This window comes from Halocalculus aciditolerans (assembly GCF_014647475.1).
GTDB lineage: Archaea > Halobacteriota > Halobacteria > Halobacteriales > Halobacteriaceae > Halocalculus > Halocalculus aciditolerans.
Genome location: NZ_BMPG01000001.1, coordinates 772,514 through 827,636, shown reverse-complemented (window position 1 = coordinate 827,636; position 55,123 = coordinate 772,514). Strand labels below are relative to the sequence as shown.

56 protein-coding genes and 1 pseudogene (2 of these 57 cut by a window edge) are annotated in these 55,123 nt (G+C 67.2%); 35 read left to right on the top strand and 22 right to left on the bottom strand.

Translation table 11 applies throughout. The features are described 5' to 3' along the window. Positions 1-286, bottom strand: the 5' end (the start) of a protein-coding gene (gene gcvPA, locus IEY26_RS04200) for an aminomethyl-transferring glycine dehydrogenase subunit GcvPA (protein WP_188976146.1). It extends 1,046 nt beyond the left edge of the window; only the first 286 of its 1,332 coding nucleotides appear in the window; it begins with the start codon at positions 284-286; its stop codon lies beyond the left edge, outside the window. 490 nt (positions 287-776) lie between these two features. Between gcvPA and IEY26_RS04195 the strand changes: the two genes are divergently transcribed. Together IEY26_RS04195 and IEY26_RS04190 are read left to right on the top strand one after the other, a co-directional pair. Continuing rightward, the gene (locus IEY26_RS04195) at positions 777-1,106 is read left to right on the top strand and encodes a hypothetical protein (RefSeq protein WP_188976144.1); all 330 of its coding nucleotides are present in this window, start codon (positions 777-779) and stop codon (positions 1,104-1,106) included. A gap of 426 nt (positions 1,107-1,532) precedes the next feature. Continuing rightward, positions 1,533-2,319: pseudogene (locus IEY26_RS04190) on the top strand (IS6 family transposase). A gap of 88 nt (positions 2,320-2,407) precedes the next feature. Here the strand turns inward: IEY26_RS04190 and IEY26_RS04185 are convergent. The 4 genes from IEY26_RS04185 to IEY26_RS04170 form a co-directional block, all read right to left on the bottom strand. Continuing rightward, positions 2,408-2,926: a hypothetical protein gene (locus tag IEY26_RS04185; RefSeq protein WP_188976142.1), complete on the bottom strand. Its 519-nt coding sequence runs from the start codon at positions 2,924-2,926 to the stop codon at positions 2,408-2,410. A gap of 699 nt (positions 2,927-3,625) precedes the next feature. Then, the gene (gcvH, locus tag IEY26_RS04180; protein ID WP_188976140.1) at positions 3,626-4,000 is read right to left on the bottom strand and encodes a glycine cleavage system protein GcvH; all 375 of its coding nucleotides are present in this window, start codon (positions 3,998-4,000) and stop codon (positions 3,626-3,628) included. A 6-nt stretch (positions 4,001-4,006) separates the two neighbouring features. After that, positions 4,007-5,089: a glycine cleavage system aminomethyltransferase GcvT gene (gene gcvT / locus IEY26_RS04175; protein WP_188976138.1), complete on the bottom strand. Its 1,083-nt coding sequence runs from the start codon at positions 5,087-5,089 to the stop codon at positions 4,007-4,009. A 38-nt stretch (positions 5,090-5,127) separates the two neighbouring features. Further along, positions 5,128-5,295 carry a hypothetical protein gene (locus tag IEY26_RS04170; protein WP_188976136.1) on the bottom strand — a complete coding sequence of 56 codons (168 nt, stop codon included), beginning with the start codon at positions 5,293-5,295 and terminating at the stop codon, positions 5,128-5,130. 60 nt (positions 5,296-5,355) lie between these two features. Between IEY26_RS04170 and IEY26_RS04165 the strand changes: the two genes are divergently transcribed. Then, positions 5,356-5,754 carry a hypothetical protein gene (locus tag IEY26_RS04165; protein ID WP_188976134.1) on the top strand — a complete coding sequence of 133 codons (399 nt, stop codon included), beginning with the start codon at positions 5,356-5,358 and terminating at the stop codon, positions 5,752-5,754. Here IEY26_RS04165 and IEY26_RS04160 read toward each other — a convergent pair. Together IEY26_RS04160 and IEY26_RS04155 are read right to left on the bottom strand one after the other, a co-directional pair. After that, positions 5,736-5,918 (bottom strand): hypothetical protein, encoded by a 183-nt coding sequence (locus IEY26_RS04160; RefSeq protein ID WP_188976132.1) that lies wholly within the window; start codon positions 5,916-5,918, stop codon positions 5,736-5,738. The two genes, IEY26_RS04165 and IEY26_RS04160, sit on opposite strands and share 19 nt — an antisense overlap. Before the next feature lie 56 nt (positions 5,919-5,974). Further along, positions 5,975-7,681: a cation:proton antiporter gene (locus IEY26_RS04155; protein WP_188976130.1), complete on the bottom strand. Its 1,707-nt coding sequence runs from the start codon at positions 7,679-7,681 to the stop codon at positions 5,975-5,977. A 187-nt stretch (positions 7,682-7,868) separates the two neighbouring features. Here IEY26_RS04155 and IEY26_RS04150 point away from each other — a divergent pair, with 187 nt between their 5' ends. From IEY26_RS04150 to hmgB, 7 genes are all read left to right on the top strand, one after another. After that, a complete protein-coding gene (locus tag IEY26_RS04150) occupies positions 7,869-8,306 on the top strand; it encodes an NYN domain-containing protein (protein WP_188976128.1) in 438 nt (145 codons plus the stop codon). 63 nt (positions 8,307-8,369) lie between these two features. Continuing rightward, positions 8,370-9,911 carry a hypothetical protein gene (locus IEY26_RS04145; RefSeq protein ID WP_188976126.1) on the top strand — a complete coding sequence of 514 codons (1,542 nt, stop codon included), beginning with the start codon at positions 8,370-8,372 and terminating at the stop codon, positions 9,909-9,911. Positions 9,912-9,960: 49 nt separating this feature from the next. After that, the gene (locus IEY26_RS04140; RefSeq protein ID WP_188976124.1) at positions 9,961-10,311 is read left to right on the top strand and encodes a cupin domain-containing protein; all 351 of its coding nucleotides are present in this window, start codon (positions 9,961-9,963) and stop codon (positions 10,309-10,311) included. Positions 10,312-10,382: 71 nt separating this feature from the next. Continuing rightward, positions 10,383-11,225, top strand: coding sequence for a TatD family hydrolase (locus tag IEY26_RS04135; protein ID WP_188976122.1), 843 nt, complete (start codon positions 10,383-10,385; stop codon positions 11,223-11,225). A gap of 46 nt (positions 11,226-11,271) precedes the next feature. Further along, on the top strand, positions 11,272-11,850 hold the full coding sequence (locus IEY26_RS04130; protein WP_188976120.1) for a DUF2150 family protein: 579 nt from the start codon (positions 11,272-11,274) through the stop codon (positions 11,848-11,850). A gap of 56 nt (positions 11,851-11,906) precedes the next feature. After that, on the top strand, positions 11,907-13,565 hold the full coding sequence (locus IEY26_RS04125; protein ID WP_188976118.1) for a hypothetical protein: 1,659 nt from the start codon (positions 11,907-11,909) through the stop codon (positions 13,563-13,565). A gap of 86 nt (positions 13,566-13,651) precedes the next feature. Beyond that, on the top strand, positions 13,652-14,986 hold the full coding sequence (gene hmgB, locus IEY26_RS04120) for a hydroxymethylglutaryl-CoA synthase (protein WP_188976116.1): 1,335 nt from the start codon (positions 13,652-13,654) through the stop codon (positions 14,984-14,986). Between the two features lie 358 nt (positions 14,987-15,344). Here the strand turns inward: hmgB and IEY26_RS04115 are convergent, their stop codons facing one another. Then, positions 15,345-15,833 (bottom strand): hypothetical protein, encoded by a 489-nt coding sequence (locus IEY26_RS04115; protein WP_188976114.1) that lies wholly within the window; start codon positions 15,831-15,833, stop codon positions 15,345-15,347. A 195-nt stretch (positions 15,834-16,028) separates the two neighbouring features. Here IEY26_RS04115 and IEY26_RS04110 point away from each other — a divergent pair, with 195 nt between their 5' ends. Both IEY26_RS04110 and IEY26_RS04105 read left to right on the top strand, forming a co-directional pair. Continuing rightward, entirely contained in the window at positions 16,029-16,658 is a 630-nt protein-coding gene (locus IEY26_RS04110; protein WP_188976112.1) for a histidine phosphatase family protein, read from the top strand. Positions 16,659-16,759: 101 nt separating this feature from the next. Continuing rightward, a complete protein-coding gene (locus tag IEY26_RS04105; RefSeq protein WP_188976110.1) occupies positions 16,760-17,356 on the top strand; it encodes a DUF5789 family protein in 597 nt (198 codons plus the stop codon). 120 nt (positions 17,357-17,476) lie between these two features. Here the strand turns inward: IEY26_RS04105 and IEY26_RS04100 are convergent, their stop codons facing one another. Continuing rightward, a complete protein-coding gene (locus IEY26_RS04100) occupies positions 17,477-18,181 on the bottom strand; it encodes a helix-turn-helix domain-containing protein (RefSeq protein ID WP_188976108.1) in 705 nt (234 codons plus the stop codon). Positions 18,182-18,280: 99 nt separating this feature from the next. Here IEY26_RS04100 and IEY26_RS04095 point away from each other — a divergent pair, with 99 nt between their 5' ends. Beyond that, positions 18,281-18,763: a GNAT family N-acetyltransferase gene (locus tag IEY26_RS04095; protein ID WP_188976106.1), complete on the top strand. Its 483-nt coding sequence runs from the start codon at positions 18,281-18,283 to the stop codon at positions 18,761-18,763. A gap of 4 nt (positions 18,764-18,767) precedes the next feature. Here the strand turns inward: IEY26_RS04095 and IEY26_RS04090 are convergent, their stop codons facing one another. Beyond that, positions 18,768-19,328, bottom strand: coding sequence for a hypothetical protein (locus IEY26_RS04090; RefSeq protein ID WP_188976104.1), 561 nt, complete (start codon positions 19,326-19,328; stop codon positions 18,768-18,770). 196 nt (positions 19,329-19,524) lie between these two features. Between IEY26_RS04090 and IEY26_RS04085 the strand changes: the two genes are divergently transcribed. Genes IEY26_RS04085 through IEY26_RS04075 form a run of 3 tightly spaced genes read left to right on the top strand, consistent with a single transcriptional unit; the run spans position 19,525 to position 22,573 of the window. Next, complete coding sequence (locus tag IEY26_RS04085; RefSeq protein ID WP_188976102.1) at positions 19,525-21,003, top strand: replication factor C large subunit; 1,479 nt, start codon at positions 19,525-19,527, stop codon at positions 21,001-21,003. A gap of 47 nt (positions 21,004-21,050) precedes the next feature. Beyond that, entirely contained in the window at positions 21,051-21,458 is a 408-nt protein-coding gene (locus IEY26_RS04080; protein WP_188976100.1) for a hypothetical protein, read from the top strand. Positions 21,459-21,508: 50 nt separating this feature from the next. Continuing rightward, the gene (locus IEY26_RS04075; protein WP_188976098.1) at positions 21,509-22,573 is read left to right on the top strand and encodes a zinc-dependent alcohol dehydrogenase family protein; all 1,065 of its coding nucleotides are present in this window, start codon (positions 21,509-21,511) and stop codon (positions 22,571-22,573) included. A gap of 79 nt (positions 22,574-22,652) precedes the next feature. Here IEY26_RS04075 and IEY26_RS04070 read toward each other — a convergent pair whose 3' ends face one another. Both IEY26_RS04070 and IEY26_RS04065 read right to left on the bottom strand, forming a co-directional pair. Further along, the gene (locus tag IEY26_RS04070; RefSeq protein WP_188977106.1) at positions 22,653-22,925 is read right to left on the bottom strand and encodes a hypothetical protein; all 273 of its coding nucleotides are present in this window, start codon (positions 22,923-22,925) and stop codon (positions 22,653-22,655) included. Positions 22,926-23,024: 99 nt separating this feature from the next. Further along, positions 23,025-24,137, bottom strand: a complete 1,113-nt coding sequence (locus tag IEY26_RS04065) for a pyridoxal-phosphate-dependent aminotransferase family protein (RefSeq protein WP_188977104.1) — start codon at positions 24,135-24,137, stop codon at positions 23,025-23,027. Between the two features lie 130 nt (positions 24,138-24,267). On the opposite strand from IEY26_RS04065, the gene IEY26_RS04060 reads away from it, so the two are divergent. Further along, positions 24,268-25,047: a hypothetical protein gene (locus IEY26_RS04060; RefSeq protein WP_188976096.1), complete on the top strand. Its 780-nt coding sequence runs from the start codon at positions 24,268-24,270 to the stop codon at positions 25,045-25,047. Between the two features lie 15 nt (positions 25,048-25,062). Here the strand turns inward: IEY26_RS04060 and IEY26_RS04055 are convergent, their stop codons facing one another. From IEY26_RS04055 to IEY26_RS04040, 4 genes are all read right to left on the bottom strand, one after another. Then, a complete protein-coding gene (locus IEY26_RS04055) occupies positions 25,063-27,276 on the bottom strand; it encodes a CDC48 family AAA ATPase (protein ID WP_188976094.1) in 2,214 nt (737 codons plus the stop codon). Between the two features lie 69 nt (positions 27,277-27,345). Further along, positions 27,346-28,140, bottom strand: coding sequence for an amino acid ABC transporter ATP-binding protein (locus IEY26_RS04050; RefSeq protein ID WP_188976092.1), 795 nt, complete (start codon positions 28,138-28,140; stop codon positions 27,346-27,348). After that, on the bottom strand, positions 28,137-28,967 hold the full coding sequence (locus tag IEY26_RS04045) for an amino acid ABC transporter permease (RefSeq protein WP_188976090.1): 831 nt from the start codon (positions 28,965-28,967) through the stop codon (positions 28,137-28,139). Before IEY26_RS04045 ends, IEY26_RS04050 begins: the two co-directional genes overlap by 4 nt. A gap of 9 nt (positions 28,968-28,976) precedes the next feature. Further along, on the bottom strand, positions 28,977-29,795 hold the full coding sequence (locus tag IEY26_RS04040; protein WP_188976088.1) for a basic amino acid ABC transporter substrate-binding protein: 819 nt from the start codon (positions 29,793-29,795) through the stop codon (positions 28,977-28,979). A 194-nt stretch (positions 29,796-29,989) separates the two neighbouring features. Here IEY26_RS04040 and IEY26_RS04035 point away from each other — a divergent pair, with 194 nt between their 5' ends. Beyond that, positions 29,990-30,355: a VOC family protein gene (locus IEY26_RS04035; protein ID WP_188976086.1), complete on the top strand. Its 366-nt coding sequence runs from the start codon at positions 29,990-29,992 to the stop codon at positions 30,353-30,355. Positions 30,356-30,435: 80 nt separating this feature from the next. Further along, positions 30,436-32,688: an NADP-dependent malic enzyme gene (locus IEY26_RS04030; RefSeq protein ID WP_188976085.1), complete on the top strand. Its 2,253-nt coding sequence runs from the start codon at positions 30,436-30,438 to the stop codon at positions 32,686-32,688. A 343-nt stretch (positions 32,689-33,031) separates the two neighbouring features. Here the strand turns inward: IEY26_RS04030 and IEY26_RS04025 are convergent, their stop codons facing one another. Both IEY26_RS04025 and IEY26_RS04020 read right to left on the bottom strand, forming a co-directional pair. Next, complete coding sequence (locus tag IEY26_RS04025) at positions 33,032-33,565, bottom strand: GNAT family N-acetyltransferase (RefSeq protein ID WP_188976083.1); 534 nt, start codon at positions 33,563-33,565, stop codon at positions 33,032-33,034. A 66-nt stretch (positions 33,566-33,631) separates the two neighbouring features. Continuing rightward, a complete protein-coding gene (locus IEY26_RS04020; protein ID WP_188976081.1) occupies positions 33,632-34,270 on the bottom strand; it encodes a ribonuclease H in 639 nt (212 codons plus the stop codon). Between the two features lie 321 nt (positions 34,271-34,591). On the opposite strand from IEY26_RS04020, the gene IEY26_RS04015 reads away from it, so the two are divergent. From IEY26_RS04015 to IEY26_RS03975, 9 genes are all read left to right on the top strand, one after another. Next, positions 34,592-35,809 (top strand): LeuA family protein, encoded by a 1,218-nt coding sequence (locus IEY26_RS04015; RefSeq protein ID WP_188976079.1) that lies wholly within the window; start codon positions 34,592-34,594, stop codon positions 35,807-35,809. 241 nt (positions 35,810-36,050) lie between these two features. Next, positions 36,051-37,766, top strand: a complete 1,716-nt coding sequence (gene ilvB, locus IEY26_RS04010) for a biosynthetic-type acetolactate synthase large subunit (protein ID WP_188976077.1) — start codon at positions 36,051-36,053, stop codon at positions 37,764-37,766. Further along, complete coding sequence (gene ilvN / locus IEY26_RS04005) at positions 37,763-38,362, top strand: acetolactate synthase small subunit (RefSeq protein ID WP_188976075.1); 600 nt, start codon at positions 37,763-37,765, stop codon at positions 38,360-38,362. The genes ilvB and ilvN overlap by 4 nt, the downstream gene beginning before the upstream one ends. Beyond that, positions 38,355-39,410, top strand: coding sequence for a ketol-acid reductoisomerase (gene ilvC, locus IEY26_RS04000; protein ID WP_188976073.1), 1,056 nt, complete (start codon positions 38,355-38,357; stop codon positions 39,408-39,410). The genes ilvN and ilvC overlap by 8 nt, the downstream gene beginning before the upstream one ends. After that, positions 39,407-39,628: a hypothetical protein gene (locus IEY26_RS03995; protein WP_188976071.1), complete on the top strand. Its 222-nt coding sequence runs from the start codon at positions 39,407-39,409 to the stop codon at positions 39,626-39,628. Before ilvC ends, IEY26_RS03995 begins: the two co-directional genes overlap by 4 nt. Beyond that, the gene (leuC, locus tag IEY26_RS03990; RefSeq protein WP_188976069.1) at positions 39,625-41,052 is read left to right on the top strand and encodes a 3-isopropylmalate dehydratase large subunit; all 1,428 of its coding nucleotides are present in this window, start codon (positions 39,625-39,627) and stop codon (positions 41,050-41,052) included. The genes IEY26_RS03995 and leuC overlap by 4 nt, the downstream gene beginning before the upstream one ends. Further along, positions 41,049-41,657 (top strand): 3-isopropylmalate dehydratase small subunit, encoded by a 609-nt coding sequence (gene leuD, locus IEY26_RS03985; protein WP_188976067.1) that lies wholly within the window; start codon positions 41,049-41,051, stop codon positions 41,655-41,657. Before leuC ends, leuD begins: the two co-directional genes overlap by 4 nt. Continuing rightward, positions 41,650-42,618, top strand: coding sequence for an isocitrate/isopropylmalate dehydrogenase family protein (locus IEY26_RS03980; RefSeq protein WP_188976065.1), 969 nt, complete (start codon positions 41,650-41,652; stop codon positions 42,616-42,618). Before leuD ends, IEY26_RS03980 begins: the two co-directional genes overlap by 8 nt. A gap of 186 nt (positions 42,619-42,804) precedes the next feature. Further along, on the top strand, positions 42,805-43,611 hold the full coding sequence (locus IEY26_RS03975; protein ID WP_229773913.1) for a nucleoside phosphorylase: 807 nt from the start codon (positions 42,805-42,807) through the stop codon (positions 43,609-43,611). Here IEY26_RS03975 and IEY26_RS03970 read toward each other — a convergent pair. Together IEY26_RS03970 and IEY26_RS03965 are read right to left on the bottom strand one after the other, a co-directional pair. Further along, positions 43,590-44,777, bottom strand: a complete 1,188-nt coding sequence (locus IEY26_RS03970; RefSeq protein WP_188976063.1) for a PQQ-binding-like beta-propeller repeat protein — start codon at positions 44,775-44,777, stop codon at positions 43,590-43,592. The two genes, IEY26_RS03975 and IEY26_RS03970, sit on opposite strands and share 22 nt — an antisense overlap. Before the next feature lie 42 nt (positions 44,778-44,819). After that, positions 44,820-45,701 (bottom strand): homoserine kinase, encoded by an 882-nt coding sequence (locus tag IEY26_RS03965; RefSeq protein WP_188976061.1) that lies wholly within the window; start codon positions 45,699-45,701, stop codon positions 44,820-44,822. Between the two features lie 89 nt (positions 45,702-45,790). On the opposite strand from IEY26_RS03965, the gene IEY26_RS03960 reads away from it, so the two are divergent. Next, positions 45,791-47,104 (top strand): NAD(P)/FAD-dependent oxidoreductase, encoded by a 1,314-nt coding sequence (locus IEY26_RS03960; RefSeq protein WP_188976059.1) that lies wholly within the window; start codon positions 45,791-45,793, stop codon positions 47,102-47,104. 12 nt (positions 47,105-47,116) lie between these two features. Here the strand turns inward: IEY26_RS03960 and IEY26_RS03955 are convergent, their stop codons facing one another. Beyond that, the gene (locus IEY26_RS03955; RefSeq protein ID WP_188976057.1) at positions 47,117-47,680 is read right to left on the bottom strand and encodes a DUF6149 family protein; all 564 of its coding nucleotides are present in this window, start codon (positions 47,678-47,680) and stop codon (positions 47,117-47,119) included. Positions 47,681-47,797: 117 nt separating this feature from the next. Between IEY26_RS03955 and IEY26_RS03950 the strand changes: the two genes are divergently transcribed. The 6 genes from IEY26_RS03950 (at position 47,798) to carB (ending at position 54,536) form a co-directional block, all read left to right on the top strand. Continuing rightward, positions 47,798-49,048 carry an NAD(P)/FAD-dependent oxidoreductase gene (locus IEY26_RS03950; RefSeq protein ID WP_188976055.1) on the top strand — a complete coding sequence of 417 codons (1,251 nt, stop codon included), beginning with the start codon at positions 47,798-47,800 and terminating at the stop codon, positions 49,046-49,048. Between the two features lie 28 nt (positions 49,049-49,076). After that, entirely contained in the window at positions 49,077-49,436 is a 360-nt protein-coding gene (locus tag IEY26_RS03945; protein WP_188976053.1) for a hypothetical protein, read from the top strand. Between the two features lie 48 nt (positions 49,437-49,484). Further along, positions 49,485-49,883, top strand: a complete 399-nt coding sequence (locus IEY26_RS03940; RefSeq protein WP_188976051.1) for a DUF7522 family protein — start codon at positions 49,485-49,487, stop codon at positions 49,881-49,883. Positions 49,884-49,988: 105 nt separating this feature from the next. Next, complete coding sequence (locus tag IEY26_RS03935; RefSeq protein WP_188976049.1) at positions 49,989-50,408, top strand: DUF7124 domain-containing protein; 420 nt, start codon at positions 49,989-49,991, stop codon at positions 50,406-50,408. Between the two features lie 140 nt (positions 50,409-50,548). Beyond that, positions 50,549-51,106 carry a DUF5815 family protein gene (locus tag IEY26_RS03930; RefSeq protein WP_188976047.1) on the top strand — a complete coding sequence of 186 codons (558 nt, stop codon included), beginning with the start codon at positions 50,549-50,551 and terminating at the stop codon, positions 51,104-51,106. 187 nt (positions 51,107-51,293) lie between these two features. Beyond that, positions 51,294-54,536, top strand: a complete 3,243-nt coding sequence (carB, locus tag IEY26_RS03925; RefSeq protein ID WP_188976045.1) for a carbamoyl-phosphate synthase large subunit — start codon at positions 51,294-51,296, stop codon at positions 54,534-54,536. A 421-nt stretch (positions 54,537-54,957) separates the two neighbouring features. On the opposite strand, the gene carA is transcribed toward carB, so the two are convergent. Beyond that, on the bottom strand, positions 54,958-55,123 hold the 3' end of the coding sequence (carA, locus tag IEY26_RS03920) for a glutamine-hydrolyzing carbamoyl-phosphate synthase small subunit (RefSeq protein ID WP_188976043.1). Its footprint extends 896 nt past the window's final position; only the last 166 of its 1,062 coding nucleotides appear in the window; its start codon lies beyond the right edge, outside the window; it ends in the stop codon at positions 54,958-54,960.

The following is a 55,123-nucleotide window of genomic DNA, read 5'->3' as shown; positions in this document are numbered from 1 at the left end:
ACTCCGAGCGCTGGGAGAGGTGGTCGACGAGCGACGGGACGTAGTGCGCGTAGTGGCCGCGCCCGAGGAACTCCGTCAGGTCGTCGTTCGCCCCGAGGAGATCGCCGACGTGCCGCCGCGCCTCCTGCTCGCTGCGCGCGTCCAAGCCGAACTCGCCGTCGAACCGGACGGACGCGGGAATGTCGAAGAGATCCTCTTCCGAGTCGACGCCGACGGCGTCGAGCATTTCTGCCGTTTCGTCCGGCGTGTGCGGCGCGTACGGGCTCCCCCCGCGTTGTCCGCTCATCGTCGAACCTCTGTCGTGTCGCGCGTGCTCATGCGCGGTGATTGCGGACCGGAGGATATGATACTCCCGGTTCCGGAACCACGCGAGCACCGAAAACTACGCACGTTCGTGTATGTGTTAGCGGGTGGGTTGTCCAGTGTGGGCAAAGACGCGTATCAATCAGCCGTTTCGACGTCAACCCCGCCAACCGACGAAGACGACAGAATAAACCAATGATCGCGATACAGAATCGCGTGTTCTCGCCGAGCCCAACCTGGCTATTTGGACATCTACAAACCACCACTCGGCTAATATTTTCGCGCTCTCTTCGCTGGCATCTGGTCTTCCTAGAGGAATCGATGCCCAAACGCTCGCTGCCTTCCTGAATAAGGGGGTTCAGAAAGGATACTGGACACTGAAAGAGAAACAAGGGCGTGTGATGGTCACGCCATCCGTCTCGGCTTCCAGTACCGGGATCTCGTCTACCTCGTTGAGTAGTAACTCGACTGGTGTGACCGCTCAGGCAACGAACTGTGGCCAGACCAAACTGACATACTCTATCCAGACAACCTATGCCCAGGTTAACCTCTGGATGGACCATCAACTCACGAAGCAAGTTGCGGCGTCCCTCATCGCAGGAGATGCGGTAAGTGCCGTTACCGCGGTTATCCTGGACGCGACCGGAATCGGCGCTGTCCCAGCAGTGGTTCCGGAGATTATATCTATAGCGTTAACGGCTTTCATCGGAGAAATTGAGGTGTACGACGACGGGTGTGGTGTTGAAATTACTTACAAGAGATACTACGTCGGAGGAACAACGGGGAGTATTCACAGTCAGTGACTCGTGAGTTGAAAGAATGGTACATTTAACACTTAGAATTCATAAGTATCGACATGGATAACTCCTATCGTAAGAGAGCAGCGGGCATGCTAGCTCTCTGGATCATAAATTTGATCCTCGGCCTCTATGTAGTGTCGTTACTAAACCACAAACCGTGGACCGTATATCTGTATCTAGTTGCGGTATTACTTGGGATTGCCGTCAGTGGATGGAAATTACTCCAAGGCCGAAAATCGTAGCCCATCGCGGATATAACGAGCGAGGAGACGACCGTTCAGCTGTTCGCTCCTCATCGATGTAGACGTTCACTCGTCGGGTGGTGTGATTCAAGGAGACGTCATGCAAGTCTTACTGAATGGGGTAGAGGGCACTGTCTAGTTGGGTCAGTTTGAGAAGTGAGCAGGTCGTTGAGTAACTTGACTAGAGATGCTCGCAGACCTGCTCAGCGAGAGCGATGACGCGGATTTAGAAGAAGCTTGGGAGAACGAGCCGACGGTGACGTTGACGAGAGCGGAGCGCTCGTTCGCACCCAGAAATCGAAGATCTCTGGGGACACCCGTCAGGGCGTTCGCCGCCACCCTCCACGAAACCTGTTGTTCGCTTCGTGATATGAAAACGATTCTCGCGGAATTAGGCGTTGAACGCTCACATAGAGCGGTTTGGAACTAGGTATATCGGATCTCTGATAGCGCCTGCGACCCGCCGACGCTCACGAGAGCGGAGCTCTCGTGTGCCAACCAGAACGCTTTGCGTTCTGGTGACGGCGAAGCCGTCAAGGGTCGCCGTTGACGAGACCGCTATCGGGATTAACGGCGAGTGGTCTTGGTTGTACACTGCAATAGACATCGAGACGAAACTGATTCTCGACGTCGAGTTGTTCGGTCGGCATGGCACCGATCCGGCGGCTGCGTTCCTGCATGGTCTCCGCGGGAAACACGATCTCTCCGATACGGTATTTCTGACCGATAGATTCGGCTATCAGACTGCCCTTGCTCGATTAGGGTTGAACGCTCGGGTGGACGGTACCGACCGGAACCTTATCGAAAAGCGGTTCGACACGCTCAAAATGCGTATCGACCGTTTCCATAACTCGTGGGTGGGCAGTCGGTCGAGCGTCCGCGAATGCCTTGAACAGTTTATGCACTACTACAATAAACAGAGACCGCATCAATCTCTCGGTGGAAAAACGCCAGCTGAGGAGGTGCAGAACTAGACAGTGCCTTCTGGCTAAATGAGTTCGGAAAACGAAGAATTCGGTCCGGTCGAGCGATGGTTTCTTTGAGTAGTTTTGTGGATCGTAGTCACTTGTTTTGGAGTGATATCGTGAACCACCATTTCGCTTCTTCCGCAGTGTTGAACGTGGCCATTTCACTATTCCCTGACTCTTTGAACAGTTTAAATGGAACTGCGAATTCATACTCTCCTTTCGGGAGGTATGACCTGTTCTGTGGGGCGTCCCAAATGCGGAGACGTTTAGTCGTCGCCTCACCAGGATCTAACTCAAACCGATTAATTGATGCCTTCTGTGCAGGCACCTCGTTAAGATGCCAGGGCTGTCCCTTACTCGGATTCTGAGGATTCCTATTGTCGATAGGAAGAAGAACCAGCCTGTTTTCCCCTTCCGACCCGATGATCGGCCCGATAACTGGCTCTGCTCCCGTTGAAAAGGAATGTTTTTCTTTGCTGGAATTAACCAAAACAATCCTCAGATCGCCTGGCTCAGTAGCCGTGATCACATCCTGAACCAGTTCAATCCCTACTGTAAGTCCGATACTCTCTATTACCGAGTTGTCGTTTTGTATCGTTATCGTTCGTTGCATAGTATTTGTTCCCTTATTGGACAGTGAATCGGTTCTTGAAGGGCGGTCCAGTAATTTTGGGGTAGTCACCCCTAATCCGCTAATACCAAGGAGGGACAGAAACCGTCTACGGCTAGTCATACATTTTATGGACCGCATCATTTAATAAGTTTTCTGCCAGTGGGAGGGCAGAAGACGGATTGTAACTCCTATCAACACCCGTTGAAGTACCCGATATCGTAGTTTTGGTTGTTAGCCATTGCCTCAGCTGAGTAACCCAAGGTCCGGATTGACTCGTGAATTCGTCATCGTACTCGACCTCCTCATCGACTGGAGTCGTGACTGATTCGCCGAACGCGTCCACGTACGCGGGCTGATCGTCGAGGCGCGCGAGCTCTGCCTGATGCGTCGTCACCCACTCAACTAACGAATCCATCTCGTCCTCGATCCGGTGCGTATAATCGAGAATCGTCTGGCACGCGTGCGTGATTCCCTGCCGGTCCATCCGCCGGACTACGCGCCCCCACGCGTCGTGATTCGGTACTCCTTCCGGACCGCGGTCTCACCCAGGTTCATCCCGGATGTGACGAGCCCGTGACTCTGCGCCTCTGCGAGTCGCTGATTCAACGTCGATGAACTGATGGTTAACTCCGCTTCCAGATCCGTGAATCCAAAGCCATCCGCTGAACGCGCGAAAAACGGGAATCGAAAGTCCGAGTCTTACTCGATCTGCTCGCGGTACTCCTCGGGCGTGAGGAGGGCGTCGACGGTGTCTTCGGGGACGTCGTCGAGTTCGAGCATCCAGCCGTCGCCGAAGGGGTCGTCGTTCACGAGCTCGGGCTTGTCGTGGAGCGTGTCGTTCGTGTCCGCGACCGTCCCGGAGACGGGGCTGTAGAGGTCGCTGACGGCCTTGATGGATTCGACGACGCCGAACTGGTCGTCAACGGTGAGTTCGTCGCCGTCGTCGGGGAGTTCGACGAAGACGACGTCGCCGAGTTCGTCCTGCGCGAAGTCGGTGATGCCGACGCGGCCGTCGGCGGGGCGGTACCACTCGTGCGATTCGAGGTAGTAGCAGTCGTCGGGAACGTCGAACATGGTGTGTTAGAGGAACGGGGGGGTCGTGATTTCTGCGGTCTTCTCCTCGCCGCGGATGACGACGGTGACGCCCTGGCCGTCCTCGGCGTACCCGGTGTCGATGTAGCCGAGGCCGATGGGCTGGTCGAGCGTCGGACTCATCGTCCCGGAGGTGAGTTCGCCGATTCGCTCGCCGTCAGCTCTGACTTCGTAGCCGTGGCGGGGGACGCCGCGTTCGGTGAGTACGAGGCCGGTGAAGACCTCGTCCGTGCCGTGTTCGAGTTGGTCGGCGACGACGTCGCGGCCGGGGAAGTCGTGGTCGACGTCGACGGCGAAGCCGATGTCCGCCTCGACGGGCGTTCGCGGGTTGGTCTCGGGGTCGAAGTCCTGTCCGGAGAGGAGGAATCCGTACTCCTGGCGGAGCGTGTCGCGCGCGCCGAGCCCGCAGGGTCGGCAGTCGAGCGCGTCCCAGACGGTCTCCGCGTGCTCGGCGGGGAGGACGAGTTCGAAGCCGTCTTCGCCCGTGTAGCCGGTGCGGGCGACCCAGCACTCGACGCCCGCGACGTCCGCGTACTGGGCGCTGAATCGGGAGAGCGTGGAGAGGTCCGCGTCGGCCAGGTCGTCGACGAGTCCGGGCGCGTCCGGGCCCTGTACGGCGAACATCGCGTACTCCGCGGTGACGTTCTCCACCTCGGCGGCGAGGTCCCACTCGTCGCGGTGGTCGGTCCACCGCCGATACATCTGGTCGTCGTGGCCGGCGTTCGGCACGAAGAGCAGGTCGTCGTCGTCACTCTCCGGGAGGCGGTAGACGACGGTGTCGTCGAGCATCGCTCCCGCGTCGTTCGTGATGGCGGCGTACTGCGCGTCGCCGTGGTCGAGCGCCGAGACGTCGTTCGACGTGAGGCGACTCGTGAGTTCGTCGGCGTCCGGGCCGCGAACCCGAATCTCGCCCATGTGGCTCACGTCGAACTTTCCGGCTTCCTCGCGGACAGCGGCGTGTTCGGCGCGGATTCCCTCGAACTGGACGGGCATCTCCCAGCCGCCGAAATCCGTGAACGTCGCGCCGTCCGCCTCGTGCGTGCCGCGTAGTGGCGGCGTCCGTGCACCCATACCCGTGGGTCGAACGCCGGCACCTAATGGCTTTGCTATCAGGCCGGCTCGATGACGATCTTCCCGTCCTGCTTCCGGAAGACGATCTGGTCGCCGACTTCGACCGAGTCGCCGTCGGCTTCGAACTCCTCGCGCACCGCCTTGATGAGACTCATCCGCCACCTGTCTGTCACTTTCGTCGTGCCGAGAATCCGGTCGTCACTCATTACCCGGGAAGTGCGGGTCGGCACTATTATCGTCTCGTAGCTATTTCGACGAAATAGTCAATGTCGTCGCAGACGGGATGGATCGGACGCCGGCTCGTGTTCGAAGCGGGACAGCCAGCCCGCAGCGCCCGCAGCGCACGCGACACCTCCGACGCGGGCGACGGATTCGGCGGACACGACCGACTGTGTTCGGCCGTCGTCTACTCCGCCGCCGACGGCCGGTGGTTCGTCCACTACCGAAGCGACGACGTCGTCGACGCGACGCGCGCCGCGGTCGTGCTCGTGTTCCGGGAGCGGCCGGCGGAGGTCTGGCTCCCCGAGGCGACGGCGGCGTGTCTCTGCGAGCGCTGTTCGCCGGCGCTCGCGTCGACCGTCGTCGGCGTACTCGACTCGGCCTGCGCGAACGTCGGTGCGGAGTTCGTCCGCGCGGCCTCGCCGTTCTACGCGGCGGAGAGGTAGTCGTCGAGAGCCGCGACCGGGTCGCCGGCGACGGCGGTGCTGTCGCAGGCGGCGCACTGAAGGGAGAGCGAGACCGCCGGCGGGTCGTCGACGCCGAGCGAGACGGTGTGTTCGATGGTGAGGCGGAACGCGGACCGGTTACGGCAGTTCTGGCAGGCGAGCATGGTCGGACCGGCTGGTGTGTTCGGTGGCCGGCGACAGTCGGTAGCCGCGCTCTCGGTTATGAATCCTCGGCCGCGGTCTCGGGGTCGTCGACGTCGAGGCCGTACTCGCGGGCGCGTTCGCGCCAGAACTCCTCGAACCCCTCGCCTTCGCCGGAGACGGTCGTCTCGCCGCTTTGAACCTGGTCGAGTTTGAGGTTGACTTCGCGGAGGAGTTCGTCGCCGACGTCGTCGGAGATGATGCCGCGACGCATCGCGTCCATCACCGCGGATTTCTCCTGTTTGAGGACGCGGCGTTCGCCGGCGAGCTGTTGTTCGTGGCGGAGTTCCGGGTGTTCGCGGAGGAGCTGGGTGATGGCGGTGGCGAGCGCCTCGCGTTCCTCGCGGTATTCGCTCGTGAACTCGTCGTAGACGTCGCCGGGGAGGTCGCCGCGGCGTTTCAGTCGGTCCGCGGCGTCGAGGGCTTCGTCGACGGCGCGGGCGCGCCCGGAGAGGAGCTCGTAGAGCTGTTGGGATTCGCTGCGCGTGACGACGCCGAGGAAGTCGAGGTAGCGCGACATCGTGAGGCCCTGAACGACGAGGCTGAAGGCGGCGACGCCGAAGACGAGCGCGCGGAGCTCCGTCCGGTAGGGCGTCTCCGGCGGGAGGCCGAGGACGAGCGCGATGGGGATGGAGGCGTGGAGGCCGGCCCACCAGAGGACGTGCTGGTAGTCCCATTCGACCGTCGTGTCGGTGACGCGGTTGACGACGGCGAGCGTGGGGTAGAGGCCGGCGGCGCGCGCGACGAGGACGAGCGGGATGGCGACGGCGATGATGCCGGCGTGGTCGACGAGCTGGGAGAGCGGCGTCTTCACGCCGATCATGATGAAGATGAAGGTGTTCGCGAGGAAGCCGCCGGTCTCGAAGGTGTTGAACACCGTAATCTTCGTCTGCGGGCTCATCGCGTATTCGACGGCGCGGTTCCCGATGAAGAGGCCGGCGACGACGCAGGCGATGACGCCGGAAACATGAAAATAGTGTTCGGCGAGGAGGAAGCTCCCGTAGGCGAGGATGAGTGCGAGGACGGTCTCGGTCATGTGTTCGTCGAGGTTGTACATGACGCGGTAGACGACGTATCCGCCGGCTAAGCCGACGAGCGCGCCCCCGATGGAGACGTAGAGGATTTCGACGGCGACGTGCCCGAGGACGCCGGGGTTGAGGAGGTCAGAGAGCGCGGTAGTGGCGACGTCGTATTCGGCGATGAGGCCGAGGACGACGGTGTAGAGGACGACGCCGGTGCCGTCGTTGATGAGGCTCTCGCCCTCGACGAGGACGCTCAGTCTGTCCGGCGCGCCGAGCTCCTTGAAGAGCGCGAGGACGCTGACGGGGTCAGTGGGGAGGATCATCGCGGCGAAGAGGAGGGCGACGAGGGCGGGGAGTCCGAGGGCGGACGCGCTGACGACGCCGAGAACCGCGACGGAGACGAGGAGACCGAGGACGGCGAGCGCGATGATGGGCGGGAAGTTCCGGCGGAACTGCTCGAGCTCCGTGTTCGCCGCGCCCTCGAAGAGGAGGGGCGGGAGGAGGACGAAGAGGATGATGTCGTGGCTGATCGGGATGGAGAGTTCGGTGCCGACGCCGAGCGCGGACGCGCCGAAGCCGGCGATGAGGAGGGCGATGGTGTAGGGGAACCGGCCGACCTTCGCGACGAAGACGCCGACGCCGGCGGCGATGATGAAGATCGCGATGAGGTCGATGAGTTCCTGTTCGACGCCGGTTGCAGCCATGGGTGGTCGAGAGAAGCGGCGGGTGACACAAAGACGTTGGTGCCTCGGCGAACGCGAGCGGTCGACGCAATCGCTCGGAGGGAGACGCGGTTCCGGCGGCGGGAGCGGTGTAAGCGCGCGTGGGCTTCGGTCGAATTGTACGGGAGTGGAACGGTACGGTTTTGCCCGCGTGTACCTGAAGGCGTCCATGGAGATACTCCGGCGGTTCGTCGACACGAACGCGCGTGTCGGCCTGTTCGTCGACGGGCCGAACGTTCTCCGCGACGAGTTCGATACGGATTTAGACGACGTTCGGGAGGTCGCGCGAGAGCACGGGAACCTCTCGGCGACCCGGCTCTACTTGAACGAGCACGCGACGCCCGGGCTGATTCAGGCGGGTGAGGCGCGGGGGTTCGACGTGCGCGTGACGAGCGGCGACGTCGACGTGAAGCTCGCGGTGGACGCGACGGAGCTCGTCGTCGAGGGGCAACTGGAGGTGCTCGCGGTGGCGTCGCGGGACACGGATTTCAAGCCGGTGGTGGAGAAGGCGAACCGGCACGGGCTGCGGACGGTAGCAATCGCACCGGGGGAGCACGGGCGGTCGGACGCGCTCGTGAACGCGGCGGACCACGCGGTCGTTCTCTGAGCGCGGGTATCGAGCCGCGAAACCTGGAGAGCCTTTATCGGAATACGTCGTCTCTTGCTCCGCATGTCTCAGACGATAGACCGTTCAGCGGGCGGGAGCGCGCCCGTCGCGGTGGAACGGAGCGTCGAGCGGAAGGAGGAGGGGGTCACGGTCACGTACCACGTCGCGGTCGCCGCGACGGAGGTCGCGGGGCTGCGAATCGTGCAGCCGCTCGCGGGGGACGCGGCGGTGCGCGACGTCGGCTTCCACCCGGAGCACGGGCCGACGGCGTGGGAGCAGTCGGACGACGCGGTCGTCTTCGATGTCGCGGCGGACGGCGAGACGGACGTGATTCTCGGCGTCGCGGGGGACCGCGACCGCGTGCTCCCCGCGGACGACGACCCGAAGGTCACCGCGCTCGACGTCGGCGTCGACGCGAACGCAGGAGAATTCCTCTTCGGCGACCCCTTCGAGACGTCGGGGTGGCTCGGCGGCGTGCGCGCGCTTCTCGGCGGCGGTAGCGAGGAGCCGGACGTCGACATCGTCGAACGCGACAGCGGCGCGGAAGACGCGGCGAGCGCGGCGGACGCGGACACCGCCGAGGCGGACGCGTCGGCCCCGCGAGGTGGACGCGAGGAGTCCACGACGACTATCGAGACGGAGGACGGCATCGCCATCGAGACGGCGGAGCCCGCAGGCGAATCCGAAGCGGTGGCGTGGGAGGACCTCGACGACGCCGTCGAACGCGTCGACGCCGAAGCCGAATCCGCGGCCGACGAGGCGGCGGAGGCCGACGGCGAGACGACGGCCGGAGACGAAACGGACGCGGCTGACGACCCGGACGACGAGGACATCGTCATCGAAGCGGCCGAAGCGGTCGATTCGGACCCGGACGCCGAGGCGGAGCCGGGAACCGACGGCGAGCCGAGCGACGCGGAGGGCGCAACAGCGGAGGGAGCGATAGGGGGCGGTGACGCGCGCGAGACGGTCGACGAGACCGGTGATGCGGCGGTCGAATCCGCCGAGGACGCGGACGGCGAGTCGGTCGTCGACGAGTCGGTGGCTGAGCGGCTCGCGGCGGAGGTCGAGTCGGGCGAGGTGAGCGAGGAGACGCTCGAAGTGCTCCGCGAGTACGTGCGCGCGGAGGATGCCGCGGCGGACGTTCGGCTCCGCCACCTCCAGTCGCGGATGAGCGACTTCGAGGCGTACGCGGACGCGCTGGAGGAGACCATCGAGGCGCACGGGACGGCGTCGCCGTTCATGGACGAGACGGCCGCGCGGCTCGACGACCTCGACGACGCCGTGGAGTCGGTCGAAGCGCGCGTCACTGAGCGAGAGGACGCTCACGACGACCTCGCGTCCCGCCACGACGACCTGTCCGAGGACGTCGCGGCTCTCCGGTCGTCCGTGGACGCGCTGGAGCGCGAGGTGGCGGACGTGCGGAGCAGCCACGAGACGCGGTTCCGACGGCTCGAAGACGACGTCGACATGCTCGCGACGGACGTCCGGGAGGCGCGCGAATCCCTCGAAGGCGACGTCGAGGAGCTGGAGGCGGAGCTCGCGGAGATGCGGGATTTCCGGGAGAACCTCTCCGCGGCGTTCTCGACCGGCGGGAGCGACGAGTAGCCCGCCGGGCGGCGAAGCGTAGAAGTCCCCGGCGGGAGTCGGTTTTTCTATGGCGTATCAGACGGCGAGTGCGAGCGACGTCGAATCGGTCGTGGACGAGGAGTACGGCGGGATGTGGTTCCTGAAGGAGCCGCTGGAGGCGAGCGAACTCGGCGTGAGCGTCCTCGAACTCGAACCGGGCGCGCGCGGGATGGAGCACGACGAGAGCGGGACGAGTCAAGAAGAGGTCTACGTCTGCGTGGACGGTGAGGCGACGTTCGAGATCGCGGGCGACACCGTCACAGTCGGGGAGAACGAGGCGGTCCGGGTGGACGCGGAGACGACGCGGCAGGTGTTCAATCGCGGCGAGGAGCGCCTGCGGCTCGTCATCGCGGGCGCGCCGACGAGCGCGGACGCGTAGTCGCCGCAGGTCGGGGCTGGCGTTCCGACTGACTCCGACCGGTTTTTTCGCGCTCGGCGAGTAGCGGGCGTATGCGTGACCTGGGGACGCCGGTGTTGGACGACCACCTCCACCTCGATAGAGACGGGAAGGGCATCGAGGCGGCGCGGGAGTTCGCGCGGAGCGGCGGGACGCACCTGCTCGTGGTGAACAAGCCGTCGTGGCATCTCGGCGTCGAAGCCGAGGACGGCGCGGACTTCCGGGCGGTCTTCTCGGCGACGCTCGCTCTCGCCGCGGACGCCTCGGCGGAGCTTCGCGGGCGGGCGTGGCCGGTGCTCGGCGTGCATCCGGGCCTCGTCTCCCGACTCGTCGACGACCGCGGGTTCAGCGCGGACGAGGCAGCAAAACTGATGAAGGCCGGGTTGGACGAAGCGGCGACGTACGCGGCGGACGGCGAGGCGGTCGCGCTGAAGTCCGGGCGGCCGCACTACGACGTGAGCGACGACGTCTGGGCGGCGTCGAACGAGGTCCTCCGGCACGCGCTCGAACTCGGCGCGGAGACCGGCGTCGCCGTGCAGCTCCACACCGAACACACGGACGACCTCACCGAGGTCGCCGGCTGGGCCGAAGACGCCGGCCTGCCGCCCGAGCGCGTCGTGAAACATTACGCCACCGGCGAGCTCGCCGGCGTCACCGGCTCCGTCATGAGCGAGAAGGAGTACCTCACCGACGCCATCGACGCCGGCGACCCCTTCCTCATGGAGACGGACTTCGTCGACGACCCCGACAACCCCGGGATGGTGCTCGGCCCGAAAACCGTCCCCCGGCGGGTCGCCTGGCTCCGAGAAGAGGGCTTCCACGACGCCGTCGAGCGCGCGCACGTCACCACGCCCGAGCGCGTCTACGGCGTCGACACCGCGGGCACGCTCGACTAGGCGAGGGAAAGAAAGGTCTTTGAAGCGGCGGGGCGGGCGTATACGTATGAGCTCCGCCGAGGAGGAAGCCTACTCCGAAGAACGCTGGCAGAACTGGCTCTCCCGACTAGAGGACGAAGAACTCGACCCCGAGGACGAGGACTCCGCGCGCCTCCTCCTGAACCTCCAGGACGACGTCGCCATCGCCGTCGCCAAAATCGTCACCGACTACGACGACGACGAGATCGAGCAGGAGGACGCCCTCGAAGAACTCGCGGACATCCGCGAGGTCGTGCTCGCCGAACCCGACATCGAGGACGAGGAGACCCTCATGCTCGTCGACGGCGTGCAGACGAGCCTCGTCGCCGTCTTCTACTCCGCCGAGCAGTACGTCGGCGACGGCGTCGCGGACGAAGCCAGCGTCGAAGAGTACGTGCAGGCCGCCGCCGGCGCGGAAGCGGACGAGGACTTCGACCGCGCGCTCGGCCTCGCCGCCTGCGCCGGCACCCGCATCATCGACGGCGACGACCTCGACATGAGCGTCACCGAAGACCTCGAGTACGGCCTCGTCACCGAGTGGGTGAACGGCCTCGACAGCCTCCAGTCCGCGCTCGCCCAGCCCGAAGTCATCGAAGACGACGAGTAACGCTGACCAGCGCCGCGCCCGACGGGTTTTAACTGCCAGCGCGCGCAACTACACCCGTGAGACTTCGGGACGACACACGCGGCGTCACGGTGCAAGTCGGAGCGATCCTCCTCTTCGCCGTCCTCGTCGTTCTCCTCTCTATCTACCAAGCACAAGTCGTCCCCACCCAGAACGAGGGCACCGAATTCCAACACTCGCAGGCCGTCCAGTCGGACATGGTCGAGCTGCGGAACAACCTCCTCAAGACCGCCGCGTCCGGTAATTCGTATCCGACAGCAGTCGACCTCGGCGCGCGGTATCAACCACGGATCTTCTTCGTGAACCCGCCGCCGGTGACGGGACAGCTCCGAACTGGTGCGGCCGGGAACGTCACGATAACCGGTGCGACAGCCACCGAGAGTGACGCCGCCGACTACTGGAACGGGAACGAGCGGAACTTCACGACGAAGCCGCTCGTCTACCGGGCGAGCTACACCTACATCGACTCGCCTGACGTCCGATACTCGAACTCACTCGTCTACCGGAACTACACCCAGCAGAACGCGCAGATCGTCGACGCCGACCCCTCCATCGTCGACGGGAACCGGCTCACGTTCGTCACGCTCACCGGGAACTACTCGCAGAGCGGCGTGCGCACGAGCACGCTCGACTTCCAGACGAAGAGCACCGCGATGAAGTCGACGCAGGTGACGGCGGATAGCGAGATGACGATTCGCCTCCCGAGCAGCCTCTCGGCCGACCGGTGGGAGTCCCTCCTCGGCGACGACTACGACCCGGACGGAGCGGACGGAGCGACGGACGACGCAGACGGCCACGTCGTCGACGTTACGGAGGACGGCTCCCGAATCGCGCTCACGCTCGAACCCGGAACGTACACGCTCCAGATGGCGAACGTCGGCGTCGGAACCGGCGCGGACGATCCGCGTCCGTGGTACGTCGTGAAGCAGTCCGGAAACGGCTCGACAGTTGCCGAAGACGGCACGCAGACGCTCGTCGCCGAAGTCAGAGACAAGTACAATAACCCCTATTCCGGTCAGACCGTCCACGCGGAAATCGTGACCGCGAAAGGGAGCGGCGAGAGCGTCACTCCGACAGACGAAAGCGGCGTCGACGGCGACGCCTCCTTCACCTACAACGCCCCCGACAGCATCACCGGACAGGAGAAGAAAGTGAACGTCTCCGTCTGGTTCGGCTCCGACACCCTCTCCGGTGAACCCCGGCAGAAGGCCTTCTACGACCTCACCGTCCGGAAAGGCGGCACCAGTGGTGGTGACGGTGGCGGCGGTGGTTCGACGTCGGCCTCACAGATCGACTACAACTATGACGCTTCGCCGTACAACGGGGAGAGCGGAATCCAGTTTAGTATCACGAACACGGGTAACGACTCTGTGGAAGTGACGGACGTGATGGTGAACTCCTCGGCAGCGGATACGATATACGAGAGCAGCGGTGGGAACAACCACGAGATCATGGTCGGGTCCGGCTACTACGACTCTGGCGACCAAGCGAAAGGGAGAGACGCCTACCGGCTTGAGACGAAAGCACCGCTCATTCGACCGGCAACGGTTGCACCGGGAGCAGACTCCTCGGTGAAACTCTACTACTTCTACGACGGGGGTCGAGAGACGAACATGCAGTACGAGTCGGTGACGGTTCACCTCTACTTCGATGACGGGTCGGAGAAGACTATCCAATTCACGAACGGTGGGTACTAAGCCCAAGCTCTGGCGCGCCGGCACCCAACAATCGTCGAAACCCCTAATCGACAGCTCCATATGGGCGTTTCGTGTATGTGCCGGGTATGACCGCAGTCGGCATCGACGCCGTCGAAATCTGGACCGGAAAGTTGAAACTCGATCTGGCGGAGACGTTCGCGCCGGAGATGGGTGACGACCCGGCGAAGTACACGAAGGGGCTGGGGCTGGAGGGGTCGTCGTTCCCGGACGCGTACGAGGACATCGTGACGATGGGCGCGAACGCCGCGCATCGGCTGATGGAGCGGAAAGACCTGGACCCGGACGACGTGGGTCGGATCGACGTGGCGACGGAGTCGGCGTTCGACAACTCGAAGCCCGTCTCGACGTACATCGCGGGGTGTCTGGAGCAGGTGTACGAGGGTGATTTCCACCACGCGAACAAGGGCGAGCGGAAGTTCGCGTGTATCGCGGGGACGCAGTCCATCGACGACGCGTACAACTGGATCAAGGCGGGGCGGAATCGCGGGCGCGGGGCGATCGTCGTCGCGTCCGACACCGCGCTCTACGCGCGCGGCGACGCCGGCGAGGCGACGCAGGGCGCGGGCGCGGTGGCGATGTGGATTACGGAGAACCCCTCGCTCGTCGAGCTCTCGACGGAGCAGGGGTACGGGAGCGCGGACGAGACGGACTTCCTCAAGCCGAACCAGCAGTTCCCGTCCGTCGACGGGAAGCGCTCGGTGCAGGTCTACCTCTCGCGGATGCGCGAGGCGCTGGAGGACTTCGAGAGCGTCGCGGGCGAGACGCATCCCGACGACTACGAGTACATCCCGTTCCACACGCCGTTCCCGGGGATGGTGCGGAAGGCCGCCGTACTCGGCTACCGCCACATGATCCGCGGCACCGACGCTGAGGAGGCGCTCACCGACCGCATCGGCCCGCAGCCGCGCCGCGACGACTTCGACTCCCGCGAGGCGTTCGACGACGCCATCCGCGACTACATGGACGACCTCAAAGAGACCGAGGAGTACCGCGAGTGGTACGGCGAGACCATCGAGCCGACGCTCTCGATCAGCTCGCAGGTCGGGAACTGGTACACCGGTAGCGTCCACATCGCGCGGATGAGCGCGCTCCGCGCCGCCGCCGAAGCCGGCGACGACCTTACTGGTGACAAGCTCCTCGTCGGCTCCTACGGCTCGGGCGCACAGGCCGAAATCCACGAAGAGACCATCGTCGACGGCTGGGAAGAGGAAGCGCTCGCCACGAACATCGACGAGCAGATCGAGCGACGCTACGACATCTCCTTCGACGAGTACGAGCAGGTCCACGACCGCCACAACCACGACAAACGCACCGAACTCGAACCGTTCACGCAGCCCGACGGCGAGTTCGTCTTCGACGGCTGGGGCCCCATGAACGAGCGGAAGTACACCTTCGTCTAGCCACTTTTTCCGCTGCATGGGGTCGCTTCGCGACCCTATTCGGCAAAAACTTGGAAAAAGCACTCCCCTCAGTCGTCGGCCTCGCGCTCGCTTTGCTCGCGCGAGTGAACCGCTCGCTCAGGTTCTTGGCGGGACCTCCGGTCCCGCTTGCCCGCACTCACTCCGTTCGCGCGGACTTCGAACCGTTCGCTCGCGGACGCTCAGCACCGTGGTTTGTGAGGGTGGCATCGAGAACTCTCAGACGCGCCTCTGCGTGATAGGGCAAGCGTGAGGTTAGAAGGGTTACGTATCGATTGCCGAGGCGGAATCGCTCGACAGGTCGAATAGAGCCGACGTGTTTGTAGCTATTATTCGCAAGTTAGCTGCTTTTCCCCGATAATCTCACGTCGGTAGATTCGATATCGGATACGGTTCCGAGACGCCACTTCTGAAGGTAGTACGAGAATGTAGGTCGTTCCGGTTCGTGCTCTGCTGCAGTGACGCTCATTTGATAGGAGAGGGACTGTCCGTTCACCTCTTGTTCATCAAGTACTACTTTCGTCCCGCTCTCTGATAGACCCACAACCAGCACGAGACAGTGCGTATCGAAGTTCGTCTGCCGGTACTCTGCCGGATGTAATAGCATCCCCCAATTGAGAGCCGATGCTTCGCTTTCGGTATCGAAAATATAGGCCCGCGCAAGCGGCTTTTCTGCTTGCAGATCTGGTTGCTCGGGGTAGAAGACCGCCCCCCTCCGGAACTCGATACCTCTGTCAATCTTTGGCTGGACCCGAACGATACTCGTGCATCCTGAAAGAAGAAGCGCAGACGTTGTCGCTCCAGTGAGTACAGTCCGGCGGGAGGGCATCGTGTGGTAGTTTACGGGGTTTGTACAAGTATCTAACCCGCATCTCGGGGGAGTGGTGCTAACGTACCGAGCGATCGTTTCGGCGGTCGTCGCCGGTAGAACGCGCAGCCTGTGAGCGAGCGGCCCGGAGTCACGTAGGCGCGTGTAACCTGAAGGTCCACAAGTGATAGGTGGCCGTGCTCGGAAGGTTGGCGAATGACCACTGTCGTCGTGACGCGGCACGGTGAGACCGCGTGGACGCGGGAGGAGCGCATTCAGGGCTGGGCCCCGGTGGCGATGACGGAGGCGGGCCGCGAGCAGGTGCGGGCGCTCGGTGTGGAGTTGGGTCGGCGGTACGACGTCGACCGGGTGCTGTCCTCGGACCTCCGTCGGACGGCGGAGACGACGGAGCTACTTCGCGACGACGTCGACGCCCCGGTGACGTGGGACGAGGCGTGGCGGGAGCGGGATTTCGGGGTGTTCCAGGGCCTGCTGGCGAGCGCGTGGTTCGAGCGGTTCCCCGCGTACGATCTCTGGGAGAACGGAATCGACGCGGCGCGAGAGACGCCGGAGAGCGGGGAGAGTCTCGTCGACCTCCGGGAGCGAATCGTCGCGGCCTGGGAGGGGCTCCTCGACGACTGCGGCCCGGACGAGACGGTCCTCGTCGTCGCGCACGGCGGCCCGATTCGCCTGGTTCTCGGGCACGTGAAGGGCCTCGACGTCGCGGCGTCGATGGAGCAGACGCAAGCGATGTGCGCCATCAACGAGTTCGACTACGACGCCGAGACGGAGGAGACGCACATCGTATGCGAGAACGAGACTGCGCCGCCGACGGACGGGCGGTAGAACTGTCGTCGACGGGCGTGTCGCAGATGGCGGGGGAGTGCGCTTCCGACGTGCCCGTAATCGACCGCGGGGTTATCCGAGTGGAGGCCCCAGGGTACACGATGGCAGACGACAAGAGCGGGCGGCGAAAGCAAGCGCAGGACGCAGAGAGACGCCAGCAGGAGCGAGAGATCGCCGAAGAGGTAGAACGGGGAGACGAACCAGAGCCGCCGGTGGAGGCGTCGGAGCTCGGCGATTTCGAGGCGGAACTCGAGTCCGTCGAGTTCCCGGCGTCCGGGGCGGACATCGTCGCGCAGCTCGGCGACTACGCGGTCCAGTCAGTCGAGGGAAGCTACGCGATTCGGGAGGTCGTCCCGGAGACGGAGAAAGAGGAGTTCGACTCCCCGGCCGCCGTGCGAGTGCAGATCCGGCGGCCGACAGTCGCGGCAGCGATGAAGCGAGTCGTGGAGGCCGGCGAGACGCTTCGGAACACGGAGTTCAGCTGGTCGCAACGCAGGGCGTACGAGCAGACGTTCCGAGAGCTCGAAGCGATCGACGCCGACGACGACGAGGGAATCGCAGTCGTCAGTGATTGGGTCGTCGACCGGATTCACGAGGATGAGACGCTGCCGTCGTCTCGCGCGGTGCGACGACAGGCGGCGAAGTTCTGCCGGACGAACGGGTACGAGGTCCGAGCCGACGAATGGCTCGGCATCTAACTCGGCGGTGACACGCCCCGCGAGCGCTCCGGCATCGCCGCCGCGGAGCGCGTTCGGCTCGTCGATCGGTCGGACGGACCGGGTGACGAGACGCAGGGGCGACTTCCGGAAGGCGTTCCGCTAGAACTGCTGGAGGGCGTCGAGCACGTCGTCGACGGGCGTGTCGCAGATAGCGAGCGAGTAGTCGTCGCGCTGGGCGAGTCGGGGGGCGTGTTCCCAGAGGTCGTCTTCGTCGAGGCCGTGGAGGAGGACGGCGTTCGGCGTGGGGTTGACGACGCGGAGGGCGACGAGGGGTGATTCGCCGCGGGTGACGCCCGTGAAGGCGAGGACGCGATTGGTGCTCTGGCCGTAGAGGCGGTAGAATTCGTCGCTGGAGAGCTTCGTGATGGCCTGGATGGAGTTGATGACGGTGTGGCCGTTGACGGTGTCGCGGCTCCCCTCGGTGACCTCTTTGGCGTCGATGGCGTCGTAGACGTCTCGGAGGGGGACGCTCGTCGAGTATTCGCGGAGGTCGTGGACGACGTCGCTGGCGAAGCCGGCGGAGACGACGCGGGCGTACTGGCGGATGCGGTCGCCGCCGCGCCGTTCGTCGATGTCGAGGAGGGCGTTGACGAGGCGGGAGACGAGGTCGATGCCTGGCGACGCGCGACGGCCGCTCTCGTAGTCGGAGATAACGCTCGAGGAGACGTCGAGTTGGGTGGCGAGGTCGGTCTGTGAGACGTCGAAGTCGGTGCGCCACTTGCGGAGGGTGGCTCCGGGGTCCTCGGAGAGCGTCACGTCGCCCGCGATTCGTTCGGCGAGCGCGTCACGCGGGTCGGTGTCCATACAGGCTGTGTGCGGCTACTCGCCCTAATGCGTATCGAAACCAGGGTTCGACACGTGCCGAACGCGAAGGGCTTACCGTGCGCGGGCCGCCGGAGGCGTATGGTCAGACCGTACGACGACGCGGACGGCGAGGAGCTGTGGTCGCTGAAGGAGGGGTTCGAGACGGGGCTCGGCGAGGGGACGGGCGGGGAGGAGAAAGCCGAGCAGTACGCGGCGAAGCTCACCGATTCGTACCGCGGGGAGTGGCTGTCGTGGGTGGCGGACTGTGTCGGTGAGGACGAGCGCTGCGTGCAGGTCGCGGAAGGCGACGTCGGTCTCGCGGGCTACGTCTTCGTCCTCCCGGAGTCCGCGAAGTTCGTCTGGGACGCCGCAGTGCTGAACGAAATCTACGTCGCGCCCGCGCACCGGGGGACGGGCGTCGCGGACGACCTGATGGACGCCGCGCTCGCCTTCGCGCGGGACATGGACCTCCCGCTCGACCGGATGGTGCTCGACGTCGACGGCGAGAACGAGCGCGCGCGGGCCTTCTACGACCGCTACGGCTTCTCGCACTGGGGCGAGATGGTCGCGCGCGACCTCTGAGCCGTCAGTCGCCGACGACGCCGCCGACTGCGCCGCCGACTGCGCCGAAGACGACGGGGTAGATGACGCCGGCGAGGACGATGCCGGTGACGACGTCGGGTTTGGCGGAGGGGCTTCCGGAGCCGATTTGCATGACGAAGACGCCGACGACGGCGAGGACGGCGTAGCCGATGGCGACGGTCACGCCGGATTTCGCGCCGCTGGCGGGGTCGCGGGCGTTCGACCGGAAGGCGACGAGGAGGCCGGCCAGGAGGAGGGCGAGGGCGGGGATCGCGTAGAGCGCGACCGTGAAGCCGTCGTCGCCGCCGATGAAGTTCGTCGCGGACGAGCCGAAGAAGCCCGCGTTCACGATGGTGTCGACGAAGTGCGCGTTGTAGAAGACGAGGCCGACGGCCTGCCAGACGCCGCCGGCGTCGCTGTTCTGGAGGAGCTGGCCGATGAGAGAGTTCCGGATGGACCCGGCCGTCGCGGCGTACGTGAGGACGTAGCCGACGAGCCACGCGATAACGCCGGCGGCCGCGCCCGAGACGAACGGGACCTCGTACTCGTCAAGTGCGGTGGACATACGTGGGTACGTTCGCGGGAGTCGGCAAAAGCCGTTGGGGCCGTATCACGCGCAGACATCGAACAGAACGACCGCGAGTGGCGGTCGAGGGCTTCGCGCCCGGTGAGTCGCGTGCGGGGAGGTGTGTACGAGACCGCGCGTCGGTGGGCGGGGGTGCTCCGCAACCACTAAACGCGCTTCGGCCCACCCTCCGGTAATGACCGATTGGACGGAGAAGTACCGCCCGTCGACGCTCTCCGAGGTTCGGGGGAACGACAAGGCTCGGGACGCGTTGAAGCAGTGGGCGGCGTCCTGGGACGAGCACCGCGACGCGGTCATCGTTCACGGGCGGCCCGGGGTGGGGAAGACGTCGGCGGCGCACGCGCTCGCGAACGACATGGGGTGGGACGTCATCGAGTTGAACGCGAGCGACAGCCGGACGAAGGACGTCATCGAGCGCGTCGCCGGCGAGGCGGCGAAGTCCGGGACGCTCACGGGCGGGAGCGGCGGGCGGAAGCTTCTCATCCTCGACGAGGCGGACAACCTCCACGGGAACGCGGACCGCGGCGGCGCGGCCGCCATCACGCGCGTGGTGAAGGACGCGAGCCAGCCCATCGTCCTCATCGCGAACGAGTTCTACGAGATGTCGAACGCGCTCCGCCGGGCGTGCGAGGACATCGAGTTCCGCGACGTCTCGAAGCGCTCCATCGTGCCCGTGCTCCGCGACATCTGCCGGCGAGAGGGCGTCGAGTACGAGGACGCGGCGCTCGACGCCATCGCGTCGAAGAACTCGGGTGACCTTCGCTCCGCGGTGAACGACCTGCAGGCGCTCGCGGAGACGAACGAGGTGCTCACCGCCGACGACGTCGTCACCGGGGAGCGCGACACGACGGAAGGCATCTTCGACTTCCTCGACGACGTCATCAAGAACCTCGACGCGGAGAGCGCGCTCAAAGCGTCCTACGACGTCGACGAGAACCCGAACGACCTCATCAACTGGATCGAGGACAACATGCCGAAGGACTTCGAGGGCTCGGAGCTCGCGGACGCCTACGGCTTCATCGCGAAGGGCGACCAGTGGCTCGGGCGGGTGCGGGCGACGCAGAACTACTCGTACTGGCGGTACGTCTCCGACAACGTCGTCGCGGGGACGGCGGCGAGTCGACAGGGGTCGAAGGGCGGGTGGACGCGGTACGGGCCGCCCTCCTACTGGTCGAAGCTCGGACGGACGAAGGGCACGCGGAACACGCGGGATCACGTCGCGAGTCAGATCGCGGACCGCTCGGGGGTGTCGATGGCGACGGCGCGCCGCGAGATCATGCCGGTGTTGGCGGCGATGACGCATCACTGTAAGCCCCGGGAGCTCACCGTCGCGATGGCGGCGGCCTACGACCTCGACGCCGCGCACGTCTCCTTCATCACGGGGTCGGGCGAGGACACCAACAAGGTACAGCAAATCGTCGAAGACGCCGAGGAGCAACGAGAGGAGGCCGCAGTCGAGCACTCCGGCGGCGCGTTCGAAGGCGCGACGCGCGACGAACGCGGAACCGAAGGCGAGGTCGGAGAGCGCGGCGACGGCGACGGGTCGTCGGACGACTTCGACGCGCTCGTCGAGGACGACGAGAACGAGTCGGCGGCCGACCCGGAGGAAGCAGACGAGGACGACTCGCAGGCGGGGCTCGACGAGTTCTTCTGAGCGAGGGTGGCGAATACTGATAGGGGTCGGCGGCGAGGTGGCGAGTAATGGCTGGAGAGACGAGGTGGCTGCCGGACCGCCCACCGTCGTGGCTTGACGTGGGGGTGGCGCTGCTGGCGGTGGCGTGGCTGGCGCTCGAAGTGGTGGGCGAGCCGGTGTCGTGGCCGTGGGTGGCGGTCGGAGTCGCGGTGTTCGCCGTCGGCGCGGGGCCGGGGGCGAACTCGGCGGTCGGCCGGCGAGCGGGCGCGTGGTTCGGCGACCGCGGTGCCGTCGGGCGGCTCGCGGTGATTCTCGCGTTGCTCGCCGTCATCGTCGCGGTGCGGTCGGTGCTTTCGATTCCGCTCGTCGTCGTGGTGAGCGTCGCGGCGGGCGTCATCGGGTCGGTTCCGGTGTACGTCGCGCTCCACGTGGTCGTCGCCGGCGGCGTCGGGGGCGTCGGCGGAGAGCGGGGATAGGGGTTGCCGGCGGGCGAGGAGTTTTCGGGTCGGGCGGTGAGAGGCGAGGTATGAAGGCCGCAGTGCTGCGGGAGTACGGGGAGCCGCTGGCTATCGAAGAGCGCGCGCGACCGGAGCCCGCGCCGGACGGCGTGGTGGTCGAGGTCGAGGCGTGCGGGATCTGTCGGAGCGACTGGCACGCGTGGAAGGGCCACGGGGAGTGGGCGGACGACCGCGTGGAGCCGGGGACGGTGCTCGGTCACGAGCCCGCGGGCCGAGTCGTCGAGGCCGGCGAGCGCGTCGAGCGCTTCGGCGTCGGTGACCGCGTGGCGGTGCCGTTCTCGCTCGGCGACGGGACGTGTCCCTACTGCCGGGAGGGGAAGGGGAACGTCTGTCAGGACGGGTGGGCGCTCGGGTTCGAGCCCGACGCGGACGGTGCGTTCGCGGAGTACGTCGCGGTTCCGGTAGCCGACTACAACCTCGCGGCGCTCCCGGACTCCGTGAGTTTCGAGGCGGCGGCGGCGCTCGGCTGCCGGTACATGACGGCGTTTCACGCGCTCGCGGAGCGCGTCGCCGTCGACTCGGGGGACTGGGTGGCCGTTCACGGCTGTGGCGGCGTCGGGCTCTCCGCCGTCCAAATCGCGCGCTCGCGGGGCGCGAACGTTATCGCGGTTGACCTGAGCGAGGAGAAACTCGACGCCGCTCGGGACGCCGGCGCGCACGAAACCGTGAACGTTCAGGATGTCGACGACCCCGCCACGGCCGTCCGCGATATCGCCGGCGACGGCGGCGCGCACGTCTCGATGGACGCCGTCGGCGTCCGCGCGACCTGCCGCGCGTCCGTCGGGTCGCTCCGCGACCAAGGCACGCACGTTCAGGTCGGTCTCACCACGGAGGAGGAGAGAGGCGAGGTGAGCCTGCCGACGGACTACATGACTCGCCACGAGCTCTCCTTCGTCGGCGCGCGCGGGATGCCGCCGACGAGCTACGACGCCCTCTTCCGCCTCGTCGAGACTGGTGACGTCGCCCCCGCCGCTCTCGTCACGAAGGAAGTCTCCCTCGAAGCCGTCCCCGACCGCCTCGCCGCCATGGATGACTACGGGACAGTCGGCGTCGAAGTCGTCACCGACTTCTAAGGGACGCGCTGCTCCGTGGATGCAGGCGGAGAGAGTGGAGCGCAGGCCGACGAACCGAGGGCGGTCGGAGAGAGCGGCGCTACGCGTCGAGGGCGGCGGCGATCGCTTCGAGTTCGCCCTTCCGGAACGCCCGGTCGACGTCGCCCGTCTCGTCGTCGCGTTCGCCGATTCGTTCGAGGATGCCGGCTCTCATCCGCGGTTTCGGCGGCAGCGAATCAGTGTCGATATCATCGCCGACGGCGTCGCAGATGGCGGCGAGGTCCTCTTTCGTGAACGTCGCCGATATCTCCCGCTCGAATCGACCCACAGCCACCCGAATCTCGTTCCGGAGTTCGTCGACGGTCTTCGCCATACCGCCCTGTGGGGTGAGCGCGCCGTGTAGCTGCTGGTTACGCTTCGACATCCGGAGGGAGCGAGGGCGTCGCTCTGTGTTCGTCAGCGGCGTGCGGCGTCAGAGGCCGGCGACGTCTTCGATGGCGTCGGTGAGTCGTTTGATGCTGTCGAGGTCGTGTTCGCCCATGTGGCCGATGCGGAAGGTCCGCTCGCCGAGCTGGGAGCCGTAGCCGTTCGAGAAGACCATGTCGTACTCCTCGGAGACCTGTTCGATGGTGGCGGCGACGTCGATGTCCTGAGTGTTCTCGATGCAGGCGACGGTCTGGGACTCGTAGCCGTCCTCGGGGAACATCGCGAAGTGCTCGCGCGCCCAGTCGCGGGTGTATTCGGCCATCTCGCGGTGGCGCTGGTCGCGCGCTTCGTGAGTCTCGTCGAGCATGTGCTTCATCTGCTGGCGGTACGCGAGCATCACCGGGATGGCGGGCGTGGAGTGCGTCTGGCCCTTCCGGTCGTAGTAGTCGAGGGAGCGCTGGAACCCGCCGTACCAGGAGGCCGAATCGGATTCGACCTCTTGGTCGTAGGCGTCGTCGCTGACGACGCAGACGGCGAGGCCGGGCGGCATCGCGAACGCTTTCTGTACGGACGTGAAGATGACGTCGATGCCGTGGGCGTCGATGTCGACGTAATCCCCGCCGAGGGCGGAGACGGCGTCGACGACGAAGCGCGTGTCGGGGTACTCTTTCAGGACGTCGCCGATGTCCTCGATGGGGTTGCGGACGCCCGTCGAGGATTCGTTCATGACGCAGGTGACCGCGTCGTACTCCCCGTCCGTTGCTTCGAGGTGTTCGCGGACGTCTTCGGGTTTCACCGCCTCACCCCAGTCGTATTCGAGGGTGTCGACGTTCTTCCCGAGGCGTTCGGCGACGTTCGCCTGCCGCTCGCTGAAGCTCCCGCAGGTCGTCACGAGCACGTTCTCGTCGACGAGGTTGAGAACCGAGGACTCCATGAACTCGGTGCCGGAGCCGGTGAGGACGATGACGTCGTTGTCCGTGCCGAGGAACGTCTTGGTGTCCTCGACGATGGTCGTGTAGAGGTCGGTCATCTGGTCCATGCGGTGGCCGAACATCGGCTCGCACATCGCCTCGATGACGTCCTCGCGGACTTCGGTCGGACCGGGGATGTACAGCGTCTTCTCGGGGTAGTCGTCTCGGTATTCGCGTTTCTGAGTCACGTGCGCCACCTAGCTGTCCGCGACTTCGCTTCGACGCGGTATGGTCGTTGTGATACGGCGAATATTTCGCCGGGCGAACACGGGGCAGAAGGAGAGAAGGAACTATTTATATCCGCGTCGACAGGACGGTATGGCGCTCTCGCGACCCGTGAAAATCGTCCTCGTCGCCGCGCTCGTCGTCGTCGCGGCCGTCGTCGGCACGGGCGCATTCCTCCTCTGGAACTTCACGCAGCCCATCGAGGAGTCCTACGAGCACGAGTACGAGTACCGCGTGACGGTCGACCCGAACGAGACGCTGACGAACGCGACGCTCTACCTCCCCGCGCCCGTCGAGAACGGCTCGTCAATCGTCGACGCGCGCATCGAGAACACGAGCGACGGCGTCGCGACCGAAGTCGTGGAGACGGCGCGCGGGCCGATGCTCGCGGTGACGGCGGACCGGCTCCCGCCGAAGTACGAGAACCGCTCGGAGCCGCTCCCGACGCCGACGGGCACAGCAGGAGAGACGACGAGCGGAGCGACGACGTCGACGGCGCAGTCCACGCGGCGGTACCGCGAGCCCTACCAGTGGGTCGTCACCGTCTCCGTGAACGAGACCATCGACACGAAGACGCCGGACACGGGCGAACCGCTCCTCCGCCCCCGCGAGAACGTCACGCGCACGGCGTGCGGGTCCGGGTACGGGGACGCGACCTGCTACGCGTTCGACACGGCGGTGTACGCGTCCTACGACGCGCCCGCGAACGCCACGACGCAGGTGGCGGTCGTCTTCGCCGGCCGGAACACGTGGTTCGCCGGCGGCTGGACGGGCAACGAGTACGAAGAGCGCGTCTTCGTCGACCTCGCGGGCGAGGAAGACGGCTGGCGGCGCGTGAACGGGAGCGCCCGATGGGGCTTCGGGCGGTACTGACGGTCGACCGGCCGGCTATTCGAAGGAGACGTCTTCGAGCGCCGGCCGGTTCTTCGGGAGCGCGGCGGAGAGCTGGTCGGCGAGGTGGCCGTACCACTCGCGGGCCTCCGCGGTGACGGAGGCGTGGACGTCGTCGAGCGCGGCGTCGAAGTGGTCGGCGGTGACGGTGAGCGAGTCGACGCCGGTCGCGCCGCCCGCGACGTAGTCGTCCATCGCGACCATGCTCGCCTCGCGGACGAGCGCTTCGATGTCGCTCCCCGTGAAGCCGTCCGTCCGGTCGAGGAGCGCGTCGAGGTCGACGTCGTCGGCGAGCGGGACGCCCTCGGTGTGGATGTCGAGGATGCGGCGGCGCGCCTCCCGGTCCGGCACGGGCACGTGGATGGCCTTGTCGAGCCGGCCGGGGCGGAGGAGCGCGGAGTCGACGATGTCCGGGCGGTTCGTCGCCGCGAGCACGACCACGCCGTCGAGCTCTTCCACGCCGTCGAGTTCAGTGAGGAGCTGGCTGACGACGCGCTCGGTGACGCCGGAGTCGAAGCTCTGCCCGCGCTGCGGCGCGACGGCGTCGAGCTCGTCGATGAAGACGATGGTCGGCGCGTTCTGCCGCGCCTTCGCGAAGAGGTCGCGAACCGCCTTCTCGGACTCGCCGACGTACTTATCCAGCAGCTCGGGGCCTTTGACGGAGATGAAGTTCACGCCGCTCGCGTTCGCCACGGCCTTCGCCACGAGCGTCTTTCCCGTTCCCGGCGGGCCGTAGAGCAGGACGCCGCGCGGCGGGTGCGTCCGCAGGCGGTCGAACGCCTCCGGATACGTGAGCGGCCACTCGACCGCGCGCGTGAGCTCCGTCCGCACGTCGTCCAGCCCGCCGACGTCGTCCCACGTGACGTCCGGCACTTCGACGAAGAGCTCGCGCATCGCCGACGGCGACACGACCTGAATCGCGGCTTCGACGTCGTCGCCCGTGACGGTGATGTTGGCGAGCACGTCCGCGGGAATCTCCGGCGCGTCGAGGTCGAGCTCCGGCCGGACGCGACGCAGCGCGTTCATCGCCGCTTCCTTGGCGAGCGCCTCGATGTCCGCGCCGACGAACCCGTGCGTGCGGTCCGCGACGCCGTCGAGGTCCACGTCCTCCGTGAGCGGCATCGCGCGCGTGTGAATGTCGAGGATCGTGCGCCGGCCCTCGCGGTCGGGGACGCCGACCTCGATCTCGCGGTCGAACCGCCCCGGTCGCCTGAGCGCCGGGTCGATGCCATCCGGTCGGTTCGTCGCCGCGATGACGATGACGTCACCGCGGTCCTCCAGGCCGTCCATGAGACTCAACAGCTGGGCGACGACGCGGCGTTCGACCTCGCCGGAGACCTCGTCGCGCGGCGGCGCGATGGAGTCGATCTCGTCGATGAAGACGATGGTCGGCGCGTTCGCGCTCGCCTCCTCGAAGACCTCGCGGAGGTGCTCTTCGGATTCCCCGTAGAACTTCGACATGATCTCCGGCCCGGAGATGTCGACGAAGTTCGCGTCCACCTCGTTCGCCACGGCGCGCGCGATGAGCGTTTTTCCGGTTCCCGGCGGGCCGTAGAGGAGGACGCCGCGCGGCGCGGAGATGCCGAGGCGCTGGAAGAGCTCCGGGTGGCGGAGCGGGAGTTCCACGATCTCGCGGACCTGCTCCAGTTCGTGGTCCAGCCCGCCGATGTCCTCGTAGGATATCTCCGGCGTCGTCGTCCAGTCGTACTCGAGGTCGGCGTCGCTCACGGGTTCTGCGCGAATGACGACCTCCGTCTCGGCCGTGACGAGTATCGGACCGGTCGGCTTCGTGTTCGTCGCGAAGAAGACGAGCGGGTTTCCGAGGAGGTTGAAGCGGACGGCGTCGCCGCGGACGAGCGGGCGGTCGCGGAGCGAGTTCTTCGCGAACGCCTCGCCGCCGGTGAGCGAGAGGCCGGGCGGCGGCGCGAGCACCACGCGCTCCGCCGGCTCCGCCGTCACCGGTTCGACGGTTACTTTCTCGTCAATCGCGGCTTTCGCGTTCGACCGCGTCGTCCCGTCGACGCGCACGAGCCCCGGCGAGTCGTCCGGATACGCCGGGAGGGCGCGCGCGACGGTCGTCCGGCGGCCGCGGACGCTGACGACGCCCCCCGGTTCCACGCCGAGATCGTCGAGCACCGACCGGTCCACGCGAGCGACACCGCGGCCGGCGTCTTCCGGACGCACCGCCGCGATGGTGAGTTCTACGGGCATACACGGAGCGACGACGGCTGCAGTAAAAGTCGTTCGGCATCCAGCACGGAACGGAAAGACGAAGGGCCGTCAGTCGTCGACGACGGATTCGCCCTCGCGTTCTTCCTGTGCGGTGAGGAGCTTCGAGAGGAACTGCTTCGCGCGGTCGGTCTCCGGGTCCGTGAAGAAGTGCTCGGGGTCGCCGGATTCGACGATGCGGCCGTCCGCCATCAGAACGACGCGGTCCGCGACTTCGCGCGCGAACCCCATCTCGTGGGTGACGACCATCATCGTCATCCCCTCGTCCGCGAGGCCGCGCATGACGCCGAGGACTTCGCCGACGAGCTCGGGGTCGAGCGCGCTCGTCACCTCGTCGAAGAGCATGACGTGCGGCTCCATCGCGAGAGCGCGGGCGATGGCGACCCGCTGTTGCTGGCCGCCCGAGAGCTGTGCCGGGTAGGCGTCGGCCTTCTTCGCCAGGCCGACTTCGTCGAGGAGGTCGCGGCCTTTCTGCTCCGCCTCGCGCTCCGGGACGCCTTTGACTTTCGTCGGCGCGAGCGTGATGTTCTCCAGCGCCGTCTTGTGCGGGAAGAGGTTGAAGTGCTGGAAGACCATCCCGATGCGCTGTCTGAGGACGTTGATGTCCGTCCTGTCGTCGGTGATGGATTCGCCTTCGAGGCGGATGTCGCCCGACTGGATCTCCTCGAGGCGGTTCGTGCAGCGGAGGAGCGTGGACTTCCCCGACCCGGACGGGCCGATGACGACGACGACTTCGCCGTCCTCGACGCCGAGGTCGATGTCCTTCAGCACGTGGTTCTCGCCGAAGTACTTGTTCACGCCCTCGAAGACGACCTGCGGGTCGTCGCCGGCGGAACGACGGCTCAATGGCCGTCACCCCCCCAGGACGCGCGGTCTTCGAGGTACGTCACGAGTCGTGAGAGCGGCATCGTAATCATGAGGTAGGCGATAGCGACGAGGACGATGGGCGTCCACGCGTCGAACGTCGCGGAGTTCACGGAGCGGAACGCGTCGATGAGTTCGGGCACGGCGATGACCGTGAGGAGCGACGTGTCCTTCACGAGAATGACCTGGTCGTTCCCGATCGCCGCGAGGGCGTTCCGCCACGCCTGCGGGAGGATGACCTCGCGCATCGACTGCGTGTAGGACATCCCGAGCGACCGCGCGGCCTCCTGCTGGCCGTCGGGGACGGCCTCGATGCCGCCGCGGACCGCCTCGCCGATGTAGGCCGCGTGGTTGAGCGTCAGTCCGATGACGGCGGCGGGAATCGACCAGTTCGGAATCGGGAACTGGCCGGGCGGCCAGAACGCCGGAATCCCGATGTAGAGCACCATCAGCTGGAAGAGGAGCGGCGTGCCGCGGAAGAACTGGACGTAGCCGGAGGTCACCGCGTTCGTGAACTTCGTCTTCGACACGCGCCCGAGGCCGACGAAGATGCCGGCGATGACGGAGAGCACGCTCGAAACCACGAAAATTCCGAGCACGAGGAGGAACGCGTCCACGAACTGCGGGTAGATGATGTTCACGAACAGCGACGGGTTCACCTTCAAGAAGACGATGGACCCGACGAAGGCGACGACGGCGAGCGTGAACACCGCCGCCGCGGCGATACCGAGCCACTTCACGTTCTCGTCGTTCAGCCGCGGCTCTTCCACCCGCGTCATCTCGTCCGACTGCTGGTGGGATTCAGCCATAGCGGGCGATCAGCCGCTGAAGTACTCGTTGTAGATTTCGTCGTACGTCCCGTCGTCTCTGATAGCCTGCAGGGCGTCGTTGACCTGAGAGCGGAAGTCGTCGTCGTCCTTCCGGAACGCGATGCCGTAGTTCTCGACGGTGAGCGTGAGGTACGGCGGCGCGTTCTCGCCTTCCTCGGCGGCCGCGCCGTCGCCTTCGACGAACCGGACGGTGTCCTGGTGGCTCTCGACGAACTCCGCGTTGACGGTGTTGTCGTTGATGACGGCCACCACCTGGTTGTTGTTGAGCGCGTCGAACGCCGCGGGAATCTGGTCGTAGGACTTGATAGTGAGGTCGCCGCCGAACTCCTCTTTGAGCTGCTGGGCGGCGTTCTCGCCGGTCGTCCCCTTCTGCACGCCGACGTTCTTCCCCTTCAGGTCCTCCTTCGCCGTGATGTCGGAGCTCTTGAGGACGACGATAGTCTGGTACGCCGTGAAGTAGGGGTCGGAGAAGTCGACCTGCTCCGCGCGCTGGTCGTTGATCGTCATCGCGGACATGATGACGCGGAAGTTCCCGTTGTTGAGCGAGCCGATGATGGTGTCGAACGCGGTGTCTTGGAACTCGTAGCTCATCCCCATCTCCTCCTCGAAGACGGCCTGCGCGATGTCGACGTCGAACCCCTTGAGGTTCCCGTCGGCGTCGGTGTACTCGAACGGCCGGTACGGGATGTCCGAGCCGATCGTGACCGTGTTCTCGCCGCCGCCCCCGCCGGAACAGCCGGCGAGTGCGAGCGCGGCGGCCGCGCCGCCGGTGGCTTTCAGGTAGCTTCTGCGATTGGTGTCAGTCATGACGACTCGTACTTACGAGGGGGCAGTTAACACGTTTTCCCCTTCGGCCGGCTGACGGCCCGCCATCCCCGCGAGCCGTGAATGAACGTTCACTCGGTTCCTCGGAGTTCCCGACGCGCCGGGTCGTTCCTCGCGTCGATGCGGGGTGCGGGCACCCGCGAGTTTTTGTGAGCGTCGCGCGCAGGGCGTACTGTATGGAGTTCATCCACGTCTGCCTGAACGTCGCGGACGTCGACGAATCGGTCGAGTGGTACACGGGCGAGCTCGGGTTCGAGGAGTCCTGGGAGTTCGAGGCCGACGGGACGAAGAACCGGTACGTCGCGGCGGAGAACGGCGTCGAGATACAGCTCGCGGACACCGAGGGGGAGACGCCGGACGAAGCGGGGACGGCGTGGGACCACCTCGCCGTCGCGGTGGAGGACGTCGACGAGGCGTTCGAGCGCGTCGAGAACCACGGCGTCGTACAGGAGCCGGCGGACAACGACGCGGCGGGCGCGCGGACGGCGTTCATCGAGGACCCGGACGGCCACGTCGTCGAGCTGGTGGAGCCGCTGGAGTAGCGGGGAAAACGGCCGCCCCACCCGTGTTTTCGACGTTTGTCGTCCGTCTCTTTTATAATCGTGGAGGGTCGTTCGGGGGTATGGGATTAGACGAAGACGCCCTCGACTACCACCGGCGCGACCCGCCGGGGAAGCTCGAGATCTCGACGACGAAGCCGACGAACACGCAGCGCGACCTCTCCCTCGCCTACTCGCCGGGCGTCGCCGCGCCGTGCCTCGAAATCGCGGACGACCCGAACGACGCCTACCAGTACACGGCGAAGGGGAATCTCGTCGGCGTCGTTTCGAACGGCTCCGCGGTGCTCGGCCTCGGCGACATCGGCGCGCAAGCGTCGAAACCCGTGATGGAGGGGAAGGGCGTGCTGTTCAAGCGGTTCGCGGACATCGACGTCTTCGACATCGAACTCGACCACGCGGACGAGCAGGCGATGATTCAGTCCATCGCGGCGATGGAGCCGACGTTCGGCGGCATCAACTTAGAGGACATCAAAGCGCCGGAGTGCTTCGTCATCGAGAACGCGCTCCGCGAGGAGATGGACATCCCCGTCTTCCACGACGACCAGCACGGGACGGCCATCATCAGCGGCGCGGCCCTGTTGAACGCGACCGAAATAGCGGGCAAGGACCTCTCGGATATCGAGATCGTCTTCTCCGGCGCGGGCGCGTCCGCAATCGCGTCCGCCCGGTTCTACGTCGAACTCGGCGTCGACGTCGAGAACATCACGCTCTGTGACTCCTCCGGCGTCATCACCGAGGAACGCGTCGAGAGCGGCGACGTGAACGAGTACAAAGCCGAGTTCGCGCAGTCCGGCGACGGCGGCGACCTCGCCGACGCGATGGACGGCGCGGACGTCTTCGTGGGGCTCTCGGTGGGAGGCATCGTGAGCGAGGAGATGATTCGGTCGATGGCGGCCGACCCCATCGTGTTCGCCATGGCGAACCCCGACCCCGAAATCACCTACGAGGAGGCGAAGAACGCTCGGGACGACACCGTCATCATGGCGACGGGGCGCTCGGACTACCCGAACATGGTGAACAACGTCCTCGGCTTCCCGTTCATCTTCCGCGGCGCGCTGGACGTGCGGGCGACGGACATCAACGAGTCGATGAAAGTCGCGGCGGCGGAGGCGCTGGCGGACCTCGCGAAGGAGGACGTTCCCGACCAGGTCGTGAAGGCCTACGGCGACCAACCCCTCCAGTTCGGCCCGGACTACATCATCCCGAAACCCGTCGACCCCCGCGTGCTCTTCGAGGTCGCGCCGGCCGTCGCCGACGCCGCCATGGAGTCCGGCGTCGCCCGGCAGGAACTCGACCTCGACGCGTACCGAGAGCGCCTCGAAGCCCGCCTCGGCAAGAGCCGCGAGATGATGCGCATCGTCTTGAATAAGGCGAAGAGCGAGCCGAAGCGCGTCGCGCTCGGCGAGGGCGACGACGAGAAGATGATTCGCGCCGCCTTCCAGATGCAAGAGCAAGGCATCGCCGAACCCGTCCTCATCGGCGACCGGAACACGGTCGAGGGGACCATCACCGGGCTCGGCCTCGACTTCGACCCCGAAGTCGTCGACCCCGCGCAGGGCGACACCGGCGCGTACGCCGACCGCCTCTACGACCTCCGGAAGCGCAAGGGCGTGACCGAGTCCGAAGCCGCCGACCTCGTCCGCGACCCGAACTACCTCGGGAGCGTCATGGTCGAGGAGGGCGACGCCGACGCGCTCCTCACCGGCCTCACCCACCACTACCCGAGCGCGCTCCGCCCGCCGCTCGAAGTCATCGGGACCGCGCCCGACGTCGACCACGTCGCCGGCGTCTACATGCTCACGTTCAAGAATCGCGTCATCTTCTGCGCCGACACCACCGTGAACACCGCGCCGACCGCAGACGTCCTTCAGGAGGTCGCGCGCCACGTCGCCGGCATCGCGCGCCGCTTCAACGTCGAACCGCGCGTCGCGATGCTCTCCTACTCGAACTTCGGGAGCGTCGAGACCGACGGCACGCAGAAGGTCGCGGAAGCCGCGAACGCCCTCCGCGACGACCCCGACGTCGACTTCCAGGTCGACGGCGAGATGCAGGCCGACACCGCCGTCGTCGAAGACATCCTCGACGACACCTACGGCTTCACAGATTTCGACGGGCCGGCGAACTGCCTCGTCTTCCCCAACCTCGAAGCCGGGAACATCGGCTACAAACTCCTCCAGCGCCTCGGCGGCGCGGACGCTATCGGCCCCATGCTCGCCGGAATGGACGAACCCGTCCACGTCCTCCAGCGCGGCGACGAAGTCAAGGACATCGTCAACCTCGCCAGCGTGGCGGTCGTCGACGCCCAAGAGGAGTAACGAGATTCGGAGCGAGCGAGAATCTCGGAACAGACGAGCGGAGAACGAAGTGAACCGCGAGTACGGTCGGAACTCGTTCCGACCGTGCTCGCACTCACGACGGTCGCGCGAGTAACGAGATTCGGAGAACGCGACAGCGTTCGAGAATCTCGGAAATACGAACGCTGAGCCGAGCGGAGTGAGGCGAGGCGTGAGCACGGTCGGAACAGGCGAGCGGGTCGCTGCGCGACCCGCGAGTAACGTGGTTCGGAGCAACGGGATTCGGAACGAGACGCTCGGGAGTCGTTCTCTTCTCGGAGCGGGTCGTGGAGGCGGAGTGGGCGGAGAGCGGTGCGTGGGGGGGTCAGCGTTGGCGGCCGGCGACGGTGCGGGAGGCGCGAGACTGCCGGGTGAGTGTTTTCTGCATCTCGACGACGCGGCCGTCGGTGTCGTCGGAGAAGTCGTGGGTGGTTTCGCGGACGCGGTGGAAGCCGGCGTCGTCGTAGAAGTCGACGGCGTTGCGGGAGGCGTGGAGGGCGAGGGTGTCGGCGTCCCAGACGCGCGCGACGGTTTCGAGCGCGCGGAGGAGGCGGGAGCCGACGCCCGTGCGGGCGTGGTCAGGGTGGACGTAGACGCCGGTTACTTCGGCGTCGGCGGCGGTGTCGAGGTGGTCGCCGGGTCGCGGACTGAGGGCGGCGAAGCCGACGACGCGGCCGTCGGTTTCGGCGACGAGGAAGGCGTCGGGGCCGTCGAAGGCGTAGTCGTCGGGTGAGCGGTCCGCGCCCCACGCGGCGACCTGCTCGTCGTCGTAGCCGTCGACGCCGAGCGCTGCGATGGACGCCTCGTGGACGGCACACACTTCGCGGGCGTCGCGCGGGGTCGCTTTTCTGACTCGCATACCTCCGTCGTGGGACCCCGTAGAAAAGGGCGAGTCGGTCAGGCAGACGGGGAGTGTCGGACCGGGTCAGTCGCTGGCGTTCGTGTTGGTGTTGCGGCCGGCGCGGCTGGGCGGGGGGATCTGTGGGTCGGCGGTGAGGTCGTCGGCGTCGGGGAGGAGGCAGCGGGCGGGTTCGCGGTTGACGTGGGCGTACTGGTCGGGGGCGTTGGCGAGGGGGTGGGCGGGGTTCCGGCCGGAGTCGAGGGCGGCGGCGCGGAGTTCGCCGAAGCCGGCGATGCGCGCGCGGATGCCGCGCCAGTGGGTGGCGGCGGCGGGAGGAATAGAAACGTCGTGGAGGGGGCGGTTGTGGGGGCCGGCGGCGGCGAGGCTCGCGACGTTGACGTTGGCGGCGAGGTCGTCGTGGTCGAGGACGACGCCGACGCGCGCGCCGGGCGGGGCGCGGGCGGCGAGGACGTCGAGGCCGAGGTGGAGGGCGCGGTATTCGGCGACGTTGTTGTCGGGGGCGTCGTCGGGGAGGGCGAGGCGGGCGACGCGGTCGCCGCTCCGTGTTTCGACGAGGACGCCGAGCCCGCTCGCGTCCGCCGAGAACGACCCGTCGGTGGCGACGTAGAAGTCTCGGTGGTGGGTGCGCGGCGGGTGCGCGATGTGCGGGGTAGGTGCGTCGTCGAACAGGTCGCGTAGGACGGGCCGGCCGACGGAGGCCATATCCCTCACTCGCGCCCCCGTCCTCTTAAACTATCCGCCGGAGTCGGTGGTCGCGTCCCGCGAGTTCACGTTCGTCCATTCGGGGGCGCGCGCACCGGCGAAAATTGGACGGGTCTGTCTTCGTGGTCGGTCCCGACGGGTGTGTCGAACGGCGGCGCGTATAGCCAGTAGGGGGAGATAATGATACCTTATACCCGTTTATGTCGGGCGGTTTTTCGAACGCGGTGGGAATCGGACCGCGAGGTCGTGTCGGTAATCCGACTGTCAGGGGGATAGATTTATGATGGTGCCGGGATTGGACGTTCGTACAGATGTCACAGCATGACATCCCCGGTTCGAGTCCGGGGGAACGGGTTCTTCCAGGGCACGTTAGCCCACAGTAACGAGTTCGATTCAGCCCGAATTTTCGACACGACCCTCAGAGACGGCGAGCAGACGCCGCGGACGTCGTTCGACTACGACGATAAGCGCGAGATAGCGGCAGTACTGGACGAGATGGGCGTCCACGTCATCGAGACGGGGTTCCCGGCGAACGGCCCCGACGAGTTCGAGGCCGTCTCGGACATCGCGGCCGCGACGGACACGACGACGTGCGGGCTCGCCCGCGTCGTCGAATCCGACGTCGACGCGGCCATCGACTCGGGCGTGGACATGATTCACGTCTTCGCGTCGACGAGCGACGTCCAGATCGAGGATTCGATGCACGCGACCCGCGAGGAGGTCGTCGACCGCTCCGTCGACGCGGTCCAGCAGGCCCGCGACGCGGGCGTCGAAGTGATGTTCTCGCCGATGGACGCCACGCGGACCGACCCCGACTACCTCGCGGAGGTCCTCGAGGCCGTCGACGAGGTCGGCGTCGACTGGGTGAACGTCCCCGACACCTGCGGGGTGGCGACGCCGACGCGGTACATGGAGCTCATCGAGTTCGTCACCGAGCACACGGACGCGCGCGTCGACGTGCACACGCACGACGACTTCGGGATGGCGACCGCGAACGCCGTCTCCGGGTTCGTCGCGGGCGCGTCGCAGGCGCAGGTCTCCGTGAACGGCATCGGCGAGCGCGCCGGGAACGCCGCGTTCGAAGAGGTCGTCATGGCCGTCGAGAGCGTTCACGGCGTCGACACGGGTATCGATACGACCCGCATCGCCGAGCTGTCGCGGATGATCGCCGAGAAGTCCGGCGTCCCCATCCCCTCGAACAAGCCGGTCGTCGGCGACAACGCGTTCAGTCACGAGTCCGGGATTCACGCCGCGGGCGTCATCGAGAACGCGGAGACGTTCGAGCCGGGCGTGATGACGCCGGAGATGATCGGCGCGGAGCGCTCCATCGTCCTCGGGAAGCACACGGGCACGCACGCCGTGCGCGAGCACTTAGAGGACGCCGGGTACGCGCCGACGGACGACGAGGTACGCGCGGTGACGAAGCGCGTGAAGTCGTACGCCGCGGGCAAGGAAGCGGTGACGCCGGAGAAGCTCGCAGCGTTCGCCGCCGAGGTCGGCGTCGAGGAAGCCCGGGAGCGAACGGAGGTTCGGACCTGATGGCCGGCAACCCATGCGCGAGCGGTAAGGTTTATCGTGCCGTGGGTGCTGGTTCCGACTACGATGCAGTCACGCGCCACGCGCTCGGGTTCGCCCGCCGCGAGCGGCGCGGCTGTGGTCGCGATTATCGTAGGGGCGTAGTCCCCTCACCATCCCACTTCTCAGACCGGTCGTCGCACGGATTTCGAAGCTACAGCACCACAGCCACGATGAGAACGAACACGACACGAGGACGGTATCGATGAGCGAGACTGAAAGTGAAACGCGAACCGCGGAACGAGCGGTCCAGACCGGCGCGGAAGCCGCGATTTCGGCGCTGGAAGACGCGGGTGTCGAGGTCGGGTTCGGCGTGCAGGGCGGCGCGATCATGCCCGTCTACGACGCGCTCGGCCAGTCCGACATCCGGCACGTGACGATGGCGCACGAGCAGGGCGCGGCGCACGCCGCCGACGCCTACGGAATCGTCACGGGCGAGCCGGGGCTCTGCCTCGCGACGTCCGGGCCGGGGGCGACGAACCTGGTCACGGGCCTCGCGGACGCGGACATGGACTCGGACCCGATGGTCGCGCTGACCGGGCAGGTCCCGACGGACATGGTCGGGAACGACGCCTTCCAGGAGACGGATACGACGGGCGTGACGACGCCGATCACGAAGACGAACTACTTCGCGACGGACGCGGGGACGGTCGGCGACACCGTCCGCGACGCGGTCGCGGCGGCGAGCGAAGGCCGGCAGGGGCCGACGCTCGTCGACCTGCCGAAGGACGTGACGCAGGCGGAGACGGCGACGTCGCCGAGCCACGAACCGGAGACGAAGCCGACGCCGGAAGCGCCCGCGGAGGCCGTCGACGAGGCGGCGCGGGCGTTCGCCGCCGCGGAGAAACCCGTCATCCTCGCGGGCGGCGGCGTCATCAAGGGCGAGGCGACGCCGGAGCTCCGGCAGTTCGCCGTCGACCACGGCGTGCCCGTCGTGACGACGATGCCGGGCGTCGGCGCGTTCGACGAGACGCATCCGCTCGCGCTCGGGATGGCGGGCATGCACGGGACCGGTCCGGCGAACATGGCGCTCACGCACTGTGACTTCATGCTCGCGGTCGGCACGCGGTTCGACGACCGGCTCACCGGGGGCGTGGAGACGTTCGCGCCCGCGGCGCGCATCGCGCACATCGACATCGACGCGAGCGAAGTGTCGAAGAACGTCCACGCGGACTACCCGCTCATCGGTGACGCGAGCGCGGTCCTCCACCAGCTCGACTCCGCGGTCCCGCGGTCGCCCGACGCGGCCGACTGGCAGGCGCAGTGTGAGACCTGGGAGCGCGAGTATCCGATGGACTACGACGCGCCCGAGGACGAACCGGTGAAGCCGCAGTTCGTCGTCGAAGCCGTCGACGAAGCCACGGCCGGAGACACCGTCGTCACGACCGGCGTCGGCCAACACCAGATGTGGGCGGTCCAGTACTGGACGTTCACCGAGCCGCGCACGTGGGTCTCCAGCCACGGTCTCGGGACGATGGGGTACGGTCTCCCGGCGGCCATCGGCGCGAAAGTCGCCGCACCGGAGCGGGAAGTCGTCTCCTTCGAGGGCGACGGCTCCTTCCTGATGACGTGTCAGGAGCTCTCCGTCGCGGTTCGCGAGGAGCTCGACATCACGGTGTTCGTCCTGAACAACGAGGCCATCGGGATGGTCCGCCAGTGGCAGGACGCGTTCTTCGAGGGCCGGCGGACGGCGTCGGAGTACCCGTGGGGGCCGGACTTCGCGACGGTCGCGGAGGCGTTCGGCGCGGCCGGCTTCACCATCGACACTTACGACGACGTCGCGGACACCGTCGAGGCGGCCCGCGAGTACGACGGGCCGAGCGTCGTCGACTGCCGCATCGACCCGCGCGAGGACGTCTACCCGATGGTTCCGAGCGGCGGGGACAACGGCGCGTTCGCGCTCCGGGAGGAACACCTATGACGGGTGGACTGCAGGGGCCCGACCCGGAGGAGCGCCAGCAGGCGACCGGGCGGCGGAACAGCCAGGGCATCCGCATCGACCCGGACGTCGAGGCGGAGCCCGCGGAGCGCCGCGAGGTGCTGTCGGCGCTCGTCGACCACGAGCCCGGCGTTCTCTCCGAGGTCGCGGGGCTGTTCGCGCGCCGCCAGTTCAACATCGAGAGCCTGACCGTCGGCCCGACGACGGACGAGGGGATGGCGCGGATGACCATCGTCGTCCGCGAGCCCGGACCCGGCGTCGAGCAGGCGAAACGCCAGCTGCGGAAGCTCGCGCCCGTCCACTCGGTCAGCGAGCTCTCCGGCGCGGTCGAGCGCGAACTCGCGCTCATCAAGGTCGAAGACGACGACCCCGCCGGCGTCGCCGCGGTCGCGGAGATGTACGGCGGAGAAGCGGTCGAAGCCGGCCCGGAGGTCGTGACGGTCGAGCTCACGGGCTCAGAGGAAGCAGTCGACGCGGCCATCGCCGCGTTCGAACGATTCGGCGTTCGCGAGGTCGCCCGCACGGGCACCGCGGCGCTGGCGGGCGGGACGCAGGAAACACGAGAATCCAATGACTGATACTGACGATTTCACCCAGCCGATCTATCGAGACGACGACGCGGACGAACGCGACATCACGAACAAGACCGTGGCCGTGCTCGGCTACGGGAGTCAGGGCCACGCGCACGCGCAGAACCTGGACGACTCCGGCGTCGACGTCGTCGTGGGGCTCCGGAAGAGCTCCGCGTCCTGGGACGCCGCGGAAGCGGACGGCCTCGACGTGGCGACGCCCGTGGAGGCGGCCGAGCAGGCGGACGTCGTGTCGATGCTCGTCCCGGACACGGTACAGCCGTCGGTCTACGCCGACATCGAGGACGCCATCCAGCCGGGCGACACCCTCCAGTTCGCGCACGGGTTCAACATCCACTACGGGCAGATCGACCCGAAACCCGGCGTGGACGTGACGATGATCGCGCCGAAGTCCCCGGGTCACCTCGTCCGCCGGAACTACGAGGCCGGCGAGGGCACCCCGGCGTTGCTCGCCGTGCATCGCGACGAGACGGGTGAGGCGAAGTCGGAGGCGCTCGCGTACGCGCAGGCCATCGGATGCGCTCGGGCGGGCGTCCTCGAAACGACGTTCCAGGAGGAGACGGAGTCCGACCTCTTCGGCGAGCAGGCCGTGCTCTGCGGCGGCGTCACCAGCCTCATCAAGGCGGGGTACGAGACGCTCGTCGAGAACGGCTACAGCCCGGAGATGGCGTACTTCGAGTGCATGAACGAGATGAAGCTCATCGTCGACCTGATGTACGAGGGCGGGCTCGGCGAGATGTGGGACTCCGTCTCCGACACCGCGGAGTACGGCGGGCTCGTCGAGGGCGACGAGGTCGTCGACGAGCACGTCCGCGAGAACATGCAGGAGACGCTCGACCGCGTGCAGAACGGCGAGTTCGCGACGCGGTGGATCGCGGAGAACCAGGCGGGCCGGCCGTCGTTCAATCAGCGCCACCACGCGGAGCGGAACCACGAGATCGAGGACGTCGGGGAGCGACTCCGCGGTCTCTTCGCGTGGGCGGAACAGGAGACCGAGCGAGAGCCCGAGAAGACGGAGGCGGAGGTCCGACAATGAACATGCGAAACGTCAACCACACAGACCCGAACAGCACGGAGAACACCTTCGGCCGGCTCTTCCGACGCGGCCCGGAGCTGACGGACGGTGGTGAGTCGGCGGCGGACGAGGAGTCCGGGTCCGAGCCGACGGCGGCGATGCAGGATATCGACCACGAGCACGGCGACACCCCCGACCCGAACGAGGTATGGGAGCGGGGCGGCGAAGCAGAGGAATGAGCGAGGGAACGCTCTACGATACGGTCTGGGACCGCCACGCGGTGACGGAGCTTCCGTCCGGACAGACGCAGCTCTTCGTCGGGCTCCACCTCATCCACGAGGTGACGAGTCCGCAGGCGTTCGGGATGCTCAGAGAGCGCGGGATGGAGGTCGCGTATCCGGAGCGGACGCACGCGACGGTCGACCACATCGTCCCGACGGGCGACCGAGAGCGACCGTACGGCGACGACGCCGCCGAGGAGATGATGCGCGAGCTCGAGGAGAACGTCCGCGAGGCGGGCATCGAGTTCGACCACCCCGACACGGGGAATCAGGGTATCGTGCACGTCATCGGCCCGGAGCAGGGGAAGACCCAGCCGGGGATGACGATCGTCTGCGGCGACAGCCACACGGCGACGCACGGCGCGTTCGGTGCGCTCGCGTTCGGCATCGGCACCTCCCAGATTCGCGACGTCTTCGCCACGGGCTGTATCGCGATGGAGAAACAGGACGTCCGCCGCATCGAGGTGAACGGCGAGCTCGGCGACGGCGTCACCGCGAAGGACGTCGTGCTCACCATCATCCGGAAGCTCGGCACCGACGGCGGCGTCGGCTACGTCTACGAGTACGCCGGCGACGTCATCGAGAACATGGGCATGGAGGGCCGGATGACCATCTGTAACATGAGTATCGAGGGCGGCGCGCGCGCGGGCTACGTCAACCCCGACGAGACCACCTACGAGTTCCTGCGCGACACCGACGCATTCGAGGACGACCCCGAGAAGTTCGAAGCGCGCAAGGCGTACTGGGAGTCCATTCGGTCCGACGCGGACGCCGAGTACGACGACGTCGTCGAAATCGACGGGTCGGAGATCGAACCGACGGTGACGTGGGGGACGACGCCCGGGCAGGGCGTCGGCGTCACGGAGCCGATTCCCGCGCCCGCGGACCTCCCGGCGGACAAACGCGACGTCGCGGAGCGCGCACAGGAACACATGGGCGTCGAGCCCGGCGACACCATGGAGGGCTACCCCATCGACGTCGCGTTCCTCGGGAGCTGCACGAACGCGCGTCTCCCCGACCTCCGCGCGGCCGCCGACATCGTCGACGGCCGCGAGGTCCACGAGGACGTCCGCGCGATGGTCGTCCCCGGAAGCCAGCGCGTGAAAGCCGCCGCCGAAGCCGAAGGCCTCGACGAGATCTTCCGAGAAGCGGGCTTCGACTGGCGGGGCGCGGGCTGTTCGATGTGCCTCGGGATGAACGACGACCAGCTGGAGGGCGCGGAGACCTCCGCATCGTCGTCGAATCGGAACTTCGTGGGTCGGCAGGGCTCGAAGGAGGGGCGGACCGTCCTCATGAGTCCGACGATGGTCGCCGCCGCCGCCGTAGAAGGCGAGGTGACGGACGTCCGCGACCTCGAACCGGTCCGGGAGGTGCGGGCATGAGCGGGCCAGCCGACACCGTCGAGCACGTCTCCGGTACGGGCGTGCCCGTCCGCGGGAACGACATCGACACGGACCAGATCATCCCCGCGCGCTTCCTGAAGGTCGTCACCTTCGACGGCCTCGGCGAGTTCGCGTTCTTCGACCAGCGCTTTACCGATGACGACGAGCCGAAAGACCACCCGTTCAACGAGGAGCGCTATCAGGGCGCGTCGGTCTTAGCCGTCAACGCGAACTTCGGCTGTGGCTCCTCCAGAGAGCACGCGCCGCAGGCGCTCCAGCGATGGGGAATCGACGCCATCGTCGGCGAGTCGTTCGCGGAGATCTTCGCGGGGAACTGCCTCGCGCTCGGCATCCCTACCGTGGTCGCGGACCACGAGACCGTCACCGAGCTCCAGGACTGGATCGCCGACCACCCGGACGCGGACATCGACGTGGATGTCGCCGCGGAGACGGTGACGTACGGCGACACGACCGTGGACGTCGAGGTGGACGACGCGCAGCGGAAGGCGCTCGTCGACGGCGTCTGGGACACGACGGCGCTGATGAAGTCGAACGAGGAGACAGTGCGAGAGACCGCCGCGGCCCTCCCCTACGTCGATGAGTGAGGAGATTGCGGTCGTCGCCGGCGACGGTATCGGCCGGGAGGTCGTCCCGCCGGCGGTGGACGTGCTCGATGCGCTCGACCGCGGCTTCGAGTTCGTCGAGGCGGACGCTGGCGACGCCGTGCTCGAAGCGACCGGGGACCCGCTCCCCGAGGAGACCTACGACCTCGTGGCGTCGGCTGACGCGACGCTCTTCGGCTCCGTCGGCGAGAGCGCGGCGGACGTCATTCTCCCGCTCCGCGAGGCGGTGGACTCCTTCGTGAACGTCCGCCCGGCGAAGGCGTATCCGGGCGTGGACGCGCTCCGCCCGGAGACGGACCTCGTCTTCCTCCGGGAGAACTCCGAGGGCGTCTACAAGGGCATCGAGAGCAAGCTCACGGCGGACGTGTCGACGCTCACGCGCGTCGTGACGACGTCGGCGAGCGAGCGGCTCGCCGAGTACGCCTGCGACTACGCGCCCGAGGGGTTCACGGTCGCGCACAAGGCGAACGTGATGCGGGAGACGGACGGGCGGTTCCTCGACGCGGTCGAGGGCGTCGCCGACGAGCGCGGGGTGGAGACGGAGCGAGCGCTGATGGACGCGCTCGCGATGCATCTCTGTCTGCGGCCCGAGGAGTACGACGTCGTCGTCTGCCCGAACCTCGCGGGCGACGTGCTCTCCGATCTAGCTGCTGGCCTCGTCGGCGGGCTCGGCCTCCTGCCGTCGGCGAACGTCGGCCCGGAGCGCGGCGTCTTCGAGCCCGTGCACGGCACCGCGCCCGACATCGCGGGCGAGGGCGTCGCGAACCCCTGCGCGGCGATTCTCTCGGCGGCGATGCTCCTCGACTTCCTCGGCTACGGCGCGGACGCAGACCGCGTTCGCGACGCGGTGGAGGCCGTCCTCGAAGACGGCCCGCGGACGCCCGACCTCGGCGGCGACGCCGGCACGGACGACGTCGCCGCGGCCGTCCTCGACGAACTCTGAGGGGCGTTCGGACGACGCCGATTTTCCCTTCCTACTCGGACGGCCATTCGCCGTCCGAGGAGTTCTCTCCGCGGGCGCGGCGTCGCCGCGTTCCGAAGCGGACGCCCGCGGATGCTTCTCGGGTGATACGGTGACGTCGCCGCGTCCTCGCATTTGAAGGTTCGGCGCACGGAACGCGTGCGTACGATGCCGCTGCCGAACTATCCGGAGAAGTACGACGAGCCCGCGGTGTTCACGCCGGACGACGTGCTGGACGACGCGGCGGAGCGCGGGACGCCCCTGGTCGCGGACGCGCCCGACGGCGTGTTAGTGTGTTACCAGCCGCATTTCCTCGACCGCGTGCTCGACGCGCGGGAGACGGAACGCGTCGATTCCGGCGAGGGCTTGTTCGACTTCGAACTCCACCGCTTCACGGACCTCGACGTCTCGGCGGACCTCGGCGTCGTCGGGTATTTCGGAATCGGCGCGCCGACGACGGCGATGGTGCTCGAAGTCCTGCACGCGGCGGGCGCGGACGTGTTTCTCTCGGTGGGGTGGGCGGGCTGTCTCCAGCCGGACCACCCGCAGTCAGCGTTCGTCGTCGCCGACGAAGGCGTCAGGGACGAGGGCGTGAGTCACCACTACCTCCCGGACGCGGAGCGCGTGGCGGCGGACGCGGAGTTGGTGGGCGCGCTGACGGACGAACTGGAGGCGGAGGGCGAGCGCTACGCGACGGGGGCGACGTGGACGACGGACGCGTTCTTCCGGGAGACGCGGCGGGAGGTCGAGCAGTACCGCGACGCGGGCGTGTTGACGGTGGAGATGGAGGGCGCGGCGACGTTCGCCGTGGGCGACTATCGTGGGTGTGCGGCGGGCGCGCTCTACCTCGTGAGCGACTACGTCGCGCCCGGGGACTGGAACCCCGCGTTCGGCGAGAGTCCGGACGCCGTCGACGCGTTGCCGGTGGCGCTGTCGGCGCTCGCGTCCCGCGTTCAGGCGGGTTCGAGGCAGTAGAGACCGACACCGGCGTCTTCCGTTCGCTGGCAGGCGGCGAAGAGCGCGCCGTCGGCGACGGCGAGCCCTTCGACCGAACCAGGTGTTGGATGCGACCAGCGTTCGATGCCGAAGCGGTAGCCGAACGCGCCGACACCGCCGTCGAGCGCGAAAGCGTGGACGCGGTCGCCGCTGGACGCGTAGAGGGTGTCGCCGGCGGCGACGGGCGGTGTGGCGTCGAAGCGACCGCGCGTCCGCCACCACTGCTCGGAGTCGAAGCCGCGGTAGGACGCGAGCGCGTCGTACCCCGCGGTGAGGAGGGTGGACCCGGCTTTCACCGGCGCGGCGTTCGCCGTGGTCGCGGGGAGCGCGTCGACCGCCGTCCCGTTGGCGAAGTAGCGGAGCGGGCCGCCGACGGCCGTGACCAGCACGCCGTTTGGTCCGGGGACGAGACCGTCGACCGATCCGCCCGCGTCGGTGCGCCCGCTCTCGGTCGGCGGGTCGTCGTGTTCGACCGCCCACGCGTAGGTGTAGACGGTGCCGGCGCGGGTGCCGACGTAGAGCACGGACAGCGAGGACGCCATTCGGGTCGGCGCGCCGAAGACGTCCGACTGCCACGAGACCTCGCCGGTTTCGGGGTGGATGCGACGGAGGACGCCCTGGTCGTTGCCGGCGAAGAGCGCGTTCGCGTGGTCGGTGTCGACGAGCCGGGGGCGACCGGAGAGAGAGCCGGCGTCGGCGAGCGACCACGCGACGTCGCCGGTTTCGGCGTCGAGGGCGTAGACCGTGCCGCGTTCGGTGGTCGTGTAGACGAGTCCGCCGCCGACGCTGGGGCTGCGCGGCCACGGCCCGCGGTTCTCGCCGGTGAACCGCCATCGCTCGTCGCCGGTTTCGGCGTCGAGCGCGACGAGGGCGTCCGGTGTCGGGAGGAAGACGGTGCCGTCGGCGACGGCTGGCGCGCCGCAGGCGGCGGCGTCAGTGTACGTCCAGCGTTCGCGGACGCCGTCGCGGGGCGCGGCGGCGTTCGGCGCGTAGGCGGTGTTCCGTGCGTCGTAGCGCGGCGTCCGCCAGTCCGTGCTGGCGTCGCTCCCGGGTTCGAACGCGGGGGCGTCGAGGGCGGCACAGCCGGCGAGCCCGGCGGTCGCGGCGCTCGCGCTGGCGGCGAGGAACTGTCGTCTGGAGGGCACGCCGGAACGTCGCGTCGGGCGCGTCAAAAGGGTGTGGGGTTGTCAGCGGTCGAGGATGTACGCGCCGTCGCCGACGCGCGTCTGGAAGGCGCGCGCGTCGATTCCTTCGGCGTCGAAGCCGCTGGTGAGGGCGGCGGCGATGTCGCGACGACGGCCGGGGTAGCAGACGGCGAGGACGCTGGGGCCGGCCCCGGAGACCGTGACGCCGGTCGCGCCGGCGTCGAGCGCGGCTTCGCGGGCGGCGTCGTAGCCGTCGATGAGGGCGGCGCGCGCGGGCGTGACGACGCGTTCGTCCATGCCGCGGCCGACGCGCACGGGATCGTTCTCGTACATGCCGGCGACGAGCGTCGCGGCGCTCCCGACCGTGTGCACGAGTTCGTCGAGGGTGGTCTCCTGCGGGACGACGTCGCGGGCTTCGCGGGTGGAGCCGACCCGGTCGGGGAGGCAGGCGACGAGCGCGAGGTCGGTGTCGACGGAGAAGACGCCGTCCTCGCGGACGATGGTGAAGCCGCCGAGGATGGAGGGCGCGACGTTGTCGGCGTGGGCGTCGCCGGAGACGACGGCTTCGCCTTCAGCGGCGGCGCGGACGAGCGTCTCGTCGTCGAGGCCGAGGTCGTAGAGGTCGTCGAGGGCGACGGCGGCGGCGGCCGCGGAGGCCGCGGAGGACCCGAGGCCGGAGGAGGGGCGGACGCCCTTGTCGATAGTGATGCGGGCGGGGGCGTCGAGTTCGGCGGCGACGACGCCGGCGGTGTTCTTCGCGGGGTCTTCGGGGATGAACTCGCTCCCGAGGCCGCGCATCTCGATGGTCGTCTCCTCGGCGCGCTCGACGGTGACGACGTCGCCCGGTCGGTCGAGCGCCACGCCGAAGGTGTCGAAGCCGCTCCCGAGGTTCGCGCTCGTCGCCGGTGCCCACGCGGTAACCATTCTCCCCCTACCTACCGAAGGCGGGGAGAAAAGCCTAGCGAACGCCGCAGACCGTAACGGTAAACCGCTCGCCCCCCGGATTCGCGGACATGATCGGTATCGTCGGCGGCGGCGTCGCCGGGCTCGCGGCGGCCCGTCGGCTCCAGACCGCCGGCCACGACGTCCGCGTGTTCGAGGCGAGCGACGACCTCGGCGGCCTCGCCGCCTCCTACGAGACGGCCGGCGACCCCATCGAGAAATACTACCACCATCTCTCCGGGAGCGAGGAGACCATCGTCGACCTCATCGAGGAGCTCGGCCTCGGCGACAAGCTCGAGTGGCCGATCGGGAAGAACGCCTACTACATCGACGGCCAGATTCACCCGATGGACAAGCCGTGGGAGATCCTCGCGTTCCCCCACTGGAGCGTGTACGACACGTTCAGACTCGGGATGCTCGTCCTCGACGTCGACGTCTCCGAGGGGATTCCGAAGTTCGACACGTTCGACGACCTCGAGGATTTCGAGGACGTCTCAGTCCGTGAGTTCTGCCTGCGGCACACGACCGAGAACGTCTACGAGACGTTCTTCGAGCCGCTCCTCGACGCGAAGTTCGGCGAGCGCAAAGAGGACGTCTCCGCCGCCTGGCTGCTGGGGAGGATTAAGTTCCGCGGGGAGCGCGACCTCCTGAAGGGGGAGCCGCTGGGCTACCTCGACGGCGGCTTCTACCAGTTCACGAACGCGCTCGTCGACGACGTCGGCCGGGACGTCATCGAGACGAGAGTGCGCGTGACGGACGTCGGCATCGAGGGCGGCGCGGCGACGACGCTGACCGTGGAGCGCGGCGAGGCGGGGGACGCGGAGACGTTCGACGTCGACGGCGTCGTGGTCGCCGCGATGCCGAACGTACTGGAGGCGCTCACGGGCTACGAGTGCGACATCGAGTTCCAGGGCACCGTCTGCACGCTCGTCTCGATGGAGAACTCGCTGACTGATACGTACTGGCTGAACGTCGCGGACGACGCGCCGTTCGGCGCGCTCATCGAGCACACGAACTTCATCGACGAGTCGCACTACGGCGGCGAACACCTCCTCTACGTCCCGAAGTACATCCAGAGCCCCGAGGACCCCGCGTGGCAGGATAGCGATGAAGAAGTCGAGGAGCGCTGGCTGGACGGGCTGGAGTCGCTCTTCCCGGACTTCGACCGGAGTCAGGTGAACTGGATGAAGACGGCGCGAAACCCGCGGACCGCGCCCGTCTACGAGCGCGGCTACCTCGACATGGTCGTTCCCTACGACCTCGCCGACGACGTCGGCGACGGCGTCTATTATGCGGGTATGGCGAGCGAAGCCCAGTATCCCGAACGCTCGCTGAACGGCGCTATCGTCGCCGGCTACGAGTGCGCCGACCGGATTATCGAGTAGTGGCCGTCTGACTCAGGCGGTGACGTCGGCGTCGTCGTCGGCGTTCGAGGTGCCGCCCTTGTGGAGGTCGCCGTCGGCGTCCTCGACGTAGACGTCGTCGGCGTAGCCGGCGTCGGCGTTCGCGTAGTCGCCGTCGTCGAGTTTGTCGGGAGTCGCGGGGGCGTCCGGGACGCCGCCTGCCGGGACGAACTCGCCGAGCGGGTCGTCGAGCGTGATGTCGTGGGCGGCGAAGAAGTCGGCGTAGCGGTCGTAGTGCTCGGAGAGCTCGTCGGCGGGGAACTCCATCATCTCCGTCCAGCCGTGGTTGTAGAAGTCGAAGTTCGCGACGACGTGCGTCATCTCGCGAGCGGCCGCCTCCGGGTGGCCGGCCTGGAGCGCGGCGAGGTACATGTCGATGGTGCCGTCGAAGAACGCTTCGAGGTGGGCTTCGCGTTCGTCGCGGCGGTCGGCGTCGGCCTTCCCGAGGAAGATGTCGACGTGCATGCCGACGAGTCGCTCGTGGGTTTTCTCGCCGACGACGGGAAGCTCGAGGGATTTCTTGAACGCGAAGTGTTTGACGTTCTGGTGGATTTTCATGTCTGCGTCTTCGGGTTCGAGGACCGTAAACGCCCCGACGCCGGTCACCGCGGCAGCGGTTGCCGTTTCCTTCGACGGATAGCAATCCACTTTAACCCGGACTTGCTATCTCCCGCTATGACTGAGTCGTACGTGATTATCGGTGACGGCATCGCGGGCAGTTCCGCCGCGGAGACCATCCGCGAGCGCGAGCCCGACGCGGACGTGACGGTCGTCACCGACGAGGGAGAGCCCCTCTACAATCGCATTCTCATCAAGGAGTTCGCGAAGGGGAAACTCCCGGAGGCACCCATCTCCATCCACGACGAGGACTGGTACGACGACCGCGACATCGACCTCGCGTTGAACACGCTCGTCACCGGCATCGACACGGACGCACACGAGGTCTACACGCACGACGACGAGACGCTCGCGTACGACGAGCTTCTCGTCGCGACGGGCGGGACGCCGACGCAGCTCCCCGTCGAGAACTCCGACGCTGACGGCATCCACCACTTCTGGACGTTCGAGGACGCGCGCCGCATCAAGGAGCACGCGGAGGAAGCGTCGACGAGCGTCATCGTCGGCGCGGGCCTCCTCGGGATCGACCTCGCCGCCATCTCGGCGGCACAGGGGCTCGACGCGCACTACCTGATGCGCGGCGACGCCTGGTGGCGGTACGCGATGAGCAAGGAGGGCGCGGACATCATCCACGACGCCCTCCGCGAGAAGGGCGTCGAACCCGTCTTCGACTCCGGCGTCGACCGCTTCGAGACGGACGACGACGGGAACGTCACCGCGGCCGTCGACCCGAACGGCGAGCGCTACGACGCGGAGTTCGTCGGCGTCGCCATCGGCCTGAACTTCAACCTCGAACTCCTCCAGGATACGGGCGTGGAGACGGACAACGGCATCGTCGTCGACGAGTACATGCGGACGAGCGTCGACGACGTCTACGCGGCCGGCGACCTGACGCAGTTCCACGACACCATCCTCAGCGAGCGCGCGCAGAACGGCTCGTGGGGCAGCGCGAAACAGCAGGGGAGCGTCGCCGCGAAGGCGATGACGGCCGACGACGTCGAGAGCGAGGTCGACGCCTTCCGCTGGGTGTCCTCGTACTCCATCACCCACTTCGACTTCCCCTTCCTCTCCTTCGGTTTCCCCACGATTGGCGAGGACCACGCGGAGCGCAAGTACTCCGAGACGGAGTGGCGGCGCATCGCGTTCAAGGACGGGAAGATCGTCGGCGGCGTCCTCATCGGGAACCTCGCGCCGCAGTCGAAGTACAAACAGCTCATGCAGCAGGAAGCCGAGGTCGCCGACCAGCGGGACGTCCTCCTCCGCGAGAACTTCGACCTCGAGGACCTCGACGTCGAACTCGAAGCCTGAGAGAAACGTAATTCCGTCTGGGTCGTCGGTGCGGTATGCGTCGCCGATTCCTCCTCGCCGCTGTCGTCCTCGTCGCCGCGGTCGCCGCCGGCGTCGTCTACACGCAGGGAACGGGTCGAGCGACGCCACCCTCTACGCGACGACGGAACTCGGGACGGATAGGCCCGAGGCGGTTCCGCTGAACGACTCTCGGCTCGCGGACAGCGCGGTCGTTCAGAGCGTCGTCGAGGAGGCCGTCGCGGACGACGCGGCGGCGGTCGACCTCACCGCGGTGGACGCGGTGCGACGGGACCTCGACGCCGTCAGGAACGACACGAACGCCCGGACGGGCGTCTACATCCGACACGACGGGACGGTCGTCGACGTCTACGTCCGCGTCGAGACGTAGCAGCGCGCCGTACGAACCTTCTTACTCCCGCGGTGTGATTCGGCGGGTATGTCGGATCAGCTTCTCGGCGACGGGCCGCGCGACCGCCTCGTCACCGTCGCGCGGACGGCGCTCGGCGACAGCCTGCGGTCGGCGACGTACTTCACGCACAACGACTACGAGCAGATCTACCTGCGCTCGGACCTCGAACGCGACGCGGACCTGATGGCGTTCATCGGCGCGGAGTGGCAGGATTACAACGTGACGCAGGGCGCGTACAGCAACTCGGAGCTCGGCGAGTACCAGTTCACGATTCGCGCGTTCGATAACGGCTACCTCGTGCGTATCACGCGGTCGGACCGCGGGGTGTTCGTGACGACGGACGGCATCACGATGCAGGATTTCCGGTCGGCGGCGGAATCCGTCGACGACATCCTGGGAGACCTCGCGGGCGAGAGCCGACAGTAGGCCACGAGACAGCGGTCGAAGCCGGAATCCGAATCGGCGTCGGAACCGGAACCGAAAGCCGCGGGCTTCGAAGGCGTTTTCCTCTCGGCGGCGCGTAAGGCGGGTATGAGCATGGGCGGGAGCGGGGAGATGACGCTAGCGTTCGAGTTGTCCGCGCTGCAGCGGCTCGCGAAGCCGGGGACGGCGTTCGCGGACGCGCGCCAGTGGACGAAGTACGTCGGCGTGGTGAGCGACGAGCCGACGTACGTGGTGACGAACTTCACGCGGAAGCGGCGCATCCGCCAGGACTTCTTCTCCGGGCCGAAGGGGAAGGCGGAGAGCCTGGAGAGCGTCCGCAAGCAGTTCGACACGGACCGTCACGTCTTCATCGGGACGACGGACGAGGACGAGGCGCTCGCGGATGAGACCGGTTGGGAGTACCTCGACGTCGAGGACGCCGCGGAGGCGGCGGAGTGGGAGCTCGGCGAGGGCGACGAGGTCGCGGACGCGGCGTCGGAGGCGGCGGAGCGCGACGACTGGCCGTAGTCGGAGGTTCTCGGCGGGTTCGACAGACGGAAGGATTTCGGCCGGTTCGATAGACGGCCGAGGGCGAAGGGCCTCGGACGGCGAACGGCCGTGCGAGTCGGAACCGACGTGATTTTGCGGCGCGCGACTGGAGTAAGAGTATGAGCGAGCCAGGCGTCCCGAATCCCGAGGAGGACGGCGGGCGCGAGGAAGGCGGCGTCGAGTTACCCTGCGGAGAGCGCATCGAGCGGGGCGACCTCGACCTGGGGATGCGGGAGTTCGGGTGCGCGTGCGGGGAGACGCACGCGGTGGTGATGGATATGCATCCCCTCGGTCGGTTCTTCCCGGAGGACGTCGTCGACGTGCTTCGGGAGGCGGTGGAGCCGAGCGAGAAGGACGAGTTCGACGAGTTCTCGACGGTCCACCTGATGGGTGCGGTGCGCGAGGAGTTCCCGGAGGACGTCGTCGCGGTCGACGCGAGCGCGAACGGCGACGTCGGGTACGCGGCGGCGTGGGTGGCGGATTTCGACGCGCGCACGCTCCACGAGTACGCGGTGGAGTTGATGGTGGAGCTGATGGAGCACGCGGTGAGCCACGGGACGGAGGCGTCCGCGCAGTCCGAGTTCGAAGCGCAGATGGCGGAGTTCGACGCGGCCGCGTTCGTCGAGGAGTACCGAGCGGAGCGGGATTGGGACGCGGACCGGGTCGGCCCGCGCTAGGGGTCGGAGGTCGGCGAGGGAGGTCGGTTCGAGTTTTCGGTGGTGTCGTATGGCGGAGAGCGGTGCGTGTGGTCGTCTCAGCGGGGTTCGCGGGTCACGCCCACCGTCGTTACGATTTTCGTAATAGGGTTTCGATACGCGGAAAATTTCGCACCGCTTATTACGATGTGCGCACCAGGTGGTGGTAATGAGCGCGAGCGACGAGCGGACGATTCTCCTGATCGGCAGCGGACCGATACAGATCGGGCAGGCAGCGGAGTTCGACTACTCGGGCGCGCAGGCGTGTCGCGCCCTCCAGGAAGAGGGCGTCCGCGTCGTCCTCGTGAACTCGAACCCCGCGACCATCATGACGGACCCCGAGATGGCCGACGCCGTCTACATCGAACCCATCACGACCGAGGCCATCGCGGACGTCATCGAACAGGAGAATCCTGATGGCGTGATCGCGGGGCTCGGCGGACAGACGGGACTCAACGTCACCGCCGAACTCGCGGAGGAGGGCGTGCTCGACGAGTTCGACGTCGACATCATGGGGACGCCGCTCGACACCATCTACGCGACGGAGGACCGCGACCTCTTCCGCCAGCGGATGGAGAGCCTCGGGCAGCCCGTTCCGAAGTCGACGACCATCACGCTGGACGAGGGCGAGACGACCACCGAACTCGACGAGGACGCCCTCCGCGGGCGCGTCGACGACGCCGTCGACCAAGTGGGCGGCCTCCCCGTCATCTCCCGGACGACCTACACCCTGGGCGGCTCTGGTTCGGGCGTCGTCGAGGACATCGACGAGCTCTACGAGCGCGTCCGCAAGGGCCTCCGCCTCTCCCGGAACTCGGAGGTCCTCATCACGGAGTCCATCTCCGGCTGGGTCGAACTCGAGTACGAGGTGATGCGGGACGCCGGCGACTCGACCGTCATCATCTGCAACATGGAGAACATCGACCCGATGGGCATCCACACCGGCGAGTCGACGGTCGTGACGCCCAGTCAGGTCATCCCGGACGACGGCCACCAGGAGATGCGGGACGCAGCGCTGGAGGTCATCCGCGACCTCGGCATCGAGGGCGGCTGTAACATCCAGTTCGCGTGGCGGGACGACGGCACGCCCGGGGGCGAATACCGCGTCGTCGAGGTGAACCCGCGCGTCTCCCGCTCCAGCGCGCTGGCGTCGAAAGCCACCGGCTACCCCATCGCTCGCGTGACGGCGAAAGTCGCGCTCGGCAAGCGCCTGCACGAGATCACGAACGAGATCACGGGGGAGACGACGGCGGCGTTCGAGCCGGCCATCGACTACGTGGTGACGAAGGTGCCGCGCTGGCCCATCGACAAGTTCCCGGAGACGGACTTCACGCTCTCCACGGCGATGAAGAGCACGGGAGAGGCGATGGCTATCGGGCGGACGTTCGAGGAGTCCCTGCTGAAGGCGCTTCGCTCCTCGGAGTACGACCCGGACGTCGACTGGGGGGCGCTCGACGACGACGAACTCGACGCGCAGTACCTCGAACGGCCGAGCCCCGACCGGCCGTACGCGCTCTTCGAGGCGTTCGACCGCGGCTACTCCGTCGCGGAGGTCGAGGCTCTGACGGGTATCGAGGAGTGGTATCTGGAACGCTTCCAGAACGTCGCCGAGGCCGCACGGGGCGCAGCGGAGGGCGACTTCACGGGCGCGGCGACGACCGGCTTCACGAACCACGAGATCACGGCGCTCGGCGGCGGCGAGTTCGCGGACGCGAACGCGTCGTGGATCCCGAGCAGCGTCGAAGACCTCACGACCGACGGCGGGTCGAAATCGACGGCGAAACCGTCCCCCATCACGGACGTCGAGGAGGCCGTTCCCGGCCGCACGTACAAGCAGGTCGACACCTGCGCGGGCGAGTTCGCGGCGCAGACGCCGTACTACTACTCCTCGCGGAAGCCGGAGTGGTTCAGCGGGCCGTTCGAGGGCGACGCGGCCGCGGGCGAACTCCGCGTCGACACCGACACGGACTCCGTCGTCGTCGTCGGCGGCGGCCCCATCCGCATCGGCCAAGGCGTCGAGTTCGACTACTGCAGCGTCCACGCCGTCCGCGCGCTGCGCGAAGAGGGCGTCGAGGCACACGTCGTCAACAACAATCCTGAGACCGTGAGCACGGACTACGACACCTCTGACGGCCTCTTCTTCGAGCCGGTGACGGCCGAGGAGGTCGCGGACGTCGTCGAGGCGACCGGCGCGAACGGCGTGATGGTGCAGTTCGGCGGGCAGACCTCCGTCAACATCGCGGAGCCGCTGGAGAACGAGATCGACCGCCGCGGCCTCGACGCGAGCGTCCTCGGCACCTCGGTGGAGGCGATGGACTTAGCGGAGGACCGCGACCGCTTCAACGCCCTCATGGACGAACTCGGCATCGCGCAGCCCGACGGCGGGAGCGCGACGAGCGAGGCCGAGGCGCTCGACCTCGCGCACGACATCGGCTACCCGGTGCTCGTCCGGCCGTCCTACGTGCTCGGCGGGCGCGCGATGGAGATCGTCCACAGCGACGAGGAGCTCGAACACTACATCGAGGAAGCCGTGCGCGTGAGTCCGGAGAAACCCATCCTCGTCGACGAGTTCCTCGACGGCGCGGTGGAACTCGACGTCGACGCCGTCTCGGACGGCGAGGACGTCCTCATCGGCGGCGTCATGGAGCACGTCGAATCCGCGGGCGTGCACTCCGGCGACTCCTCGTGCGTGATTCCGCCGCGGAGCCTCGACGACGCGACGATGACGCGCGTCCGCGAGGTCGTGGAGGACATCGCGACCGCGCTCGACACCGTCGGCCTCCTGAACGTCCAGCTGGCAGTGAAGGACGGCGAGGTCTACGTGCTCGAAGCGAACCCGCGCTCCTCGCGCACCGTCCCGTTCGTCTCGAAGGCGACGGGTGTCCCTATCGCGAAGCTCGCCGCGAAAGTGATGGCCGGCCAGACGCTCGCCGACCTCGACGTCGACGAAGGCATCCCCGACCAGTACAGTGTCAAGGAGGTCGTCCTGCCGTTCGACCGGCTGCCGGACTCCGACCCGCGTCTCGGCCCGGAGATGAAGTCCACGGGCGAAGTCATGGGGACCGCGGACACCTTCGGGAAGGCCTACGATAAGGCGCAGGACGCCGCGTCGAACCACCTCCCCGACGCCGGGACTGCCGTCGTCGACCTCGACGTCGACGGCTTCGAGGAGTACTACGACCTCGCCGAGTTCGACGACGTCTCCGACGCCATCAGAACCGGAGAGGTGGACTTCCTCGTCTCCCGCGACGTCGACGCGCTACAGACCGCCGTCGAGGAGGACGTCCCGTACTTCTCCACCGAGGCGAGCGCGAAAGCCGCGCTGGAGGCGCTCGCGCACCGCGGCGACGACCTCGACGTCCTCCCCGTCAGCCAGCGCCCCATCACGCACGCGAACTGGGGCGGCGAGTAACCCGCGGGCGACCCGGACCACGATTCGAAACGCGACCCGATTCGATCTTCTCTTTCCTACGCGACGGCGAGCGTCGCGGCCGCGGCGGCGACGAACGCGCCAAGCGCGTACCAGGGTTCGCGCTGGGGGACGCTGTCGCCGTGAGTCAGGCGGTCGCCGGCGTCGACGCCGGAGAGCGTGCCGTGAAGTTCGGTGTACGCGAAATGCGTGCCGTCGACGGCCGGGCGCTGGGCGAGCCGCGACTCGTCCCCGGAGGGCGTACGCGGCGTATGCGGGGCCGACGCGGTAAGCGTCCGCCGCGAATCGGAAGTGAACGGTGCGGGAGCCGTCGACGCCGCATCGGATGCCGGGACGAGCGACGAAGGACCACCGGCAGAGGAGGTGAAAGCCGAGAGCAGCGGCAGGAAGCCGCGCGTCGGCGTCAGTCGGCGGTGGCGATTTCGTGGTCGGGGTTCGCGAGGTCGACGACGTCGTCGAAGAAGTCGAGGGAGTCGTGGGGGCCGGGGTTCGCTTCGGGATGGTACTGGCGGGTGATGACGTCGAGGTCGGCGGAGTCGAGGCCTTCGGGCGTGTCGTCGTTGACGTTC

What these genes read in the sequence shown, in the direction of transcription:
- IEY26_RS04135 (WP_188976122.1), top strand. Translation starts at nt 10,383, where the DNA reads ATGCGTGACCTGGGGACGCCGGTGTTGGACGACCACCTCCACCTCGAT.
- IEY26_RS04155 (WP_188976130.1), bottom strand. Translation starts at nt 7,681, where the DNA reads ATGGCTGCAACCGGCGTCGAACAGGAACTCATCGACCTCATCGCGATC.
- IEY26_RS04040 (WP_188976088.1), bottom strand. Translation starts at nt 29,795, where the DNA reads ATGACTGACACCAATCGCAGAAGCTACCTGAAAGCCACCGGCGGCGCG.
- ilvC (WP_188976073.1), top strand. Translation starts at nt 38,355, where the DNA reads ATGACTGATACTGACGATTTCACCCAGCCGATCTATCGAGACGACGAC.
- IEY26_RS03960 (WP_188976059.1), top strand. Translation starts at nt 45,791, where the DNA reads ATGATCGGTATCGTCGGCGGCGGCGTCGCCGGGCTCGCGGCGGCCCGT.
- IEY26_RS04025 (WP_188976083.1), bottom strand. Translation starts at nt 33,565, where the DNA reads ATGCGAGTCAGAAAAGCGACCCCGCGCGACGCCCGCGAAGTGTGTGCC.
- IEY26_RS04085 (WP_188976102.1), top strand. Translation starts at nt 19,525, where the DNA reads ATGACCGATTGGACGGAGAAGTACCGCCCGTCGACGCTCTCCGAGGTT.
- hmgB (WP_188976116.1), top strand. Translation starts at nt 13,652, where the DNA reads ATGACCGCAGTCGGCATCGACGCCGTCGAAATCTGGACCGGAAAGTTG.
- IEY26_RS04095 (WP_188976106.1), top strand. Translation starts at nt 18,281, where the DNA reads ATGGTCAGACCGTACGACGACGCGGACGGCGAGGAGCTGTGGTCGCTG.
- IEY26_RS04075 (WP_188976098.1), top strand. Translation starts at nt 21,509, where the DNA reads ATGAAGGCCGCAGTGCTGCGGGAGTACGGGGAGCCGCTGGCTATCGAA.
- IEY26_RS04130 (WP_188976120.1), top strand. Translation starts at nt 11,272, where the DNA reads ATGAGCTCCGCCGAGGAGGAAGCCTACTCCGAAGAACGCTGGCAGAAC.
- IEY26_RS04170 (WP_188976136.1), bottom strand. Translation starts at nt 5,295, where the DNA reads ATGAGTGACGACCGGATTCTCGGCACGACGAAAGTGACAGACAGGTGG.
- IEY26_RS03935 (WP_188976049.1), top strand. Translation starts at nt 49,989, where the DNA reads ATGAGCATGGGCGGGAGCGGGGAGATGACGCTAGCGTTCGAGTTGTCC.
- IEY26_RS04105 (WP_188976110.1), top strand. Translation starts at nt 16,760, where the DNA reads ATGGCAGACGACAAGAGCGGGCGGCGAAAGCAAGCGCAGGACGCAGAG.
- IEY26_RS04070 (WP_188977106.1), bottom strand. Translation starts at nt 22,925, where the DNA reads ATGGCGAAGACCGTCGACGAACTCCGGAACGAGATTCGGGTGGCTGTG.
- IEY26_RS03940 (WP_188976051.1), top strand. Translation starts at nt 49,485, where the DNA reads ATGTCGGATCAGCTTCTCGGCGACGGGCCGCGCGACCGCCTCGTCACC.
- IEY26_RS03980 (WP_188976065.1), top strand. Translation starts at nt 41,650, where the DNA reads ATGAGTGAGGAGATTGCGGTCGTCGCCGGCGACGGTATCGGCCGGGAG.
- IEY26_RS04090 (WP_188976104.1), bottom strand. Translation starts at nt 19,328, where the DNA reads ATGTCCACCGCACTTGACGAGTACGAGGTCCCGTTCGTCTCGGGCGCG.
- IEY26_RS04030 (WP_188976085.1), top strand. Translation starts at nt 30,436, where the DNA reads ATGGGATTAGACGAAGACGCCCTCGACTACCACCGGCGCGACCCGCCG.
- IEY26_RS04185 (WP_188976142.1), bottom strand. Translation starts at nt 2,926, where the DNA reads ATGCAACGAACGATAACGATACAAAACGACAACTCGGTAATAGAGAGT.
- IEY26_RS04015 (WP_188976079.1), top strand. Translation starts at nt 34,592, where the DNA reads ATGACATCCCCGGTTCGAGTCCGGGGGAACGGGTTCTTCCAGGGCACG.
- IEY26_RS04080 (WP_188976100.1), top strand. Translation starts at nt 21,051, where the DNA reads ATGGCTGGAGAGACGAGGTGGCTGCCGGACCGCCCACCGTCGTGGCTT.
- gcvT (WP_188976138.1), bottom strand. Translation starts at nt 5,089, where the DNA reads ATGGGTGCACGGACGCCGCCACTACGCGGCACGCACGAGGCGGACGGC.
- IEY26_RS04160 (WP_188976132.1), bottom strand. Translation starts at nt 5,918, where the DNA reads ATGCTCGCCTGCCAGAACTGCCGTAACCGGTCCGCGTTCCGCCTCACC.
- IEY26_RS03975 (WP_229773913.1), top strand. Translation starts at nt 42,805, where the DNA reads ATGCCGCTGCCGAACTATCCGGAGAAGTACGACGAGCCCGCGGTGTTC.
- IEY26_RS04045 (WP_188976090.1), bottom strand. Translation starts at nt 28,967, where the DNA reads ATGGCTGAATCCCACCAGCAGTCGGACGAGATGACGCGGGTGGAAGAG.
- IEY26_RS03950 (WP_188976055.1), top strand. Translation starts at nt 47,798, where the DNA reads ATGACTGAGTCGTACGTGATTATCGGTGACGGCATCGCGGGCAGTTCC.
- IEY26_RS03955 (WP_188976057.1), bottom strand. Translation starts at nt 47,680, where the DNA reads ATGAAAATCCACCAGAACGTCAAACACTTCGCGTTCAAGAAATCCCTC.
- IEY26_RS04165 (WP_188976134.1), top strand. Translation starts at nt 5,356, where the DNA reads ATGTCGTCGCAGACGGGATGGATCGGACGCCGGCTCGTGTTCGAAGCG.
- IEY26_RS04110 (WP_188976112.1), top strand. Translation starts at nt 16,029, where the DNA reads ATGACCACTGTCGTCGTGACGCGGCACGGTGAGACCGCGTGGACGCGG.
- ilvB (WP_188976077.1), top strand. Translation starts at nt 36,051, where the DNA reads ATGAGCGAGACTGAAAGTGAAACGCGAACCGCGGAACGAGCGGTCCAG.
- gcvH (WP_188976140.1), bottom strand. Translation starts at nt 4,000, where the DNA reads ATGTTCGACGTTCCCGACGACTGCTACTACCTCGAATCGCACGAGTGG.
- IEY26_RS04100 (WP_188976108.1), bottom strand. Translation starts at nt 18,181, where the DNA reads ATGGACACCGACCCGCGTGACGCGCTCGCCGAACGAATCGCGGGCGAC.
- IEY26_RS04035 (WP_188976086.1), top strand. Translation starts at nt 29,990, where the DNA reads ATGGAGTTCATCCACGTCTGCCTGAACGTCGCGGACGTCGACGAATCG.
- ilvN (WP_188976075.1), top strand. Translation starts at nt 37,763, where the DNA reads ATGACGGGTGGACTGCAGGGGCCCGACCCGGAGGAGCGCCAGCAGGCG.
- IEY26_RS04145 (WP_188976126.1), top strand. Translation starts at nt 8,370, where the DNA reads ATGTCTCAGACGATAGACCGTTCAGCGGGCGGGAGCGCGCCCGTCGCG.
- IEY26_RS04150 (WP_188976128.1), top strand. Translation starts at nt 7,869, where the DNA reads ATGGAGATACTCCGGCGGTTCGTCGACACGAACGCGCGTGTCGGCCTG.
- IEY26_RS04115 (WP_188976114.1), bottom strand. Translation starts at nt 15,833, where the DNA reads ATGCCCTCCCGCCGGACTGTACTCACTGGAGCGACAACGTCTGCGCTT.
- IEY26_RS04055 (WP_188976094.1), bottom strand. Translation starts at nt 27,276, where the DNA reads ATGCCCGTAGAACTCACCATCGCGGCGGTGCGTCCGGAAGACGCCGGC.
- IEY26_RS03995 (WP_188976071.1), top strand. Translation starts at nt 39,407, where the DNA reads ATGAACATGCGAAACGTCAACCACACAGACCCGAACAGCACGGAGAAC.
- IEY26_RS04060 (WP_188976096.1), top strand. Translation starts at nt 24,268, where the DNA reads ATGGCGCTCTCGCGACCCGTGAAAATCGTCCTCGTCGCCGCGCTCGTC.
- IEY26_RS04140 (WP_188976124.1), top strand. Translation starts at nt 9,961, where the DNA reads ATGGCGTATCAGACGGCGAGTGCGAGCGACGTCGAATCGGTCGTGGAC.
- IEY26_RS03930 (WP_188976047.1), top strand. Translation starts at nt 50,549, where the DNA reads ATGAGCGAGCCAGGCGTCCCGAATCCCGAGGAGGACGGCGGGCGCGAG.
- IEY26_RS04020 (WP_188976081.1), bottom strand. Translation starts at nt 34,270, where the DNA reads ATGGCCTCCGTCGGCCGGCCCGTCCTACGCGACCTGTTCGACGACGCA.
- IEY26_RS03965 (WP_188976061.1), bottom strand. Translation starts at nt 45,701, where the DNA reads ATGGTTACCGCGTGGGCACCGGCGACGAGCGCGAACCTCGGGAGCGGC.
- carB (WP_188976045.1), top strand. Translation starts at nt 51,294, where the DNA reads ATGAGCGCGAGCGACGAGCGGACGATTCTCCTGATCGGCAGCGGACCG.
- leuC (WP_188976069.1), top strand. Translation starts at nt 39,625, where the DNA reads ATGAGCGAGGGAACGCTCTACGATACGGTCTGGGACCGCCACGCGGTG.
- leuD (WP_188976067.1), top strand. Translation starts at nt 41,049, where the DNA reads ATGAGCGGGCCAGCCGACACCGTCGAGCACGTCTCCGGTACGGGCGTG.